The 57671-nt window shown below is 58.5% G+C and carries 45 protein-coding genes, 9 pseudogenes and 1 riboswitch (1 of these 55 running past the window's edge); of the genes and pseudogenes, 19 read left to right on the forward strand and 35 right to left on the reverse strand.

What is annotated here, in order from left to right; all coding sequences use genetic code 11:
• Positions 1-40 precede the first annotated feature (40 nt).
• Complete coding sequence (locus N8E89_RS20770) at positions 41-940, forward strand: type II RES/Xre toxin-antitoxin system toxin (protein WP_262263036.1); 900 nt, start codon at positions 41-43, stop codon at positions 938-940.
• 13 nt (positions 941-953) lie between these two features.
• On the opposite strand, the gene N8E89_RS20775 is transcribed toward N8E89_RS20770, so the two are convergent.
• The 8 genes and pseudogenes from N8E89_RS20775 to hemP form a co-directional block, all read right to left on the reverse strand.
• Positions 954-1196 carry a hypothetical protein gene (locus N8E89_RS20775; RefSeq protein ID WP_262263037.1) on the reverse strand — a complete coding sequence of 81 codons (243 nt, stop codon included), beginning with the start codon at positions 1194-1196 and terminating at the stop codon, positions 954-956.
• The gene (locus tag N8E89_RS20780; protein WP_262263038.1) at positions 1187-2308 is read right to left on the reverse strand and encodes a ribonucleotide-diphosphate reductase subunit beta; all 1122 of its coding nucleotides are present in this window, start codon (positions 2306-2308) and stop codon (positions 1187-1189) included. The genes N8E89_RS20775 and N8E89_RS20780 overlap by 10 nt, the downstream gene beginning before the upstream one ends.
• 50 nt (positions 2309-2358) lie before the next feature.
• A complete protein-coding gene (locus tag N8E89_RS20785) occupies positions 2359-5238 on the reverse strand; it encodes a ribonucleoside-diphosphate reductase subunit alpha (protein WP_262263039.1) in 2880 nt (959 codons plus the stop codon).
• A 109-nt stretch (positions 5239-5347) separates the two neighbouring features.
• A riboswitch (cobalamin riboswitch) is annotated at positions 5348-5561 on the reverse strand.
• A gap of 48 nt (positions 5562-5609) precedes the next feature.
• On the reverse strand, positions 5610-6401 hold the full coding sequence (locus tag N8E89_RS20790; RefSeq protein WP_262263040.1) for a heme ABC transporter ATP-binding protein: 792 nt from the start codon (positions 6399-6401) through the stop codon (positions 5610-5612).
• The gene (locus N8E89_RS20795) at positions 6398-7525 is read right to left on the reverse strand and encodes a FecCD family ABC transporter permease (protein WP_262263041.1); all 1128 of its coding nucleotides are present in this window, start codon (positions 7523-7525) and stop codon (positions 6398-6400) included. Before N8E89_RS20795 ends, N8E89_RS20790 begins: the two co-directional genes overlap by 4 nt.
• Positions 7522-8403: a heme/hemin ABC transporter substrate-binding protein gene (locus tag N8E89_RS20800; RefSeq protein WP_315975733.1), complete on the reverse strand. Its 882-nt coding sequence runs from the start codon at positions 8401-8403 to the stop codon at positions 7522-7524. Before N8E89_RS20800 ends, N8E89_RS20795 begins: the two co-directional genes overlap by 4 nt.
• 10 nt (positions 8404-8413) lie before the next feature.
• A pseudogene (locus N8E89_RS20805) lies at positions 8414-9473 on the reverse strand (hemin-degrading factor).
• A 21-nt stretch (positions 9474-9494) separates the two neighbouring features.
• Entirely contained in the window at positions 9495-9704 is a 210-nt protein-coding gene (hemP, locus tag N8E89_RS20810) for a hemin uptake protein HemP (RefSeq protein ID WP_106665424.1), read from the reverse strand.
• 224 nt (positions 9705-9928) lie between these two features.
• Here hemP and N8E89_RS20815 point away from each other — a divergent pair, with 224 nt between their 5' ends.
• From N8E89_RS20815 to N8E89_RS20825, 3 genes and pseudogenes are all read left to right on the forward strand, one after another.
• Complete coding sequence (locus N8E89_RS20815) at positions 9929-12073, forward strand: TonB-dependent receptor, heme/hemoglobin family (RefSeq protein ID WP_262263043.1); 2145 nt, start codon at positions 9929-9931, stop codon at positions 12071-12073.
• 32 nt (positions 12074-12105) lie between these two features.
• A pseudogene (locus N8E89_RS20820) lies at positions 12106-12516 on the forward strand (hypothetical protein); the annotation flags it as partial.
• A gap of 430 nt (positions 12517-12946) precedes the next feature.
• Positions 12947-13738, forward strand: coding sequence for an energy transducer TonB family protein (locus N8E89_RS20825; RefSeq protein WP_262263044.1), 792 nt, complete (start codon positions 12947-12949; stop codon positions 13736-13738).
• A 49-nt stretch (positions 13739-13787) separates the two neighbouring features.
• Here the strand turns inward: N8E89_RS20825 and N8E89_RS20830 are convergent, their stop codons facing one another.
• The 6 genes and pseudogenes from N8E89_RS20830 to N8E89_RS20855 all read right to left on the reverse strand — a co-directional run bounded on the left by N8E89_RS20830 (position 13788) and on the right by N8E89_RS20855 (position 20688).
• Complete coding sequence (locus N8E89_RS20830) at positions 13788-14732, reverse strand: substrate-binding domain-containing protein (protein ID WP_262263045.1); 945 nt, start codon at positions 14730-14732, stop codon at positions 13788-13790.
• 117 nt (positions 14733-14849) lie between these two features.
• Positions 14850-15860: an ABC transporter permease gene (locus N8E89_RS20835; protein WP_262263046.1), complete on the reverse strand. Its 1011-nt coding sequence runs from the start codon at positions 15858-15860 to the stop codon at positions 14850-14852.
• Positions 15857-17405, reverse strand: a pseudogene (locus N8E89_RS20840) (sugar ABC transporter ATP-binding protein). The gene N8E89_RS20835 and the pseudogene N8E89_RS20840 overlap by 4 nt, the downstream one beginning before the upstream one ends.
• Positions 17405-18576 (reverse strand): annotated as a pseudogene (locus N8E89_RS20845) (Gfo/Idh/MocA family protein). Before N8E89_RS20845 ends, N8E89_RS20840 begins: the two co-directional pseudogenes overlap by 1 nt.
• A gap of 12 nt (positions 18577-18588) precedes the next feature.
• Positions 18589-19644 (reverse strand): sugar phosphate isomerase/epimerase family protein, encoded by a 1056-nt coding sequence (locus N8E89_RS20850; RefSeq protein ID WP_262263047.1) that lies wholly within the window; start codon positions 19642-19644, stop codon positions 18589-18591.
• A gap of 27 nt (positions 19645-19671) precedes the next feature.
• Positions 19672-20688 (reverse strand): LacI family DNA-binding transcriptional regulator, encoded by a 1017-nt coding sequence (locus N8E89_RS20855; RefSeq protein WP_262263272.1) that lies wholly within the window; start codon positions 20686-20688, stop codon positions 19672-19674.
• 318 nt (positions 20689-21006) lie between these two features.
• Here N8E89_RS20855 and N8E89_RS20860 point away from each other — a divergent pair.
• Positions 21007-22209: pseudogene (locus N8E89_RS20860) on the forward strand (NAD-dependent formate dehydrogenase).
• 74 nt (positions 22210-22283) lie between these two features.
• Here N8E89_RS20860 and N8E89_RS20865 read toward each other — a convergent pair.
• The gene (locus N8E89_RS20865; protein WP_262263048.1) at positions 22284-25394 is read right to left on the reverse strand and encodes an efflux RND transporter permease subunit; all 3111 of its coding nucleotides are present in this window, start codon (positions 25392-25394) and stop codon (positions 22284-22286) included.
• Positions 25391-26635, reverse strand: a complete 1245-nt coding sequence (locus N8E89_RS20870; protein WP_262263049.1) for an efflux RND transporter periplasmic adaptor subunit — start codon at positions 26633-26635, stop codon at positions 25391-25393. The genes N8E89_RS20865 and N8E89_RS20870 overlap by 4 nt, the downstream gene beginning before the upstream one ends.
• 237 nt (positions 26636-26872) lie before the next feature.
• On the opposite strand from N8E89_RS20870, the gene N8E89_RS20875 reads away from it, so the two are divergent.
• Entirely contained in the window at positions 26873-27907 is a 1035-nt protein-coding gene (locus N8E89_RS20875) for an ABC transporter ATP-binding protein (RefSeq protein ID WP_262263050.1), read from the forward strand.
• Here the strand turns inward: N8E89_RS20875 and N8E89_RS20880 are convergent, their stop codons facing one another.
• Positions 27908-29659 carry an ABC transporter permease gene (locus tag N8E89_RS20880; RefSeq protein ID WP_315975734.1) on the reverse strand — a complete coding sequence of 584 codons (1752 nt, stop codon included), beginning with the start codon at positions 29657-29659 and terminating at the stop codon, positions 27908-27910. It abuts the gene before it with no gap.
• Positions 29660-29665: 6 nt separating this feature from the next.
• Entirely contained in the window at positions 29666-30640 is a 975-nt protein-coding gene (locus N8E89_RS20885) for an ABC transporter substrate-binding protein (protein WP_262263051.1), read from the reverse strand.
• A 231-nt stretch (positions 30641-30871) separates the two neighbouring features.
• Between N8E89_RS20885 and N8E89_RS20890 the strand changes: the two genes are divergently transcribed.
• The 6 genes from N8E89_RS20890 to N8E89_RS20915 all read left to right on the forward strand — a co-directional run bounded on the left by N8E89_RS20890 (position 30872) and on the right by N8E89_RS20915 (position 36727).
• Positions 30872-31981, forward strand: a complete 1110-nt coding sequence (locus N8E89_RS20890; protein ID WP_410010442.1) for an ABC transporter ATP-binding protein — start codon at positions 30872-30874, stop codon at positions 31979-31981.
• Positions 31982-32055: 74 nt separating this feature from the next.
• Positions 32056-33192 carry an ABC transporter substrate-binding protein gene (locus N8E89_RS20895; RefSeq protein ID WP_262263052.1) on the forward strand — a complete coding sequence of 379 codons (1137 nt, stop codon included), beginning with the start codon at positions 32056-32058 and terminating at the stop codon, positions 33190-33192.
• A gap of 58 nt (positions 33193-33250) precedes the next feature.
• Complete coding sequence (locus N8E89_RS20900) at positions 33251-34072, forward strand: ABC transporter permease (RefSeq protein ID WP_106665409.1); 822 nt, start codon at positions 33251-33253, stop codon at positions 34070-34072.
• A complete protein-coding gene (locus N8E89_RS20905) occupies positions 34069-34881 on the forward strand; it encodes an ABC transporter permease (protein ID WP_262263053.1) in 813 nt (270 codons plus the stop codon). The genes N8E89_RS20900 and N8E89_RS20905 overlap by 4 nt, the downstream gene beginning before the upstream one ends.
• A 4-nt stretch (positions 34882-34885) precedes the next feature.
• Positions 34886-35932 carry a LacI family DNA-binding transcriptional regulator gene (locus N8E89_RS20910; protein ID WP_262263054.1) on the forward strand — a complete coding sequence of 349 codons (1047 nt, stop codon included), beginning with the start codon at positions 34886-34888 and terminating at the stop codon, positions 35930-35932.
• 21 nt (positions 35933-35953) lie between these two features.
• On the forward strand, positions 35954-36727 hold the full coding sequence (locus N8E89_RS20915) for a phosphodiesterase (RefSeq protein WP_262263055.1): 774 nt from the start codon (positions 35954-35956) through the stop codon (positions 36725-36727).
• Positions 36728-36764: 37 nt separating this feature from the next.
• On the opposite strand, the gene N8E89_RS20920 is transcribed toward N8E89_RS20915, so the two are convergent.
• The gene (locus N8E89_RS20920) at positions 36765-37286 is read right to left on the reverse strand and encodes a helix-turn-helix domain-containing protein (RefSeq protein WP_262263056.1); all 522 of its coding nucleotides are present in this window, start codon (positions 37284-37286) and stop codon (positions 36765-36767) included.
• A 317-nt stretch (positions 37287-37603) separates the two neighbouring features.
• Here N8E89_RS20920 and N8E89_RS20925 point away from each other — a divergent pair, with 317 nt between their 5' ends.
• The 5 genes from N8E89_RS20925 to N8E89_RS20945 all read left to right on the forward strand — a co-directional run bounded on the left by N8E89_RS20925 (position 37604) and on the right by N8E89_RS20945 (position 42100).
• Positions 37604-38296, forward strand: a complete 693-nt coding sequence (locus N8E89_RS20925) for a L,D-transpeptidase (protein ID WP_262263275.1) — start codon at positions 37604-37606, stop codon at positions 38294-38296.
• Positions 38297-38402: 106 nt separating this feature from the next.
• Positions 38403-39602: an RHE_PE00001 family protein gene (locus N8E89_RS20930; RefSeq protein WP_262263057.1), complete on the forward strand. Its 1200-nt coding sequence runs from the start codon at positions 38403-38405 to the stop codon at positions 39600-39602.
• Between the two features lie 161 nt (positions 39603-39763).
• Positions 39764-40732, forward strand: coding sequence for a tonB-system energizer ExbB (gene exbB, locus N8E89_RS20935; protein WP_262263058.1), 969 nt, complete (start codon positions 39764-39766; stop codon positions 40730-40732).
• Positions 40733-40742: 10 nt separating this feature from the next.
• The gene (gene exbD / locus N8E89_RS20940; RefSeq protein ID WP_262263059.1) at positions 40743-41201 is read left to right on the forward strand and encodes a TonB system transport protein ExbD; all 459 of its coding nucleotides are present in this window, start codon (positions 40743-40745) and stop codon (positions 41199-41201) included.
• A gap of 119 nt (positions 41202-41320) precedes the next feature.
• A complete protein-coding gene (locus tag N8E89_RS20945) occupies positions 41321-42100 on the forward strand; it encodes an energy transducer TonB family protein (protein WP_262263060.1) in 780 nt (259 codons plus the stop codon).
• Here N8E89_RS20945 and N8E89_RS20950 read toward each other — a convergent pair.
• The 5 genes and pseudogenes from N8E89_RS20950 to N8E89_RS20970 form a co-directional block, all read right to left on the reverse strand.
• Positions 42097-43702, reverse strand: a pseudogene (locus tag N8E89_RS20950) (GMC family oxidoreductase). The gene N8E89_RS20945 and the pseudogene N8E89_RS20950 sit on opposite strands and share 4 nt — an antisense overlap.
• Positions 43703-43707: 5 nt before the next feature.
• Entirely contained in the window at positions 43708-44691 is a 984-nt protein-coding gene (locus N8E89_RS20955; protein WP_262263061.1) for a branched-chain amino acid ABC transporter permease, read from the reverse strand.
• A 1-nt stretch (position 44692) separates the two neighbouring features.
• A complete protein-coding gene (locus tag N8E89_RS20960) occupies positions 44693-45580 on the reverse strand; it encodes a branched-chain amino acid ABC transporter permease (protein ID WP_112760114.1) in 888 nt (295 codons plus the stop codon).
• A gap of 4 nt (positions 45581-45584) precedes the next feature.
• Positions 45585-46295: an ABC transporter ATP-binding protein gene (locus N8E89_RS20965; RefSeq protein WP_262263062.1), complete on the reverse strand. Its 711-nt coding sequence runs from the start codon at positions 46293-46295 to the stop codon at positions 45585-45587.
• Positions 46288-47025: an ABC transporter ATP-binding protein gene (locus N8E89_RS20970; protein WP_106665505.1), complete on the reverse strand. Its 738-nt coding sequence runs from the start codon at positions 47023-47025 to the stop codon at positions 46288-46290. The genes N8E89_RS20965 and N8E89_RS20970 overlap by 8 nt, the downstream gene beginning before the upstream one ends.
• On the opposite strand from N8E89_RS20970, the gene N8E89_RS20975 reads away from it, so the two are divergent.
• Positions 46951-47115, forward strand: coding sequence for a hypothetical protein (locus tag N8E89_RS20975; protein WP_262263063.1), 165 nt, complete (start codon positions 46951-46953; stop codon positions 47113-47115). The genes N8E89_RS20970 and N8E89_RS20975 overlap by 75 nt on opposite strands.
• On the opposite strand, the gene N8E89_RS20980 is transcribed toward N8E89_RS20975, so the two are convergent.
• The gene (locus N8E89_RS20980; protein WP_262263064.1) at positions 47112-48317 is read right to left on the reverse strand and encodes an ABC transporter substrate-binding protein; all 1206 of its coding nucleotides are present in this window, start codon (positions 48315-48317) and stop codon (positions 47112-47114) included. The two genes, N8E89_RS20975 and N8E89_RS20980, sit on opposite strands and share 4 nt — an antisense overlap.
• Positions 48318-48620: 303 nt before the next feature.
• Here N8E89_RS20980 and N8E89_RS20985 point away from each other — a divergent pair, with 303 nt between their 5' ends.
• Positions 48621-49532: a LysR family transcriptional regulator gene (locus N8E89_RS20985; RefSeq protein WP_262263065.1), complete on the forward strand. Its 912-nt coding sequence runs from the start codon at positions 48621-48623 to the stop codon at positions 49530-49532.
• Here the strand turns inward: N8E89_RS20985 and N8E89_RS20990 are convergent, their stop codons facing one another.
• The 10 genes and pseudogenes from N8E89_RS20990 to speB all read right to left on the reverse strand — a co-directional run.
• Positions 49533-50645, reverse strand: a complete 1113-nt coding sequence (locus N8E89_RS20990) for an NAD(P)/FAD-dependent oxidoreductase (RefSeq protein WP_262263066.1) — start codon at positions 50643-50645, stop codon at positions 49533-49535.
• Positions 50642-51421, reverse strand: coding sequence for a carbon-nitrogen hydrolase family protein (locus N8E89_RS20995; protein WP_262263067.1), 780 nt, complete (start codon positions 51419-51421; stop codon positions 50642-50644). Before N8E89_RS20995 ends, N8E89_RS20990 begins: the two co-directional genes overlap by 4 nt.
• On the reverse strand, positions 51418-52218 hold the full coding sequence (locus N8E89_RS21000; RefSeq protein WP_262263276.1) for an ABC transporter permease: 801 nt from the start codon (positions 52216-52218) through the stop codon (positions 51418-51420). Before N8E89_RS21000 ends, N8E89_RS20995 begins: the two co-directional genes overlap by 4 nt.
• Positions 52219-52224: 6 nt before the next feature.
• Positions 52225-53070: pseudogene (locus tag N8E89_RS21005) on the reverse strand (ABC transporter permease); the annotation flags it as partial.
• Entirely contained in the window at positions 53067-54104 is a 1038-nt protein-coding gene (locus N8E89_RS21010; protein WP_262263068.1) for an ABC transporter ATP-binding protein, read from the reverse strand. The gene N8E89_RS21010 and the pseudogene N8E89_RS21005, both read right to left, overlap by 4 nt.
• A gap of 73 nt (positions 54105-54177) precedes the next feature.
• Positions 54178-55267 (reverse strand): annotated as a pseudogene (locus N8E89_RS21015) (PotD/PotF family extracellular solute-binding protein).
• Positions 55268-55341: 74 nt separating this feature from the next.
• Positions 55342-55993 (reverse strand): annotated as a pseudogene (locus tag N8E89_RS21020) (amino acid ABC transporter permease).
• Positions 55990-56658, reverse strand: a complete 669-nt coding sequence (locus N8E89_RS21025) for an amino acid ABC transporter permease (RefSeq protein WP_262263069.1) — start codon at positions 56656-56658, stop codon at positions 55990-55992. The pseudogene N8E89_RS21020 and the gene N8E89_RS21025 overlap by 4 nt, the downstream one beginning before the upstream one ends.
• 3 nt (positions 56659-56661) lie before the next feature.
• Entirely contained in the window at positions 56662-57471 is an 810-nt protein-coding gene (locus tag N8E89_RS21030) for a transporter substrate-binding domain-containing protein (RefSeq protein WP_262263070.1), read from the reverse strand.
• A gap of 99 nt (positions 57472-57570) precedes the next feature.
• Positions 57571-57671, reverse strand: partial view of an agmatinase gene (gene speB / locus N8E89_RS21035; RefSeq protein WP_262263071.1) — the final stretch only. Its footprint extends 961 nt past the window's final position; the window shows 101 of its 1062 coding nt (coding positions 962-1062); its start codon lies beyond the right edge, outside the window — the gene reads right to left on this strand; it ends in the stop codon at positions 57571-57573.

The following is a 57671-nucleotide window of genomic DNA, read 5'->3' on the forward strand; positions in this document are numbered from 1 at the left end:
TGCCGCCCATATTAGTGCAAATTGCCGCAAAGGATCGAACATGTCAAAAGCCCTCGTCGAAGAAGTCGCCCGAAAGCTTGGCGGTGTGCCAGTACTTGGCTCGGAAGTTCATTCACAGGCGGATCTGGCAACCGTGGTCCGTAACCGGTTGCCGCTAAGTGCTCTCAAAGGCCTGACGCTTGCCGGATTGAGCAGTCAAGAAATCGAGCAGTTCGTTATACCACAGCGAACGCGGCGGCATCGTGCCGACAAGAAGCAGCCGCTGACGGTGGATGAGTCCGATAGGGCAGTCCGGCTCATGCGTGTTCAGACACTGGCGGAGGAAACCTTTGGTGAGAAAGACAAAGCCAATCGCTGGCTGCGGCGAACACTGACCGAACTTGGCGGCGAAACGCCGCTCGTCGTTGCGCAGACGGAAGCCGGAGCGCGCGTCATCGAGACTGTCCTTGGTAAGATCGCCTGGGGGTGCAGCCGCCTGATGCGGCTTTGGCGCCTGTCTGGCCGGCAGCATGCAGACGCTTTTGACGGTGGTTACGGCCTGCTGTTCGATGGGCACTGGAACACGACCGGTCACGCTGTTACCTATTGCGCCACGTCGCCCGCACTTTGCGTGCTGGAGAAATTGGTGCATGTCGAAGATCCGGCGCTTCTGCCGGCGCTTGTCATGGTGACGTACGACGTTCCGGACGATCTGGAGACCGAAACAGTTACCCTGGAGGATTTGCCTCGAGACTGGCGACGGCAGGAGGGGCTGACGCAGCGCATGGGTGATGGCTGGCACAAGGCAAAGACAAGTCCGTTACTGAAAGTACCATCGGCCATCGTTCCCATTGCTGGCTCGCCCGATGTCAACGTGTTGATTAACCACGTGCATGCGGCAGCCTCAAAAATCACGATAGCGGCAATGGCGCCGTTCATACTGGGCGCCGGGCTCTTTTAAACGAGGGCAGGGCTCAATGGGCCCTGCCCTTTCGCCGATTGTCGACCAGCGCCGTAAACAGTGCTTTCAATTGCTGCGGGCCGTCCGCATCGATAGCCCGAGAATCGATGCGCTGGATCTCGCGGCGCGCAGCCTCTATCGGGTCGGCATTCCTCGGCAACCAGAACAACCAGGCGAGGAAGATCTCTTCTGGCCGCGCAGCGGCCGAACCGGGTGACTGAGTGGCGGCTACCCGATGCGGAAGTTTCAGTCCCATGCCAGTGCTCCGCCGTTCTGGTATTCGATGACACGGGTTTCGAAGAAGTTCTTCTCCTTCTTCAGATCCATGGTTTCCGACATCCACGGAAATGGATTGTCCGTCTCGGGAAAGACCGGCGCGAGGCCCAACTGCGCGCAGCGGCGGTTGGCGATGAAATGCATGTAGCTTTCGCAGAGCGCAGCGTTGAGCCCGAGGAACCCGCGCGGCATAGTATCTCTGCTGTAAGAAGCTTCAAGTTCGGCGGCGACCCTGATCATGTCGCGGATCGCGTCCTGAAATTCCCTGGTCCACAGATGCGGGTTCTCGTTCCGGATCTGGTTGATCACATCGATGCCGAAATTCATGTGGATGCTCTCGTCGCGCAGGATGTACTGATACTGCTCGGCGATACCGACCATCTTGTTGCGCCGCCCGAGCGACAGGATCTGGGCGAAGCCGGTGTAGAACCACATGCCCTCGAAGATCACATAGAAGGCGATGAGATCGCGCAGGAAGGACTGATCGGATTCCGGCGTGCCTGTCCTGAAGTCGGGATTGTCGAGATTTTGCGTGTGCTTCAGCGCCCAGGCCGCCTTGTCGGTAATCGAAGGCACCTCCCGGTACATGTTGAAGAGCTCGCCTTCATCCAGGCCAAGGCTCTCGACGATATACTGGAACGTATGGGTATGGACCGCCTCTTCGAAGGCCTGGCGCAACAGATACTGACGGCATTCGGGATTGGTGAGATGGCGGTAGATCGCCAGAACGATGTTGTTGGCGACGAGGGACTCGGAGGCGGCGAAGAAGCCGAGATTACGTTTGATCATGCGCCGCTCATCCTCGGTCAGCCCATCCCTGGATTTCCACAGCGCGATATCGGCCTGCATCGATACTTCAGTCGGCATCCAGTGATTGTTGCAGCCGGCAAGATATTTGTCCCATGCCCAGTGATATTTGAGCGGCAGAAGCTGGTTCACGTCGGCGCGCGCATTGATCATCGCCTTGTCATCGACACGCACGCGGCCGCCGCCGCGATCGATACTGCCAAGTCCGGTCGCATCGGCGGTTGCCGTGGGCGCTAAGTGAATGGCGCGTTGTGGGCTGTTGGTGGTTTCGGTCCAGTCAAGCATTGTCGGTTCCCAGGTTTCCATCAGGTTGAGACAGGCGGGCGCTTGAGGCGCTACTGGCAGGCTTCACAATCAGGATCATTGATTGAGCAGACATTGCCCCCCGGTTCGCAAAGCAGGATCGGTTGTGGGGCGGGCATTGCCGTCACGGCGTTGAGCTTGCCATCAGTGCCCTTCAGCGTGGATTTCTCCACGTGGGATGCTGAACGCGAACGCAGGTAATAGGTGGTTTTCAGACCGCTGTTCCAGGCAAGCCGGTAAAGCACGTCCAGTTTCTTGCCGCTCGGGTTGGCAATATAGAGATTGAGCGATTGGGCCTGGTCGATCCATTTCTGCCGGCGCGAGGCTGCGGCGATCAGCCATGAACTGTCGATTTCGAAAGCGGTGGCATAAAGCGCCTTCACGTCGGCAGGAATACGGTCGATTTCGCCAATCGAGCCATCGAAATATTTGAGATCCGAGACCATGACCTCGTCCCACAATCCGCGTTGTTTCAGGTCGTGCACCAGCGCTGCATTCACCACGGTAAAATCGCCTGACATGTTCGATTTGACAAAGAGGTTCTGGTAGGCAGGCTCGATGGACTGGGCAACGCCGCAAATATTGGAGATGGTGGCTGTGGGGGCGATGGCCATGCAGTTGGAATTGCGCATGCAAGTGGTTTTTACGCGCTGGCGCAGAGCTTCCCAATCGAGTGTCGAGGAACGATCCATGTCGAGCCGGCCGCCGCTTGCCTTGCGGGCGTCGTCCAGCAATTCGATCGAGTCGATCGGCAGAATGCCCCTTGACCAGAGCGAGCCGTTAAAGCTTGGATAGCGGCCACGCTCGCCAGCAAGGTCAACGGACGCGGAAATTGCATGCCAGGAAATTGCCTCCATGCTGTGATCGGCAAAGGCCACCGCCTTGTCGGAGGCATAGGGAATGCGCAATGCCTGCAAGGCATCCTGAAAGCCCATCAGGCCAAGCCCAACCGGACGATGGCGCAGGTTCGAATAGCGCGCCTCGGGAATGGTGTAAAAATTGATGTCGATGACATTGTCCAGCATGCGCATGGCAGTCGAAACGGTGCGGGAAAGCTGCTCCAGATCGAGGCCATGCGGTGTCACGTGATTTGCAAGGTTAACCGAACCGAGATTGCACACGGCGACCTCGTCCTTCGAGGTGTTGAGGGTGATTTCCGTGCAAAGATTGGATGAATGCACAACGCCCGCATGGCCCTGGGGCGAACGAATGTTGCAGGCGTCCTTGAATGTCACCCACGGGTGACCGGTCTCGAACAGCATGGTGAGGATGCGCCGCCACAAATCCAGTGCGCGCACGGTGCGGAAGATCCTGATCTCGCCGCGTGCCGCCTTGGCTTCATAGAATTCGTATCTGGTCTTGAACGCTGCACCATAAAGGTCGTGCAGCTCAGGCGTTTCGTCGGGGGAAAACAGGGTCCAGTCTTCGTCCGCTTCGACGCGGGCCATGAACAGGTCCGGGACCCAATTGGCGGTGTTCATGTCATGGGTGCGGCGGCGATCGTCGCCGGTATTCTTGCGCAGGTCGAGAAACTCTTCGATGTCGACGTGCCAGGTTTCCAGATAGGCGCAGACCGCGCCCTTGCGCTTGCCGCCCTGGTTGACCGCAATTGCCGTGTCGTTTGCGACTTTCAGGAATGGCACCACGCCCTGGCTTGTCCCGTTCGTCCCTTTGATATGGGCGCCGAGCCCGCGCACCGGCGTCCAGTCATTGCCAAGGCCGCCGGAATATTTTGCAAGCAAGGCATTGTCCTTCACCGCCTTGAATATCCCGTCGAGATCGTCGGCGACGGTGGTCAGAAAGCAGGAGGATAATTGCGCGCGCTGGGTACCGGCATTAAACAGCGTCGGCGTCGAGGCCATGAAATTGAACGAGGACAAAACATCGTAGAACTCGATGGCGCGGGCCTCGCGATCGATTTCACGAAGGCTGAGCCCCATGGCGACGCGCATGAGGAAGGCTTGCGGCAATTCGAAACGTATGCCGCCCGTCTGCAGCAGATAGCGGTCATAAAGGGTCTGCAGGCCGAGATACTGGAACTGCAGGTCGCGTTCCGGTTTGAGAGCGGCGGAAATGCGGGTCAGGTCGAAGCGCGCGAGTTCGCCATCCAGCAGTTCGGCATCAATACCGGCCCTCACATAGGCTGCGAAGTAGTCGGCATAACGCTTGGTCATCTCATGTTGGGTCGCCTGTTGCGGCCTGCCGAAGACAAAGCCCAGCGCCTCGCGGCGCAGCTTGTCGAGAAGCAGGCGCGCGGCGACGAAGGCATAATTGGGGTCGGTCTCGACCAGGGTGCGCGCCGCAAGGATCGGCGCGAGGGACAGATCGTCCAGCGTTATGCCATCGTAGAGATTGCGGCGGGTCTCGGTGAGGACAGCAGCGGCCTGCACACCCTCCAGCGCCTCGCAGGCTTCGTCGATGACACGCGCGAGACGGTCGTCATCGAGTGGCTCCCTGCTGCCATCGGGCTGTGTGATCGTGAACCTTGGACCAGTATCGCTGGCGTTTTCAGTGGCGGTCCTCGCACGTTCCTGCGCCCGCTCTTCGCGGTAGAGCACATAGGCACGCGCCACCTTGTGATTTTCGCTGCGCATCAAGGCGAGCTCGACCTGATCCTGAATACGCTCGATGTGGAACAGGCGGCCCTCCGCGCTGCGCCGCTTCAGCGTAGCGACGATATCGGCGGTGAGCGCCTCGACCACATCATGCACGCGCCGCGAGCCGGCAGCGACACTGCCTTCGACGGCGAGAAACGCCTTGGTCAGCGCAACGGTGATCTTGAGCGGATCGAAGGGTGTAACCGAACCATTGCGGCGGATGACGCGGTAAGCCGGTCCGGTTGGTTGCGGTGTTTCGCTGGCACCAATTGGCGCTGTGCCGCCGGAGCGTGTGATTTCGACAGACAAAGACATGTGTTTACCCCAAATGTTGGGGGCAAAGGTCGAGCGCACGCATTGCAATGTAGCTGGTCAGCTTGGCACGCCAACCATTGCAAGCGACACACCGGGACACCCCGCCCGTGGACGTTCATCATGTTTCGGCAGGTCTCCTGGCTCACAGGTCGGCGCTGCTGTCTGGCCTTCCCGAAGCAACACTCCAGTGACCTTTAGGCGACAACAACTCGCTGTTTACAGTTGCGGGGGCAGCGCCGGCATTGGTGGAAATGACCACCTCACCGGCTTCCCTCTTAGCTCCCAATCTTGCGATTGAAAGAACCGGAACATCTATATTTAGTACCAAATCATTGCAAAGTGTCAATAGGTAGATAATCTCTCCTGACAATTCATAGTGCAGCTGATTGCGGCAATATGAACGGCACCTGCGTGGCGGGTAAGGCACCCACCTTGAGCGCGCATTCATAGACGCGCTGGATACGCTCGTCGGTCAGGACTTCGGCAGGCGTTCCGACAGAATCGATCCGGCGACCATGCATGACGACGACACGATCGGCATACATCGCAGTGAGGTTCAGGTCATGCAAAATGGCGATCACCCCGCCGCCTCGCTGAGCAAACGCACGGGCGATCTGCATGATGATCAGCTGATGCTTGATGTCGAGGCTGGAGACCGGCTCATCGAGGAAGAGAAAGCGCGGCTGGCCGTCGAGCAGCGGGTGCCAGACCTGACAAAGGACGCGAGCAAGTTGTACCCGCTGCTGCTCTCCGCCGGACAGCTCCTGATAGAAACGGCCGCCAAATCCCGCGAGATCGACAAGCGCCAGCGCTTCATCCGGCAGGTCTTCCGCCTCACGCCGCGCGGCACCCGAGCGGCCGCTGATCAGTCCGAGCTTGACGATTTCGCGAACGGTGAAAGGAAAGGAGAGTTGTGTCGATTGCGGCAGGATCGCCCGCATCGCTGCCATTTGCCAGAGCTTCAGCCGGTTGATTGCAAATCCGTTGATGGCGATGCGCCCCGTGAAGGGCAGATCGCCTGACAGCGCGCGCATCAGCGTTGTTTTTCCCGAACCATTTGGCCCGACAATCACCGTGAACTGAGCCGCCTCGGCATTGAAGCTGGCATTCTCAACAATCTTTTTCTTGCCGAGGGAAACGGAAATGTCGGAAACTTCAATCATTGTCGTAGATCCAGAATGCCGCGGCGGCGCAGCAATATCCAAAGGAAGAACGGCGCGCCGACAGCGGCGGTGACGATGCCGATCGGCAATTCCGATGGAGCGACAATGGTGCGGCTGACCGCATCGGCAAGCAGCAGCAGGCTAGCGCCGAGCAGGGCGGCGGCCGGAAGCAGGTAGCGGTGATCGGGTCCGATCATCAGGCGCAGCAGATGCGGGACGACCACGCCGACGAAGCCGATGCCGCCGCTGACGGCAACGGATGCACCGGTTGCTCCGGCGACCACAACAATCGCGATGCGCTTGAAGCGCTGGACGGGAATGCCAAGATGGCTTGCTGCCGCTTCACCCAAAGCAAGGCCGTTGAGACCGCGGGCGAGAAAGGGCGAGATCAGTAATGCCGAGACAATGAACGGACCGGCAGCGGCAATTTTCACCCAGTTGGCACCAGCAAGCGAGCCCAGCCCCCAGAAGGTGAGATCGCGCAATTGCCGGTCATCGGCGATGTAGACGAGGACGCCCATATAGGCACCGGCCATGGCGCCGAGAGCGATGCCGGCAAGCAGCATGGTGGCGATGGATGTCTGCCCGCGCCGCGTGGCGACACGATAAAGAATCAGCGTGAAGGCGAGCGCCCCGAAGAAGGCGGCGAGCGGCAGGGCGTAGAAACCGAACAGAGCGATCAAAGGGGCAAGGAATGTGCCGCCGAGGACGATCATGCTGACTGCACCGAGGCCGGCACCTGCCGACACGCCGACAATGCCGGGGTCGGCCAATGGATTGCGGAACAGGCCTTGCATGACCGCGCCGGAAACGGCGAGCGAGGCGCCGATCAGTGCGCCCAGAATGACGCGCGGCAGGCGGATGTCATAGATGATGATCCGGTCGCGCAATGACAACGCATCGGCGGTGCTGTCAATGCCGGTGAACAATGCACCGATGAGCGAGACAATCGACGCATCAGATGCGCCAGCGGCAAGGCTCAATACGATCGTTGCCACGAGAACCAGGCAAAGCACCAGGATCGAGCTCTTTGCCAGAAACGACCGGTCACCTTGCGCGCGTGTTTTGCCGCCAGCCAACGTCGATCGCGGGGCGGCTGACTTGATCAAGACGTCATAGCTCATGGGCTCACTTCGTTGCCGTAAACTGCCCTGGCGAGATCGTGTGCTGCCTTTGCCGCTCGCGGACCAAAACCGAGAAGGAGCTGGCCGTTCATGCGCACGATGTTCTTGGCCTCGCCTGCAGGTGTTGCCGCTATGGCCCTGTTGGCGAGAAGCTCGGCATTGGCAGCGGCGTGATCGCCGCCGCGATCCATGACGAGAATGACGTCCGGTTTTGCCGTTATGATGCCCTCATCAGTCAGCGGCTTATAACCCTCAAACTGCGTGACGGCATTTTCCGCGCCAGCAAGTTCAATAATGCCATTGGCAGCCGTCTTGGTCCCGGAGCCCATGATCTTGCCGTCCTTGGCGCTGAGGATGAAGAGCACGCGCTTGCGGGCCGTGATCTCCTTCGTCTCGGCCTGAGCGACGGCAAGATCGGCTTCGACCTGCTTTGCAAGCTTCTCCGCCTTGGCATCGGCACCAAGCGCCTTGCCGACGGTGCGAATTTTCTCGGCTACGCTGGCGGCGGTATATTTTTCAGGCACAAAGACGAAGGGGACGCTCGCCTTCTTGAGAACCTCGATGGTTTCTTTCGGACCGCTGCCCTCGACGGCGATGATCGCGGTCGGGTTGATCGACAGCACACCCTCCGGTGACAGCGCGCGCATATAGCCCACATCCGGCAGCTTGCTGGCCGCATCGGGATAGGTGCTGGTCGAATCACGCCCGACCAGCCGCCCCTCTTCGCCGAGCGCATAGACAATCTCGGTGATGGAATCGCCGATCGACACCACGCGGCTCGCATCGGCAACACGGCCGGTGATTTCTTCGGCAAAGGTGGCGCCGGACCAGGATAGAAGACCAAGAACGCCGGCGATGATCGGAAGTCTGAATGTCATGGTCATTTCCCTATGCTGCGGCGCGCATCAGACGCGGGAGGCCTTCGATCAACTGGCGCCAATCGCTGCGCTCACCGGCTCCCTCATGCCGCTTGCCGAAGAACTGGATGATCATCTCGCCTTCGGAACCATAGGCCTCGAGCGAGGTGACGTGGCCATCCCTGGTCGGCTTGCGCACGGCCCAGACCTCGGCAATGTGATCGGTGCGCAGATGCAGGTGGAAAGTTTCGTCGAGGATATTGATCCACGGGCCCATGGCTTTGACCGACTTTACCGGTCCTGAATGAATCTGGATGCAGCCGCGATTGCCGACGAAGCACATGATCGGAATATGCTCCTGGGCGCAATGGTGCATCATCGCTGCCAGTGCTCCGGAGTCGAGCTGCCAGGCATAATCCTGGCCGATCACCTGCACCGCCTGATGGCGGGTCATCTTGAGCGAACGCAGGATGGCCAAGAATTCGTGCACGTCCTTCATCTGGGTCCAGCGGTCGCGCAGGCCTGAAGCATCGAAGTTCCCCGATCTCAAGGGTCTTTTCCTCGGGCTTCGGGAGCAATGCCAGTTCCAACATTTGCGACTGATCGTCGAGCCGGAGCTTGGCCACCAATGCGTTATAGGCCTGCAGATTGGACGCTGGCCGGAGGTGGATTTTATGGACCGCCTCGCCGGCGGCGTCGAAGAACTGCAGGCTGCGGCGGACCGTATCGCCATCCTCTTTTTCCACAGCGAAACCATGCGCCCAGGAAGTCGGGAAGAGGCGCATGTCGATCTGCGCGCCAAGCAGCATCGAGGCATGCTTGCCGACGACAGGCTTGTCGTAGACGCCGATTTTCTCGTGGACGGCGCTTTCATTGCGCGTCAACGCCAGAACTTCGCCAAGCGATTTGATCTCGGTCAGGAAAGTTTCGATGCGCGGGCTGATGTGAACGACGGTGATCCCGCAGTAGGCGGCTGCCAGATCGGCCTCGGAAATCCCGAGTTGCTGCGCAAGGTCGCGCTCGCGCATCTTCGGATTGTCCGCCCTCGCCTGCCGGATCGCTTCGGGTGTCGGTTTTACAGTCTCGGTCATGTTTCAAGCCCACTTACTTCGTTATTTGTTCAGGATCAGTTTGCCCTGACGGGTGATTTTCAGCCGGTAAAGCGATCCGGCATGCTCGATGCCGACTTCATTGGAGCCATCGAACAGAATATCGCTGCCGAATATCCGAATGTCTTGCTGCATCGGTTTGGCAAAATCGGTGCGAATTGGTGTCAAATTCGGAAGACGAACCTGCAGATCGATGACTTGACGCCGGGACATGGCAATTGGCCTTTTCGGTTGGTTTTGTCCGGAACAATGCCGCCCGCATTATTCCGGTGAATTAAACTTGACTCGTATTGTCATATTTATTACTCAATCAAAAGAAGAGTCAATGAGTCAAGTTTACCGTGACCTTCTAAAAAGACAAAAACTGCAAGCAAGCATTGGAGCATCGGCACGAAGCTCTCCCGGCCAGCCAGCGACGAACTGAACTCCTGGAGAGAATGAGAATTATGGGGCTGGTGGCACGAAATATCACTGCTTTGCTTGGCGGATCGGCAATGGCGATAATGTCCGCAGTGCATGTTGCCGGGGCGCAGCAGGCGCAACAGAGAACGGAAACAAATGAGCCGGTTCAAGGTGAGGCGACCAAGAAGGGGCGCGTGACGCTGTTGCAGCGCCTCGTGATCGGCGCCGGCGTCGACAAGATCGCCATCGATACACCGCAGGCGGTGACGGTGATCGACCAGGAACAGATCGACCAGGATCAGCCACAAACGATCGGTGACACGCTGCGCGATGTACCGGGCGTGACAGCCATCGGCAGTGACCGCGTTTTCGGGGAGGCATTCAACATTCGCGGCATCGGCGCGGCCGCAGCGGCGGACGAATCCAAGATCATCATCAACGTCGATGGCACACCGAAATTCTACGAACAGTATCGCATGGGATCTTTCTTCAGCGATCCCGAACTCTACAAGCAGGTCGAGGTGCTGCGCGGGCCGGCTTCGTCGACACTTTACGGTTCCGGCGCGCTCGGCGGCGTCATAAATTTGACGACGAAGGATGCGGCGGACTTTCTGGCCGATGGCCAGAACAATGCGGTTCGTGTGAAGAGCGCCTATGATTCCAATGGCACCGGCCTTCTCGGCTCAACCATCTATGCGACGCGAATCAACGAGAATTTCGAATTCCTCGGCATGGGCAATTACCGCCAGTCCAACGATTTCAAGGACGGCAATGGCGACGATATTCCTGGCTCGGAATTTGAATCATGGTCCAGCCTGGCCAAGGGCACGTATCGTTTCGGTGACGGCAACGAGCAGACAATCCGCCTCTCCTATCAGCGCTGGCAGGGCGACACGGACGATCAGGAATATTCGCAGACCGATAGCGGCTTTGGTACCGTCGATCGCAAGGTCACAGACCAGACAGTGGTGTTCGCCTATGAAAATCCGGCCAGCGACAACCCGTGGCTCGATCTGAAGGTAAACCTATCGTATTCCGATACGTCGAACGAACAATCGGATGCATCCGGTCTGGCGGGCGTTCCAAGCCAGCTCTTTGACGATTCAGATTATTCGTACAAGACCTTTCAGGCGCGGGTGGAAAACACCTTCGAATACAAAAGCGAAGCCTTCGAAAATTTTCTGACGCTGGGTACGCAGATCAGTCATCAGGATCGTCAGGCGGAATCAATTGCTGGCCTTTCGCCAGGAGCGATCCTTTTCCATCCGGAAGGCACGGAAACGAAATATGGCCTTTACGCCCAGAACGAATTCGTCTGGCGCGAGAAGCTGACATTGATCCCCGGAATTCGCTTCGACTATCGGGAGACCTCGCCAGCCGATGGCATCAGTGGGGCGCAGGACGAATCCGATGACGCGGTCTCACCCAAGCTCGCTGCACTCTACAAGTTCAACGATACGTTCTCGGTGTTTGGATCGCTCGCGCATACGGAGCGGTTCCCGACAATCGACGAACTGTATTCCAGCTCCATACCCGGCCGGACCTATCCGGGTGGACGAATTGCCAGCATCGGGCTCGAAAAGGAAACATCGAACAACTACGAAGTCGGCTTCGCCGTATCGGGTTACGACCTTGTCCGCGCCGGCGACACACTGCAACTGAAGACGACCGGTTTCTATAATCAGCTGCGCAATCTGATCACCACCAATCCGGACAACCGCAACCGGCTGCCGGTTAGCTATTATGTCAACATCAACGAAGCCAAGATTTACGGTGTGGAAGTCGAAGGGTCCTACGATGCCGAGGTGTTCTTCGCCCGCGCCGCCTATAGCTACATCAAGGGTGAAGACGAGGAGACCGGCGAACCACTGACGAGCATTCCAGCGCAGAACATTGCTCTGACGCTCGGCGGACGAATGGTCGACTACGGCGTCGAATATGGCTGGCGCGGCAGGTTTGCCGCGTCTGCGGACACCGGCTTCACCGGCGAGCCGACGCCCGGTTATGGCGTGCACGACATCTTCGCCTCGTGGAAGCCAACCGATGAGAAATATGCCGGCTTGGAGGCCCGTTTCGCGGTCGAGAACGTCTTTGACAAATTCTATCGCAACAACCTGGCCGGTACGGACGCGAAGGGACGCACCTTCAAACTCACGCTGGCGAAACAGTTCGGATGGTAATCATGAAATTTGCAGCAAGCCTTGGCCATAGCATGACCGCTGTTACAGCCATATTCCTGCTTGCCGCAACAGGGTCGGCGTCGGGGCAAGAGTCCTCCCCGGCGCCAGCCCTGACACTTGAACTGAATGCCCTGCGGCCCTCGGACAAGGGCTGCAGACTGACCTTCATCGCCACCAACAATCTCAACGCGCCGCTCGACAAGGCCGCGTTCGAGATTGCCCTGTTCAATCAAGCCCAAGTGGTCGACCGCATTACGGTGCTGGACTTCAAGGACCTGCCGCAGGGCAAGACCAAGGTCCGGCGTTTCGATCTTGGGGATACGGATTGCTCGAAGATCGCCCGTGTCCTGGTGAACGATGCGACCGAATGTTCCGGCGCGGGGGTCGATCCAAAAGCCTGCATCCGCCAGCTTGATCCAACGACGAAATCCGGCGTGCGATTCTGGGAACTAGAGATGGCCTATGCGCTGGCGTTCCGACCCGAAAGTTCCGCCGTTGCAAAACGGACGGACCCGCCTGCGCTCCATGTCATTGAGAATGATGCTTTTGACGTCGGGGATGAACCGGAGGCTGTCGAGTTCCTCGATACAGCCCAGCCCGAACTTTCCTCCGACGCCGTTGAACATGGAAGCATCGCGGGAAAACCGCAGAGACCCACAACGAAATGGTACCGGCAACTTGTCATCTCCTGTGGATTTCATGTGGCTCTAGCCGTGCTTCTTATCGGCTTCGTCGCCGATGAAGTGCTGATCGCCGGTCGTCAAGATCTCGATGCCGGCTCTGCTCGGCGATGGATCGGTGGACGCGAATGCCTCGGGAGCGCCCGATCCGGCCAATCCCGAGGCGATGAACGTTTCATTGGTGACGATGGCGATGCCGAAGCCGGTGCCGGCCAAGGAGGTCGAAACGGCAAAGCCCGTCGAGGTCGCTGAGCCGGTTGAGAGCATTGCACCTGTCGAGGGCACGCCGCCTGCGGCCGCTGATCCGGTTCTGGCGGAAATGTCGGACGTTTCAGGAAGCAAGGCGCCTGAAATTCTTGCCGTTACGCCGTTGCAGCCAACGCAAGATGAAAACGTGGTTCAACAACCTTCAAAGGAAGTGGTACAGCCGCTCGAGGATGAACCCGCAGTAAAGAGCGTAGAAAAGCCCTTGCTGCAGAAGCCCGCGATCGAGAAACACGTTGCCGAAAAGCGCGTGGCTGAAAAACCGCAAGAGACGGTGAAGAAAGCAGCGCCGGCGGCAAGGGCAAGGAAAGGGCCGGCCAAAACAGCATCGGGCCGCGACGGCAGCAATGAGCGGACCGCACGCAGCGGTATCGCCGATGGAAAGAACGCTGGCGAAAACAATGCCGACGGAAATGCCAAGGGTAAATCGTCAGCGCAGGGCAATGCTGCGGTATCCAATTATCCCGGTGCGGTAACATCGAAACTGCGCCGGGCCTTGCGGCGGCAGGAACGGCTGCGCGGTGAGGTGGTTGTCTCGTTTGTCGTTGCCAGCAATGGCAGCGTCACCGGCCTCACCGTTGGCCGCAGCTCTGGCAATCCCGTCGTGGACAAGGCAGGGGTGGATACGGTTCGCCGTGCAGCGCCCTTCCCGCCCATCCCCGCCGATGCGGGACGATCGGTCTGGGCCTTCAGCCTGCCGCTGGCATTCGGGGCTAAATGAAAAGGCCCTTGCGGGCCTTTCCAGTTCTCGGATTGCAACCTACCTCACCTCAAAATGGCGAGTCCGGGAAATAGAACTCCTTGGCATTGTCCTTGGTGACGAGCGTTGCGTCGAGGATGTACTTGCCGCGCACCGGTACCTGATCGTAGAAATTCGCCACGGTGAGTTCCATGGCTGTTGCGACCATTGAAGGCGGGTAGAGGACGTTGATCGGTGTCATTGCATCGCCATCGGCAACGCGCTTGATCATGTCCTTCATGCCGGCGCCGCCGATAACCAGCTTGATATCGGTACGCTTGGCCTGGTCGATGGCTTCGAGCACGCCGACAGCCATATCGTCGTCCTGACACCATACGGCGTCGATCTTCGGGAACTTGGTCAGATAGTCCTGCATGATCTTGAAGGCATCATCCCGGGACCAGTTGCCGAACTGCTTGTCGAGCACCTTGATGCCGCTGCCGGCAATCGCATCGTCGAAGCCCTTCTGACGCTCTTCATCGATGACGATCGGCAGGCCGCGGATGACGACGACGTCGCCGGTCTTCATCGTGTTCTTGAGGTACTCGCCGGCAACCCGGCCAAGCTCCGGATTATTGCCGGCCACGTAAAGATCCTGGATACTCGGATCGGACAGGGCGCGGTCAACCACGGTGACGAAGATGCCCTTTTCCTTGACGGCGCGGATCGGATCGGTCAACTCATCGGAATTGTGCGGCAGGGTTACCAATGCATCGATACCCTGTGTCGTCAGATCTTCCAGCGCATTGGCCTGCGAAGCTCCGTCCGGAGATGTCTTGATCGTGATCTGCAGACCCGGATGATTGGCCTCGAGAATCTTGGCGGCACGTTCGGCATGATAGACGACGCCGCCGGTCCAACCATGGTCAGCCGCCGGAATGGACACGGCGATATTGACCTTCTTGTCCTGGGCGTAGGCGAAGGTCATCGACGAAGCGAGAACCGCCCCGACAAGACCGATCAAAAGTTTACGCATTTGTCTTCTCCCAATTTTCAAGTGGGCCTTGATTGCGGTTCGGTGGGTGGCCCTTGTTCCCCCGTCCGGTGAGAAGGAGCAGCCTCCCGCCCCCTGTTTCTCGTGTGATCGCAACGATCACTTTTTCTTCTGCAGCGTACGCTGCACAAGCATGGCGATGATGATTATGGTGCCCTGCACGGCACCGATCAGGTATTCGCTGACGATGTTGGAGAGCACCATGATGTTGCCGACGATCTCCAGCATGAAGGCACCGCATATCGTACCCCAGATGCGGCCGACGCCACCGCGCAGTGCGGTTCCGCCGATGACCACGGCGGTAATCGCCTGCAACTCCCACAGCATGCCGGTCGTGGTGGTGGCAGCACCGAGGCGCGGAACATAGACCACAACGGCAATCGCAACGCAGACGCCCTGAAGAATATAGGTCATGGCGCGCACGCGGTTGACGTGGATACCGGAGTAGCGTGCGACATCCTCGTTGGAACCGACGGCGATCACATGCCGTCCGAACGACGTCTTGTAGAGGATGAATGCGCCGAGCAGACCAACGGCGATGATGAGCCAGACCGGAAACGGCAGGCCAAGGAAAACACCCGTATAGGCGGGACGGAACATGTTACGCATGGCGATCGATTTCATGGCGATCGAGCCGCCGTCGGCCAGCCAGACGGTAACCGAACGAAAGATAGCCATGGTGCCGAGTGTGACGATGAAAGGTTCGATTTTGCCGATGGTGATGATAGCGCCGTTCAATAGACCTGCCAGAGCGCCGACGCCGATGGCGACGACGACGCCAGCCGCCAGCATGGCTGTGTCGCCGTCAATAGCCGCCGAGTTCAGGAAGAGGATCATGATGCCGGCGACGAGCGCTGCCATTGATCCGACTGACAGGTCAAGTCCGCCTGCAGAGATGACGAAGGTTGCGCCAACGGCGATGATGGCGATGAAGGACGAGCGGGTCAGCACATTGAGCAGATTGTCGATTGACAGGAAGTTCGGATTGACCAGTGCGCCGAGGAGAAAGAGCGCTGCGAGCGCGAGGAATGGCGCAACCGCCGTCTTGTCGAGATCGGCAAACTTGCGGCCAAGACCGCGTGTGTCGGTGATTGTCTTTGTGTCGCTCATGCGTTCCCCGCACTATAAAGCTCTGCTTCGTTGATTTTGACGCCCGTGGCGTAGACGACGATTTCATCCTCGGTCATCGCATCGCCGGTTACCTCGCCGACGATGCGCGATGAGCGCATGACCAAAATGCGGTGGCAGATGCCGATGAGTTCCTGCATCTCGGACGAGATGACGATAACGGATTTGCCGGCCTTGGCGAGGTCGGCGATGAATTTGTAGATCTGTTCCTTGGTGCCGATATCGATGCCCCGCGTGGGCTCGTCGATGATGACGATGCTCGGCTCGAGCAGCATCATCTTCGCCAGGAGCAATTTTTGCTGGTTACCGCCGGAAAGCTGCCCGGCCAGAAGATCGCGGCGGCGGGCGCGAATGTCAAAATCGGTGATGGCCTTGGTGAGGCTGTTGTCCTCGCGTTTGCGCTGGATGAGCGGACCCTTGGTGAATTTCCCAAGCCGCCGCCAGCGTCAGGTTGGTGCGCAGATCCTGTGCCAGCAGCAGGCCCTTGCCCTTGCGATCCTCGCTCAGATAGACAATTCCCGCCGCCATGCTGTCGCGCACGGTGTGGAACTTGACCGGCTTGCCGTTCAGCTTGACCTCGCCATGGCCGGTGCGAAGCCCCACCAGCCCTTCGAAGAGCTCGGTACGCCCGGCGCCGATCAACCCGGCAAAGCCAAGGATTTCGCCTTTACGCAAGGTGAATGAAGCGTCACGGGCATAGCCCGGCACGTCGAAGTTCTTCACCTCGAGCACGTTCTGGCGGGTCGCAGTGTCCTCGCGCTCGGGATAGAGCTGCGACATGTCCCGTCCGACCATCAGCCTTGCCATGTCGACCGGCTGCAAATCCGAGGCATTGCGTGTTGCGATCAGCTTGCCATCGCGCAAGACAGTGATGCGATCGGCGATTGCCCCCACTTCGGGCAGGCGATGCGAAATGTAGAGGACGGCAACGCCCTTATCGCGCAAGTCACGAATGACCTTGAGCAGCGCTTCGGTTTCGAACGGCGTCAGCGAAGCAGTCGGCTCGTCGAAAATCACCACGCGATGCGGCACCTGCAGGGCGCGCGCGATCTGGACGAGCTGGCGGCGCGCGATGGAGAGCCGGGAAATCTGGGTCGTCGGGTCGATGTCGGCGCCCAGGCTGCGCACGGCTTCGGCGGATTGGCGGTTCATCTCGCGGTCGTTGACCATGAGACCGCGTTTCAACTCGCGGCCCATGAAGATGTTCTGCGCAACGGTGAGGTCCGGCGCGAGCAGGATCTCCTGATGCACCAGAACCAGGCCGCGATGTTCGGCGTCAACGGGTCCGGCGAAGTGCACCGGCTCACCGTCGATCGCCACGGTACCGCGTGTCGGCTGAAGGTGCCCGCTCATGAGCTTCATAAGCGTCGACTTGCCGGCACCATTTTCGCCGATGATCGCGTGCACTTCGCCGGGCATGACCGAGAGACTGATGTCCGTCAGCACCTCGACCGGCCCGAACGCCTTGGCGATCCCGCGCGCTTCAAGTACGGGCATTGCAACCTTTGTGGTTTGGTTTTCGCCCATCACACTTTCGTCCAGACGCCGCCAGCCTTTGAAGACTTGACGGCAGCTTCGATGAACTCCATTCCGGCCAGCCCGTCCTCGACGGTCGGGTAGATGACATCCTTCGGGGTCTTCTTGCCGGTGCGCGCTGCGACGATGGCCTGAGCAGCCTCCGTGTAGATATTGGCAAAACCCTCCAGATAGCCTTCCGGATGCCCCCCGGAACGCGAGTGACGCGCGCGGCTTCCGGCGATGCGCCAGCTCCGCCGCGGGTCAGCAATTGCTTGGGTTTGCCGAACGGCGTGTACCAGAGATAGTTGGGGTCAGCCTGTGTCCATTCGAGCCCGCCTTTGGTGCCGTAGACCCGCAACTTCAGGCCATTCTCATGACCCGGGGCAACCTGGCTCGCCCAGATCATACCCTTGGCACCACCGTCAAAGCGCATGAGAATCTGCACATCGTCATCAAGGACGCGGCCCTCGCCGAAGCTGGTTAGTTCAGCACACAGTTGCTTGAGCTTGAGGCCGGAGACGAAGCAAGCGAGATTGTAGGCATGCGTGCCGATGTCGCCTATGGCCCCGCCAGCGCCCGAGCGCTTCGGATCCACGCGCCATTCGGCCTGCTTGGAACCCGTAGCCTCGGTCTTTTCGGTCATCCAGTCCTGCGGATATTCCGCCTGGACCAGCCGTAATGTGCCGAGCAGGCCCTTGTCCACCATGGCTTTGGCCTGACGGATCATTGGATAGCCGGTGTAATTGTGGGTGAGAATGAAAAGCTTGCCGGTCTTGGCCACCAACGAGACAAGTTCCTTGGCTTCCTTGACTGTGGTTGTCAGCGGCTTGTCACAGATGACATGAATCCCGGCTTTGAGAAAGGTCTTGGCTGCTGGCCCATGCATGTGATTGGGCGTGACGATGGAAACCGCTTCGATGCCGTCGGGGCGCTTGGCTTCCGCCTTGGCCATTTCTTCGAACGAAGTATAGGCCCGGTCGTCGGCAATGCCGATTTCGCGCGCCGAAGCCTTGGCACGTGCCGGATCGGAGGAGAGCGCGCCGGCTACAAGCTCATACTGATCGTCCAGGCGCAGCGCGATGCGATGCACCGCGCCGATAAAGGCGCCCTGCCCTCCACCGACCATGCCGATGCGAATGCGCCGGGTTGCGGGTTTTTCCTTGGATGCTCCAATAGCCATTCGTCTACCCTCTTAACTCAAACCAAGGATACGGCGATTGGCCGCGTCGTCAGTACCGGCCCCGGCAAAATCATCGAAGGCCCGTTCGGTCACCCGGATCAGGTGGGCATTGATGAACTCAGCGCCTTCGCGCGCACCATCCTCCGGATGTTTCAGGGCACACTCCCATTCCAGCACTGCCCAGCCATCGAAATCATAGGCGGTCAGTTTGGAGAAAACGGCACCGAAGTCCACCTGCCCGTCGCCAAGCGAGCGGAACCGGCCGGCTCTGTTGACCCAGGACTGGAAGCCGCCATACACGCCCTGCCGCCCGGTCGGGTTGAATTCGGCATCCTTGACGTGGAAGGCTTTGATCCGCTCGTGATAGATATCGATATAGTCGAGATAATCGAGCTGCTGCAGGACGAAGTGTGAAGGGTCGTAGAGCAGGTTGGCGCGTGGGTGATTTTTCACCCGTTCGAGGAACATCTCGTAAGTAATGCCGTCGTGCAGATCCTCGCCCGGATGGATCTCATAGGCGGCATCGACACCCTGCTCGTCGAGATAGTTGAGGATCGGCGTCCAGCGTTTGGCGAGTTCGTCGAAGGCTGCTTCGACCAACCCTGCCGGACGCTGCGGAAAGGGATAAAGGAACGGCCAGGCAAGCGCGCCGGAGAAGGTCGGCATGACTTTGAGGCCGAGATGTCTTGAAGCGCGCGCAGCACGCTTGAGCTGGTCCACTGCCCATTCCTGCCGGGCTTTTGGATTGCCATGCACTTCGGGTGCGGCAAAGCCATCCATGAGCTCATCATAGACCGGATGCACCGCAACAAGCTGGCCTTGAAGGTGGGTGGACAGTTCGGTGATGGTCAGGCCATGCGAAGCTGCGACCCCGGCAAGCTCATCACAATAGTCCTTTGAGTCGGAGGCTTTCTTCAAATCGATCAGGCGGCCATCCCACGCCGGGATCTGGATACCCTTATAGCCCAGCGATGCTGCCCATTTGCAGATCGCGTCGAAGGAATTGAACGGTGCCGTGTCACCCGCAAACTGTGCGAGAAAAATGGCTGGTCCCTTGATCGTCTTCATAAGTCTCCTCCTTCAATGTGCCTGCCGTCAGGGCATGTTGTCCCTGAGAAAAATGTCGATGCGGATATGTTCCTGCCCGGGAATGATTGGACGCCCCTCGCGCAAGGCAGTCAATATTCGCGCCGTGCTGCGCGCCATGTGGCCGGCGTCCTGATTGATGAGAGCGTCAACGGTGCCGCGCACCAGATGGCGCCGGGTCGAGGGGGTCAGTTCATGTGCGACGAAAATGACGTCCGATACCCGGCCGGATGCCTCCAGTGCAGCGATGACGCCCGACTGCCCGCCGCCCGCATTGTAAATCGCCACGAGGTCGGGGTGATCCTGCAAAAGCGAACGGCTGACCGCTTCAACCCGCGCGTTCTCGTCACGCGCCTCGCGCACGGGCAGCACTTCGAGATTGGGATATTCGCGTGAAATGATCTGCTCGAAGCCGAACTGGCGCTCGATGTGGTCGCGCAAGGCGAGCGAGCCGGCGATCATGCCGACCTTGCCCTTGCGCGGGCCTACGAAGCGGCCGATCAGCGAGGCCGCTGTGCGTCCGGCGGCAAAATTGTCGATGCCGACAAAATGCGCCCGGCGCGAATTTGGCACGTCGGAAACGAGTGTGAGGACGACGACACCGGCATCGGCCAATGTATTGATGGCCTCGGTAACGGCGGGATGATCGAGCGCGACCACAGCGACACCATCAATCCCCGACGGCAGCTTTTCCAGCGCGGCGGCAAGTGCAATGCCGTCGAAGGTATCGACGTGCTGGATCGAAAGGCGCACCCGTTCCTGCAATTGCCGTTCGCGCGTGGCGCGGAACTCGGCGGCAAGCGCCTGCATGAATTCATTTTCGCCGGTCGGCAAGATGATGCGGAAATCATAGTCACGCCCGCGCGCCAGACGGGACGCATGCGGATCAGGCAGAAAGCCGAGCTGTTTGATGGCCGCGTTGACGCGTTCGATGGTGCGCGCATGCACACCGATCCTCCCATTCACGACACGATCAACCGTTGCAAGACTGACACCGGCTTCTCGGGCGACGTCTTCGAGCGTCATTTTAACCACGAGAAATTCCTCCGACCAAAGTATTAAATCACTCAAATGAGGTGTGCAACTCTTTTTGAGTGGATTTGATGGGAAATCGTGTTGCCTTTCATTTCGAACCTTTGATTTGAATGCGCTCAACTATCGTGAGAGAATTAGGTGTTCTGCAGACAGGCTCACGCAGCGAGGCGATAGCAGAACGGGGAAACACAATGGGCCGGAGTCTCTCGGGCTCGATCCGAGAACCTCCCGCTCACTTCATGGCGTTCCATGGCCCTGACTTTGCTTCGAGCTCTGTCGGGGGTGTTTGCTGTCGGAAAGGAAACGATCATGGCAAAAATAGTCTGTGTTCTCTACGATGATCCGGTCGACGGATATCCAAAGTCTTATGCACGCGACGGTCTTCCAAAAATGGAACATTATCCGGGCGGCCAGACACTCCCCCTCGCCCAAGGCGATCGACTTTCAACCCGGAATGTTGCTCGGAAGCGTTTCAGGGGAACTGGGTCTGCGAAAATATCTTGAATCGCTTGGCCACACTCTTGTTGTCACCTCAGACAAGGATGGCCCGGACTCTGCATTCGAGAAGGAATTGCCTGATGCTGAAATAGTGATCTCGCAGCCATTCTGGCCCGCATATCTGACTGCAGAGCGCATCGCCAAGGCATCGAACCTCAAATTGGCGCTCACGGCGGGGATAGGGTCTGACCACGTCGATCTCCAGGCCGCTATCGACCGCGGCATTACCGTTGCGGAAGTCACCTATTGCAATTCCATCAGCGTCTCCGAACATGTTGTGATGATGATCCTCGCACTGGTGAGAAACTACATTCCTTCCTATCAATGGGTCGTCAACGGAGGCTGGAATATTGCTGACTGTGTTGCCCGCTCTTACGATGTTGAGGGAATGCATGTTGGAACTGTTGCCGCTGGGCGCATCGGTCTTGCCGTGTTGCGCCGGCTCAAGCCCTTTGACATGCACCTTCATTATCATGACCGGCACCGGCTGCCGGATGCTGTCGAAAAAGAACTTGACGTGACATGGCACGATACGGTCGAGGATATGGTCAAGGTATGCGATGTCGTGACAATCAACTGCCCGCTACACCCGGAAACGGAAAACCTGTTCAACGAGAAAATGCTCTCGAAGATGAAACGCGGCGCCTATTTGGTGAATACAGCCCGCGGCAAAATTTGCGATCGCGATGCCATCGCAAGGGCACTGAAAAAGCGGCCAGCTGGCAGGCTATGCGGGTGACGTCTGGTTCCCGCAACCCGCACCGAAGGATCATCCGTGGCGAACCATGCCCTATCATGGAATGACGCCGCACGTCTCCGGGACATCCTTGTCTGCCCAGGCGCGGTACGCCGCTGGAACGCGAGAAATTCTTGAATGCTGGTTCGAAGGGCGCCCCATCCGTGAAGAGTATCTGATCGTCGACGGTGGGAAGCTCGCAGGTGCCGGTGCACATTCCTACAGTGCCGGTGATGCTACAGGCGGGTCCGGAGGAAGCGGCGCGTTTCAAGAACTGATGTTATGGGCCGTCGCTTGGTTTTTCGATGCGACAGCCGGGTCCCTCGGATCAAAAGCGGAAAACTCTTTTCGTTCACTCCGCTGGGGCAGGAGATGCGTGCCCGCCGAAAACCCGGTTCCCCAATTGGCCCAGTGCCCGGGACAGATCTTCCATGTAAAGGAAGATGACTGGCGTAATGAACAATGTCAAAACCTGCGAAACCATAAGTCCGCCGACCACGGCCACACCAAGTGGCTGGCGCAGTTCGGAGCTCGCGCCGGCGCCTATGGCGATGGGAATGGTACCCATCAGGGCGGCGAACGTCGTCATCATGATGGGGCGGAAACGCACGAGGCAGGCCTCCCGTATGGCATCGAACGAGGTCTCGCCCGCCCTTTGACGGGCAAGCGCAAAATCAATCATCATGATGGCATTCTTCTTGACGATACCGATCAGCATGAGGATGCCGATAATCGCAATGACGCTGAGGTCGTAGCCGAACACTTCCAGCGTGGCGAGCGCACCTGCGGCCGCCGCCGGCAGACCGGTGAGGATGGTGAGCGGGTGGACGAAACTTTCATAGAGTATTCCCAGCACGATATAGATCGTCAGGATTGCCGCGCCGACGAGCAGGCCCTGATTGGCAAGTGACTGCTCGAACACTTTGGCAGTGCCCGTGAAACTCGAAGTGATGGTATTGGGGACGTTAAGCTGTGTCTTCAGCGTGTCGAGTTCCTGCAACGCCTGCCCTAGCGCCACGCCCTGCGGCAGATTGAAGGAGATGGTGACGGCGGGCAGCTGGCCCAGCTGATTGACCGCAAGCAAACCCGTCTTGCGCTCCACATGTGCGAATGCCGAAAGCGGTATCAGCTTGCTGGTCGTCGTCGAGCGGATCTGTACCTGATCGAGTTTGTCGGCAGTCCATGGAATTGCGGGATCGAGTTCGAGAATGACCTGGTAGCTGTCGCCGGTGGAGAAGATTGTCGACGCCTGATTGGTACCGAACGCGTAATACAGCGTGTTGCGAAGTTGGTCCGAACTGATGCCGAGCAGTTGCGCCTTGTCCTGGTCGATAACGAGATTGGCCTGCAGCGCATTGTTCTGCAGGTTGCTGGAGACGTCGACGAAGACGCTCCGTTCCTGCTGCATTGCCAGCATGATTTTTTGCGCCCAGGGATAAAGATCAGCGGCGTTGACGCTTTGAAGGACATATTGATATGCCGCGTTGGACGATCCGCCACCAATGCGCAGATTTTGCACCGCAACGGGATAGCTGTTGATCCCCGGTACTTTCGCCAGCGTCCGGCGAAGATCGCTCAGAACGCTCTCAAGCGGCGCACGCTCCGCTTTCGGTTTCAACTCGACAAAGAAACGCCCCTGATTGAGACTGGACGAATTGAAGCCGCCACCAACATTGGAGACGAGGTGTGCGACGTAGGGCCGGCTGGAGATCGCATCGGCCACCTGTTTTTGCAGCGCCACCATCGCATCGAACGAGATGTCCTGCCGCGCTTCGGTCGAGATCGACAATTGGCCGATATCTTCGGTCGGCAGGAAGCCCTTGTTGATGGTATCAAAAAGATAGGCTGTTGCCACCACCGTGAGCAGGAACACGGTCAGAATGACCGGGCGGAAGGCGAGGCACAGATCAAGGACCCGCATATAGCCGGCCTGAACCACGTCGAAAGCGCGTTCCGTCAATGGCCTCCTTGCGCCGACGTGATGCTTTTCATTGCGCAAATGGCTGCACAACATAGGTGTCAAGGTCAGTGATATCAGCGCCGAGGCGATAATGGCGACGGTAACAACGACAGCGAATTCATTGAAGATGCGCCCGACAACGCCGCCCATGAGCAGTATGGGAATAAACACGGCAACGAGCGATGTCGTTATCGAGATGATGGTGAAACCAATCTCCGCGCTACCCTTTAGTGCCGCATCGCGGGGCGACATACCGTCCTCAATGTGCCGCGTTATATTTTCCAGCATGACGATTGCGTCGTCGACGACCAATCCTACCGACAGCGTCAGGCCGAGAAGGGAAATGTTGTCGATTGAAAAGCCCAGCACATACATCGCGCCCAGCGCCGCAATCAGCGAAAGCGGCACCGCAATGATCGGGATCATGGTCGCTGACAGGCGGCGCAGGAATACGAAGATGACCATGATCACCAGGGCAATGGTGAGGATGAGTGTAGACTGCACGTCCGAAACCGCCTGCCGGATCGACGCCGAGCGGTCGTTGAGGATGTTGATACTGGCTGAAGGGCCAAGGTCCTGCGTGAACTGCGGGAGTATGGCTTTGACGCGGTCCACGACATCGACCGTATTGGCACCGGGCTGGCGAAATACCGCCAGAACCAGCGATTGCTTGCCATCATATCTGCTTTCGGTCTGTGTGGTGGCGACTGAATCGACGACCCGTGCCACGTCGCCAAGGCGAACAGGCTTGCCGTTCGGCGAAGCAATGATGATCTGGCGAAACGTATCGGCATTTTGGGCTTGGGTATCGGCCTCGATCGCCATCTGTTGTGTCGGGCTCGATATCGTTCCGACAGGTGCGATCGAATTGTTGGCGGCCACGGCGTTCGTCAATTCGTCCAGACCAATCCCACGCGCCGTTGCCGCATTGGGATCGACCTCGACGCGCACCGCATATTGCTTGGCGCCGAGCACCTGGACTTCGCCCACACCCGTAATCGTCGAAAACGCCGGTGACATCACGTTTTCGGCATAGTCATCCAGTTTTGACAGCTGCATCGTGTCACTTTGCAATGCGACAAGAACCACCGGCGCATCGGCCGGATTGGTCTTCCTGTAGCTGGGCGGTGTGGTCATATTGGCCGGCAATCGCCGCAGGGTGCTGGCGATGGCTGCCTCGACGTCAGCCGCCGCTTGGTCGATATTGCGGTTGAGATCAAATTCCAGGGTGATCTGGGTTGAGCCGAGCGTGCTGGTCGCGCTGATCGTGGAAATGGCCTGGATTGTCGAAAACTGTTTGATGAGCGGCGTCGCCACCGCGTTGGCCATCGTGTCCGGGGCAGCGCCCGGAAGTTTGGCCGAGACCGTTATGATCGGAAAATCGACCTCCGGCAGGGCAGCCACCGGCAGGAACCTGTAGGCAAAAAGGCCGGAGGCGGCAAGCGCAATTGAAAGCAGAATCGTCGCAATGGGCCGGCGTATGAAAATGGATGAAATATTCATCTCGAGGCCTCCACTGAGGCTGAATTGTCTTTGTCGGCAGGCGGCGGGGTACCAGACGCTTGTGCCAGGGTCGTGTGCACCGTGGCTCCATCCTGCAGATGCAGCTGCCCATCAACGACAACCTGATCTCCCGGCTTGATGCCGGACGCTATGACAGCGATATCGCCAACGGTGCTGGCAAGGGTGACCGGCTGCATCGCGACGGTCTTGTCCGCATGGACGATGAAGACGAAGGATCCGTCGTTCCCCTGCTGGACAGCGATCAATGGCACCGTCGTGGCATTCTTGTGAACGGTCAGATCGACAATTGCGGTCACATATTGACCGGGCCAAAGCGCCTCGTCGTCATTGGGCAGGCCGGCCTTCAGCACGACGGTGCCTGAGGCGGTATCGACGCTAGAATCGATAAAGTTCAATGTGCCGGCTGCAATCGTATCCTTGCTCCCGGGTAACTTGATTTGAACATTGGCCGGATGATCGGCTACGGCTCCCCTCAACGCCGGCAGGTCGCTTTCGGCCACGGTGAAAGAGACGCGCAGCGGCTTCATCCTGGTGATCGTCAAGAGGCCGTTTCCGGTGTCGGCCGTGCGAACCAGATTGCCTATCGAGGTGTTGACGACGCCGACACGTCCGTCGATCGGCGCACTGATCGTCATATAGGACAGCTGGACCTGATCGGCTTCGATCTGCGCCTTGTCCATGGCGATGGAGGCTTCGAGCACCTTTACGGCGGCTTCGGCCTGATAGACTTGCTGGGTCGTATCGACGTGGCGTTTTTCAAGATCCTGCGCACCCGACAGATCGAGATTGGCTGCGACCAGGCTTGCCTCGTCCTTGGCAAGCTGAGCCTGATCCTTGTCGATCATGGCGCGGATGGCCCGGTCATCGAGACGAAAGAGCACATCACCGGCTTTGACCATCTGGCCGTCAGTAACGTTGTCGGCAATGACAACACCGTCGATTTGCGGCCGTATGGCGACCGTATCCACGGGCTCGATTGTCCCCACGACGGTTTTGGTGACAGGAACGTCCTCCGCCTTCGCCTCGGCGACAACGACAAGGGGTATGGCGGAACCTTTGCGCCTTTTCCCGGCGGGTGCCGCATCACTATTTGACACCGAGAGCGAAGCGGAAGGCAGTGCGCGTGTATCGGGTGCAGACGCACGCAGCTCGGGGTAGGCAAGGAAATAGCCGACGCCGACAATGACCGGGATAGCAATCACAAGGCCCATACGCTTCATGAGAAATTTCTCTTCCTTGGAAGGTGCACCCAATGCCTCAGCCCTAATCCCTCTGCCAATCATTACAAATTATAGTTTTGTAATGATTGGTGGCTGCGTGGCTGCTCTTTCTATGTCAGGTATAGGCGCCGATTGGGTTTTTCGCCGGATGCCGTGTCGATATCAAATGCTCGTCACACATTTGTTACAGCTTCGGGCCATAGGCGGGATGATTCAGACAAAATTGAAAAGCAGTGCATGACCGAAATTTCTGTCCAGAACCTGACGAAACGCTTTGGCGGAATCGCCGCGCTCAGCGATATCTCGCTCAGTTTCCCAACCGGCTCGTTTACCTCGCTCCTCGGCCCCTCCGGTTGCGGTAAAACGACGTTGCTGCGCGTGCTGGCCGGCTTTGAAGCGCCGGATGCCGGGCAGATTGCATTTGGAGACGAGGTTATTGCCGATGCCCGGCAGCAAAAATTGCCGGAAGAGCGCGGTGTCTGTGTGGTGTTCCAGTCCTATGCCTTGTGGCCTCATATGGATGTGGCCGAAAACGTCGCCTACCCGCTAAAGACACGCAAAGTCGCCCGCGCCGAAATTGTCGGCCGCGTCGATGCCGTGCTTGAGAGTGTGGATCTTACCGGCTACGCCAAGCGGCGGATCGAGGAACTGTCCGGCGGCCAGCGCCAGCGCGTGGCCCTCGCCCGCTGCCTGGTGGCGGATGCCAAGATCATTCTCTTCGACGAGCCGCTTGCCAATCTCGACATGCACCTGAGGGCCTCCATGGTCGAGGCATTCCGTGATATTCATCGCCGCACGCGCGCGACGATCGTTTATGTCACGCACGATCAGTCGGAGGCGCTGGCTCTGTCCGACCGCATCGCTGTGATGAATGCAGGAAGCATACTGCAGGTCGCCGCCCCCGCCGAAGTATACCATTCTCCATCCGACGAGACCGTTGCCGGGTTCATCGGACGCGGTGCGGTCGTGTCCGCAATGGTCATGCAGCGCAATGGGTCGTCGACCGTTCTCGACATTGGCGGTCAACGGGTGAAAGCGCGCGGGCAAGCCCACGGCGCTGACCGGGTGCGGGTTTTGCTGAGACCGGAAGCGATTAGCCTTTCCGATGAAGGCCTTGCTGCGGTTGTGAAGGAAACGACCTACCGAGGCCCAGTGCACGAAACGCAGTTGGAACTTATCAATGGGGAACGCTTGACTCTCGATTGCTCCACGGCGGTCGCGATTGGCGAAAAAGTTTGCGTTGCCGTCAGCGACGCCTGGATCATTCCATAACTAGCGCCAGGGCAAAACGCCTGCGGGCAGTTTTTTTCCAAGCCGGTCGAGAAGGAACAGAAGCAGGGTCACGACAATAATCGTGGTGACGGCTATTGCCGCTGCCTGGGTGCCGAGACCGGCCTCCTCCAGGCTGAACAGCACGACGCCGAGCGTCTCATTGCCGCTGGACCATAGCAGTGCCGAGACGGTCAATTCATTGAAGGCACTCATGAAGACAAGCAGCGCGCCTGCAACAGCTGCTGGTGCGGCCAACGGCGCAGTGATCGTCAGCATCCGGCGCAAGGGGCGAGCGCCGGAGACGGCCGCGGCTTCATCGAGGTCACGGGAGATTTGTCCAACGGCCGTGGCGACAGGCTTCATTGCCAGTGCAAAGAAACGCATGAGGTAGGCAGCAAGGATGATCCAAGCCGTGCCGTAAAGGCTACCCACCAGGGGCAACGGCCGCAGGAACAGAAGAATGCAGGCGATGGCGAGAACGATGCCCGGCAATGCGTAAGGCAGTTCGATGGCACCGTGCAGCACCCGTTGCGACAGGCGTGAGAACCGCTCGATGCCGATTGCCAGGGGAATAGCACCAAAGGCAAGGATCAGCGCGGCACTTCCTGCGAGCATGGCCGAATTGCGCAAGGCACGGCTGGTCGAGGCCTGACGGAAGAGGACTTCCTCGAAATTGGAGAATGTCACCGTTGACCAGGTGAGCGGCACGCCGAAAGATGGAATGAGCGCCGTGGTTACCAATGCCAAAGCTGGCAGGACCAGCATGAACAGGATGGCCAGCCAGCCAAGCAATGCGAGTGGCAGCCGCCAGCGCCCAAGGGCAAAGCGCGCGGGCATGCCTGCCGTGAAACGATGACCCGTGCGCCGCATCGCCAATGCTTGCAGCGTTACACCAAGCAGAGCAAGCATGGCGATCAAAACCGAAAGTGCCGCTACCTGCGGCAGGACGCTCGGACCGAAACTGGCGATCCGTTGATAGATCAGTGTGGTTAGTGTCAGATAATTGACCGGCATGCCGAGAAGTGCAGGAATGCCGAAATTGCCCACGCCGGAAACAAATGCCAGGGCAGTGGCGGCGACGAGATAGGGGCGGACCATTGGCAGGACGATCGTCAGAAGCGCGCGGCGCGGTGATGAACCGGATGAGCGCGCCGCCTCCACCAGTTCTCGCGGTACCCGGGAAAGCCCTGCGCGCAGCGTGACGAAAACAATCGGCGCATGCTGGATGGCATAAAGAAGAATGATGCCATTGCGCCCCCGCAGTGGATTGGCCGTACCGGGCGTTGGCGCAAGGCCAAAGGCACCTAACAGCGTGCTGGATGGCCCAAACAGATGCAGCCAGGAGAGCGCCATGACCTGAGGCGCGATCATCAGCGGCAGCAGAAGCATAAAGCCCAGCGTCCGGCGCCCTGGCAGATCGGTCATTGCAACGGCGACCGCGAAGGGCGCGCCGATTGCCAGCGCCAGCAGAGCGCCGAAAAAGGCAGTGTCCAGTGTATTCAACGTGGCACGGACGGCCGAGGGGCCTGTGAGACGGCTGCCAAGGGCTGCAAGGTCGATTTCTCCGCCGGGGGCGATCGCGGTGAGCACCAGGCGCAGGACCGGCAGCAAGCTCAACAGAAAAATGATGGCGAGAATGACAAGGCCAGAGAGCTGGACGTTGCGCGAGAGTTTTTGCCAGATCTTTGCCAGCAGGCCCGCATCGATGGATGCGGGCCTTTTGTGATCGCTTATGGATTGGGTGACAGCCAAGGATGCCTACTGCCCCATGACTTCGCTGAATTTTTCCTTGTTGGCCGTATCATTCGCCAATGCGGCGGCGGCGTCGTAGGTCAGGACCTTGATCGATGAACGGTCCGGATAGCCGGCCGGCAGGCCGGCATCGGCGCGCGCCGGAATATAGCCCTGCTTCACAGCAACTTTCTGACCTTCCTCCGATAGGAGGAAATTGACGAATGCTTTTGCCGCTTGCGGGTTCTTTGCGCTCGAGAGAATGGCAACCGGCTCGGTGACGGCGGAAACGCCCTCTTTCGGGAAGACGAACTCGACCGGTGCGCCCTTGGCCTTTTCGCGGATCGGCATGTAGTCGACGATCATGCCATAGAGCTTGTCACCGCCGCTGACGGCCTTCAAGACATCGCCATTGCCTCCGGCTGCCTGGGCACCGTTCTTTTCAAGTTCAGCGTAATAATCCCAGCCTTGCGAAAGATTGCCGGTCAGCGTCACCGTGTGGATCATCGCCGCGCCGGAACTGAGCGGGCTCGGCATGCTGACAAGGTTCTTGGCTTCCGGCTTCGTCAGATCGCTCCAGCTTGTCGGAACGAATGGAGCCTTGGTGTTATAGACAATACCTGTGGTGATCAGCTTGGTGGAAAAATAGGTTCCGTCCTTGTCGATCAGCGCCGCGTCGATGCCTTTGGTATCGGCGTCCTTGAATGGCAGCAGGCGCCCTTCCTTCTTCAGCCCTTCCATTGTGACGACATCCGAGATCAACAGGACGTCTGGCTGGGGATTGCCTGCTTCGATTTCGGCGCGCAGCTTCGCCATGATCTTGGGCGTACCGTCGCGCACCCATTCGACCTTGATGCCCGGGTTCTTGGCCATGAAAGCATCGGCGGTCTGCTGAGCATCGGTATTGGGTTGGCTTGTATAAAGGACGAGCGTGCCTTCGGCCGCAAATGCCGGGTGAAGGCCTGCGGCCAAGAAGATGGTGGCAGCGAGAAGTTGGCGCATGATAACCCCTTGTGGATGATGGAACCCGCTACGCACGAGCGCAGGTTCATAATGATCGGCCACCTCTATACAAGCCGGATAACGGTTCTATGACATTCGTACAAAACGATGATCCTGTCGAGCCTGGACGGCTGGTGTATTCTCCGTTGAAAATTTTTCACTTGTCACGCCGCTGTTATAAACCGACAGTACAAAGAAAAAATTGCGCAGCTGTGCAATCGGGGATGAAACATGAATATGCAGGCTTTCCTCAGGGTGGAGAAGATGAGCGTCGGCTATGGCACAACGACGGTCCTCGACAATCTTGACCTTGGCATTGAAAAGGGAGAATTCGTCGCTCTTCTCGGCTCGTCCGGCTGCGGCAAGACGACTTTGCTGCGCACGATTGCTGGCTTTGCCAAGCCCTTTGCAGGTTCCATCCAGGTTGCTGATCGCAATGTGACGCACATGCCGCCGGACAAACGCGGCATGGCGCTGGTCTTTCAGTCCTATGCGCTGTGGCCGCATATGACCGTCGCTCAGAATATCGGTTATGGCCTGAAATTGCAGAAACGCTTCCGCGGCGATATCGACGCCCGTGTTTCAGAAATGCAGAACCTGCTCGGCCTTTCCGGCCTTGGCAATCGCAAGCCGGGACAGCTTTCCGGTGGCCAACGGCAGCGGGTAGCACTCGGCCGCGCGCTGGCGGTGGATCCGGAGATTCTTCTGCTCGACGAGCCGCTGTCCAATCTTGACGCACGTATCAGGCTGACTGTGCGCCATGAAATCCGTTCGCTGCAAAAGCGTCTTGGCATCACGGCGATCCATGTCACCCATGACCGTGAGGAAGCCATGGTGATGGCGGACCGTATCGTCATCATGAATGCGGGAAGGATCGAGCAGCAGGGATCGCCGGAAGAGGTCTACAACAAGCCCGCCTCCCCTTTCGTCGCTGCCTTCATGGGCGCTGAGAACCTTTTGTCCATGCAGGTGAGCGTTAAGGGCGAACAGATCGTATTGCAGGAAGGCGCCTTCAATGCATCCACGGCGATGGCCCGTGCGGGGCGAAGTTTGGCGACCGGGCCAGTTGAACTGCGGTTCCGTGCGGAGGCAGCAAGCCTCACAGGCAATGGTGATGGTGCAGCCCTCGAACCGGGCGCGCTGGAATTGCGCGGACAGGTGGCGAGTGTCAGCTATCCTGGCGGGCATTGGCGCCATGCAGTGCGTCTCGGCAAGGATGAGATCCTTGTCGACGCCGATACCCCCTTTGATCAGGGAGCAACCGTGAAAGTGCGTATTCCCGCGCAATCGCTGTTCATCTTCAATACGCCGTTACGCCCGGCGGGCCCGCATACGCTTTGAGAAATTTGGCAGTCCATGAACAGGCTGCCATCCACAAGAGTGCCACTTAACCATGTTTGCTCAGGGAGTTCACGATGAAAAAGCTTCTACAGGTTTCCCTTTTCCTCTCTCTGGCGGCAACACCCGCTGGTGCCGCCGATCTTACGGTTTTGACGGCCGGCGACCAGAACATGGTCGATTACGTCAACGACTACCTCGGGCCGATTTTCGAGAAGGAAAATCCGGGCACGAAAGTGCGCGTGGTTGGAACGGGACCCGGTGACGCCGGGTCACAGAAAATCGTCGAGCGTTTCGACGCGCAGGCAAAGGCCAATGTGGATAAATGGGATGCGGATGTTGCCGTCGTCCACGAAAAATTCGCAGGCCCCTTGGTCAAGCAAGGCTATCTTGAATCCTACCGCGCCAAGATTCCTTCCGGCGAAATGGTCACCAGCGAGAAAGCCAAAATGGCGCTCGGTGCCAATGTCGATGGCTATGTCATGCCGATGTTCGCCAGCCAGACCGCCATCGCCTATAATCCCGCGCTGATCCCCAATCCGCCCAAGAGTTACGAAGAACTCGTTGCCTGGGCCAAGCAGAACCCCAAGCAGTTCGGCTATAACGGCATCAAGGGCGGCGCTTCCGGCGTCAGCTTCGTCATGGGCTGGATCTATGCCTTTGGCGACGGCGATGCCAACAAGCTGATGAACGGACCGTTCGAGGAAGCCGAGACAAAGAAGTGGGACAAGGCTTTTGCGAGCCTGAAGGACTTCACTACCAATGCCACCCTCACCCCGGGAAATGCCGGGACATTGGACATGCTGAGCCGCGGCGAGATTGCCATGGGACCGGTCTGGGTTGACATGTTCTATTCCTGGCAGGCCGACGGCAAGCTGCCTCCGGAGATGAAGCTGTTCCTGCCAGCACCAGGCATGCCGGGCCAGCCAATGCACTACGTCATTCCGGCCAAGAGCCCGAACACGGAACTGGCCGAGAAATTCGTGGCTCTCGCCACCAGCCCCAAGATTCAGGCAGAAGGCATCGTCAAGCGCTTCAACTGGTATCCAGGCATCGACGCCAAATATGTGCAGCCGGAACTCGACAAGGCAAGCTGGGACAAGCTGTTCGTGGATATATCGCCAGACGATCTGGCTACCAAGGGCAAGCCATTCCCGATTGCACCCTATAACTCGGCGATCCTTGAAGCTTACGAAAAGAATGTAGCCAACTAAGTTTTATGAATTCGGGGATTGCCGATCGGCGATCCCCTCCCCTTTCCCGGATATCTCTATGCCGAAACGCCTTCTCGCTCTCCTCCTGGTCCTGCCGGCACTGGTCATGATCGTGCTGTTTTTCATCGTGCCGCTTTTTGCTTCCATTGTTGGTGCATTCGAGGTGGGCGAAACCTTCGGCTTAGGCAATTTCAGTAAATCATTTGAGCTTTATTCCAGCGACATGATTTTCACCGTCGTCATTGTCGCGGTTTCAACACTGCTAATCGGGTTTTTTTCAATCGCGATCGGTGGCTATCTGACACTTGGTGAGAACCCGCGCGCCGTTGCACTGCTGCGCTGGCTCTATCGCTGGCCCATGTTCATTCCCTTCATTGTCGTCGGCCAGGTCCTGCGAACGTTCCTGGCCAAGAATGGCCTGATGAACAATGTCCTCGTCAGTCTTGGCATATTGACCCCGCTGCAGACGGTGGGTTTTCTCGACTGGCGTGGAATCGTCATCGCCTTCGTCTGGAAGCAGACGCCCTTTGTCACCCTCCTCCTTGCCGGGGCCATGGCCTCGCTTGATCGCAGTACCATTGAAGCTGCCCGCAATCTCGGTGCTTCGCGATTGCGCATCCTGATTGAAATTGTGCTGCCACAGGTCGCCCCGACTTTGCTGGTGGGGTTGATCCTGTCCTTCGTCACAATGATGTCCGTTCTTTCCGTCCCGTTGATGATCAACGCGCAATCGCCGACGATGCTCACGGCCGATATCGCCTTTCGCATCAACGCGCATGGTGACTATGGTGTGGCCAATGCGCTGGGTCTGATTTCGTTGTTACTCACAGCCGGCGTCGCATTGATATATCTGAGGCAATCGATGAAGGAGCGCGCATGATGACTCGCATCGATTTTTGGTGGCTGCCACGCGCATTCGTCCTTGGTCTTCTCGCATTCGTCATTTTTGGCCCGCTGACGAATCTCGTTCTATGGACGGTGGCGGAGAAATGGTACTTCCCGCACATGCTGCCGCTGGAATATGGCTTCAGTTTCTGGCAGCGGGTATTTTCGCCGCGCGGCAATGCCATGGAATCTCTCATGACGAGTATTGTGATCGCGGCGCTGACTGTCATTGCCTCGCTGGCACTGGCAATTCCGGCGGGCTATGCGCTATCGCGGTTGAAGTTGCCGTTCAGAGGACTGATCCTCTTGGCATTTCTGATCCCGCAGGCGTTTCCCAACCTTCCGGTCTATGTGAATATTGCCCGGTTTTTCTACCAGATCGGACTTAACGGAACGATTGCCGGCGTGGTGATGGTGCATGTCACGCACGGACTTGTTTATGCTGTGTGGATCGCGACTGCGGCGTTCTCTGCCGTCGACATCGACCTTGAGGAAGCGGCTCGTTCCATTGGTGCGGGCCCGTTCCGTGCCTTTCGCGATGTGACGCTCCCCCTCGCCGCACCCGGCCTGATGGCGAGCGCCATTTTCGTCTTTCTCGAATCGCTCGATGAATTCACTGGCAGTTATTTTGTCGGGGCGCCGGATGTGAACACGCTGCCATTGCTGCTCTACACGGCGGGGTCGGGAGGCAATTATCAGATCGCTTCGATCACCGCTCTGTTATTGCTCGTTCCCTCGATAGGCTTCATGCTGGTGGTAGAGCGATTCTTGCGCGCGGATGTGCTTTCCAAGGTTGGGCATTAGACAAATGAGTTCCAAGGGTAAGAAATCGTCGAAGGACGACAAACAATATGTCAGCGCGCTGCAGGTGGCAAAACATGCAGGCGTGTCGCGTTCGGCGGTCTCGCGGGCATTCACACCGGGCGCCAGTGTCTCGGCCAAGAAGCGTGTGAAAATCCTGGAAGCCGCCGAAGCGCTGGGCTATCAGGTTAACGACCTGGCACGCGGTCTTCTGGCACGCAAGAGCCGGCTTGTCGGGCTTGTGGTTACCAATCCCGAGCTCGGTTACCGGTCCCATCTCGTCGCAGCCCTCACCAAGGCGCTCATCCATCGCGGCAGTGTCCCCATCGTCATCAATACCGGACGCACGGAGGAGGAACTCGTCGCAGCTCAGAAAACGTTGTTCGGCTATCGGGCCGAAGCGACGATCATCCTGTCCGGCTCGCCGCCCTCGTCCTTTGTCGATCTCGCCCGCCGCAATGGACAGCCATTGATCGTGCTTGGGCGTTCGGAAACCGGCGCGGATGACGTCAACATTGACAATAAAGGTGCAGGCCGCGAGGCGGCCCGGTTTTTCCTGGCCGGCGGGCACAGGAGACTTGCTTTCGCAGGGGCGCTGTCGCGCACACCGACAACAGTCGAGCGCGAATATGGTTTCCGCCAGGAGGCAGAGCGGCATGGCGCCGCCGTGATGATCGGCAACGGCAGCAATTCAAATTATGCTGGCGGCCAGGAAGCGGCTCAACAGCTGTTTTCAGGCGAGACCAGGCCCGATGCTGTGTTCTGTGTGAATGATCTGGTGGCCTTCGGTTTGATCGATTATGCCCGGCGGCATGCCAGGATGTCGATCCCTGACGACCTTTCCGTCATCGGATTTGACGACATCCCTGAAGCTGCCTGGGATGCCTATAATCTGACGACATTCAAGCAGGATGCTTCCGTCATGGCCGCCCATGCCGTGGCTTTGCTTGATCGCCGCGAGGCAGATCCAGATCACCCGCCCGTACACGAACGCTTGAGCACGCGCCTTATTCAGCGTGCCAGCACCCGCGTTGCCGCGGCATTGCACCCCTGACCATTCTTGTCGAGACAAACCATGAAAATTATCCAGGTGACCGATCTGCATCTCGTAACGCCGGGTCAGACCTTGTGCGGTCTTGATCCTTTAGCGCGGCTTCAGGCGTGCATCGCCGACATCAATCGGAATCATTCGGACGCTGAGCTGGTGATTTTTACCGGCGATCTGAGTGAGACGGGCGAGAAAGCCACCTATCGCGCCCTGGCTGTCGAACTGGTCAAGCTTGGTCCTCCTGCCAGATTGATGCTTGGCAATCATGACGATCGAAATGCATTCCTTGACGTCTTTGACGGGGTCCGATCAGAGGATGGCTTCGTCCACGGCGTGGAAGACACCAGGGAGGGACGATTGATCATGCTCGATACGCTGCTTCCTGGCAGGCCAGAGGGCCGATTGGACGAAGCGCGCTTGCACTGGCTGCAGAAGCGTCTTGAAGCGGCAATGGATCGCCCGGTGTTCCTCTTTGCTCACCATCCGCCTTTTCCCATTCACATGCCGCTCCTGGACAGGATGGGCATTATCGAGGCGGATGCGCTCTATGATCTCCTGAAACAGCACGGCAACGTTCGACACATCTTTGCTGGCCATGCACATCGGCCGATTGCCGGCAGTTGGCGAGGCATTCCCGTCAGTGTGCTGCGCGGCACCAATCATCAGTCGGCGCTCGATTTCTCACCAGACAGGATTGCCGTCACGCACGAGCCTCCGGCCTATGCGGTGATATTTATCGACCGCAGCAGCGTCATTGCGCACTTCCACGATTTTCTGGATCAGACGGCCAGCTACCGCTGATCTGGTCGCTGAAGAACCGGTGGGTCGGCAGGGGTGTTTACCCGGCTCGTGTCGGCTCACGGCTCCGCCAAGAGCGGATTTCTTCAGAAGGGGTACAGGAATAGGTCTGGCGGTAAAGCTTGGAGAAACGGCCGGGATTGGAGAAGTGAAATGTGGCGGCAAGGTCCCGGACCGACGGTGCCTTGCCGCTGAGAATAATTTCATGCGCGGCAGCAATACGGAAGTTCAACAGGGCCTGAACGGGGGTGATGCCACGGAGTTTGCGGAAAAGCCGCTGCAAGCTGCGGATATTGGCTCCTGAGGCTGTCGCAATATCTGCAATACTCACGGGATTGTAGATATTGCTGCGGATGAACTCTTCAGCCAAAAGCAACTGTTTTTGTGGATCGCGCGCAGATTTACCGGTGCATTCAGCCAATAGTTCTGTCGTCTTTACCACCGGTGTATTCGGCCAAAAGCTGTTAGCCGTGTCATCTGCCATCGAAGAAAGCCCTGATCTCGTGTTATCCTGAACTCGAAATACAATCATACGTAGAAAAGGAATAAGTATAAAACGCACGATTGCATAATTCGTCCTGGAGTTAAAGCTCCTCGGACATTTCCTGTATGAGCGGTTGACAGCTGTCAACTGGCAGTGCGCTTGCGCTTCCAGCGAGTGCAGCACGACGCCGGGTGGGCGCCTCGCGTCCTCCATCATGTGCCGTTGACAGCTGTCAACAGCACTCAGCAATGCTTACCCGTTAAGCCGCGACTGCCCCGCTTCACGTTTTGTAAACCACATTTCCATACAGTTTGAAGCATTGCCATCAGTTGTAAGCGAGTAAAAAATTGTCCCAGCGTAAACAGGCAGCCTCCCCCGGATCGCAGGCTCCCGCGATATCCCGCCGCCACCTTTTGCTTGGCGCGGGTTCATTGGCTGTGTTGGGCGTATCTGGTTGCACCCAAACCACCTTCGATCTGCCGGAGATGAACATCGATGCAATGCCGACGAGCGGTATTCGTCCGCAGATCAGTATTGATAAAGCCGTCACCGTTCCGGATGTGATGTACGCAGCTGTCCAGGAAGGACCTTATTCCTTGCCGGCAATTCCCTATCAAAAAATTCCGGCGCAATTCCGCCGGCAGATTGTGGTCGATCCCACGGGCGAGCAACCGGGGACCATCGTCGTGCGCCTGCAGGAACGCTATCTGTACCTCGTTCAGCCGGGCGGCGATGCCATTCGCTATGGTGTCGGTATTGGCAAGGCCGGATTCCTGTGGAATGGCCGCGCCAATATCCAATACAAGAAAGAATGGCCACGCTGGACGCCGCCACGAGAAATGATTCAGCGCAAGCCGGAACTGGTGAAGTACGAGAACGGAATGGAGCCCGGCCCGGACAATCCTTTGGGTGCCCGTGCGCTCTATATATTCAAGGATGGTGCCGATACCGGATACCGCATCCACGGATCGCCCGAGTGGTGGTCGATAGGTCAGTCCATGTCATCGGGATGCGTGCGTCTCATCAATCAGGATATAATCGATCTTTACAATCGCGTGCCCGGAAAAGCCACGGTTGTGGTTGGTTAATCCAATCCGCTTCAAATGACAGAGAGACGTCCACTGGATTGGCGCCGCCGAGTGGAAGTTAACTCCACTATGTATTCCGCTTCACCAATCGTTTACCATGTTTTGAATGGTTTATGATTCTGGCAACATATCCCTCAATGATCTGCTCCGGCCCCTGGTCGCCGCCGAGGATGCATTGGCGCGGCTCGATGATCGGGTGGGCCGCAAGGGTGATTTCGGCGAAGGCAGCCGCCGCTTGCGTGAGGGATTGCTGCGCGAGAACGACGGCTGGATTGCCCGGTCGCATTTCATGGAAGCGTGCAATGCATTGTGGCTTGCCGGCGAACTGGTCCATGTCGAAGATTTGGTACTCCATGATGCACGCATGGATATCCGCACGCCAACCCACGAATTGACGAGAGCCCATGCGATCCTGCGCATCCGGCGCCAGATCGCTGCTGGTGCGCCAGCCTGGGCGCTGAGCGCGAAAGGGATTGCCAGTCTTCGGGGACGGGCGGCAACGGACGCCTTGATTGTACCAGACGAAAGCGCGCCGGCGGTCGAGCTGGAAACATCCATCGAGCAAGAGAACAAATCCGAAGCCGAAAATGAGTTCGAAGGTGAATTGGCACGGCTTGATGCCCTGCTTGACCGGTCGGCGCGGCTTCTGGCGCAGCCTTCGGTAAAGGATGAAACGTTCAAGAAGGGCAGGGGAGAGAAGACCGTAGCTTCGGCCGAGGTTACTCCGGACGGTGACCCGCTTGTCTACGATCCCGAATGGAACGAAGACAAGCGCATGGAGCGATGGTTCATGGTTCATGACCAGGCGCGCGATCTGCCGCCCCTCCTTGGCGCTGCGGTCGTGTGGGATGCATGGGAGGATATCGAGCCGCTGCAACATCAGCATTGGCTAGGCCCCATGCTGGTTTCTGCGATGCTGCGGGAGCGCGGAAAGACCAGATCACACCTCGCCGCTTTCAACGCGGGCCTGCGCACCATACCTAGAGATCGCCGCCGGGCCCGCGATCGCACGACCCGGCTGATTGCATTCCTGGAGGCGGTTCAAGTGTCGAGTGTGGCAAGCCTGAGGGAAATAGAGCGATTGAGCCTTGCGCGGCTGCAAATGGAGCGGAAACTGAAGGATCGGCGTTCCACGTCGAGCTTGCCGGGCATGATCGATCTCATTTTGTCGAGACCCATGGTGTCGACCGCATTGATTGCCAAGGAACTGAAGGTGACACAGCGTGGTGCACTCAATCTTATTGCCGAGCTTGGGGTGCGCGAAATGACAGGCAGAGGCCGTTATCGCGCCTGGGGCATCGTTTGAGTCCGGCTGTCAGACGCAAATTTCGTTTCAAAAAATAGTTGATTGTTTTACTCATAAATACTAAGCCGCTCTCAACTGAACATATCGCCGCGCTGCCGAAACCCGGCCCAGCCACTCCATTGCAGGTCTTAGCGGTGAACGTATTGAAGGATTGCGGAGCCATGCGAGCAACATCAAACGGGCAAGCGAGAGCCGATCGTTTCATGGCGGGCCTGAGGGCAGGGGCATTGGGTTGTACGTTGATTCTTCCCTGTTTTCTGGCTCCGGCAGCTTATGCTCAAGAACCCCCGACACCTGCACCGCAGTCGGAAGTCGCGCCGCAGCCAGCAACCACACCTGAAGTAACAACGGCGCCAGCAGTGCCGTCGGCTGTGCCTGCCGAAACTGCGCAACCCGACCAGAAAGCTGTGGGTTCTCTTCCACACAACCTTTCGCCATGGGGCATGTTCACGGCGGCGGATTGGGTGGTTAAGGCGGTCATGATCGGCCTTGCTTTCGCATCGCTCGTCACCTGGACTGTCTGGCTGGCAAAGACGCTTGAGCTTGCCGGAGCGAGGGTTCGCGCCTACCGGGCGCTCAACGCCATTGGCGATGCCCGTACGCTGCTTGATGCCGAGCGGGCACTGGAAGGCCGGGGCGGGCCGGGCGCATTATTCGTCAACGCCGCCCGCGAAGAGGTGCGCATGTCGATCGATGTGCAGGAACACGCCAGCGCGGACGGGCTCAAAGAGCGCGTGGCATCGCGATTGGCACGCATCGAAGCACAGGCGGGCCGCCGCATGAGCCGCGGCACAGGCGTCCTTGCAACCATCGGCTCCACGGCACCCTTTGTCGGTCTGTTTGGCACGGTCTGGGGCATCATGAATGCCTTTATCGGCATTTCGGAATCACAGACGACAAATCTTGCAATCGTTGCGCCAGGTATTGCCGAAGCTTTGCTGGCAACGGCGATCGGTCTTGTTGCCGCTATCCCGGCAGTCGTCATCTACAACGTCTTCGCACGCTCAATCACCGGCTACCGGCAGCTGCTTGCGGACGCATCGGCAGGCGTCGAGCGCCTGGTCAGTCGTGACGTGGATTTTGCGCTGGTGCCAAAAGCGCAACATCCCCGTGCTGCAGCGGCAGAGTAGGAACCCGGTCATGGCTGGCGGTATCAGACACAACGCGTCGGACGACGACCTGCAGGAAAACCATGAGATCAATGTGACGCCGTTTATCGACGTCATGCTGGTTCTGCTCATCATCTTCATGGTGGCGGCGCCGCTTGCCACGGTCGATATCAACGTTGACTTGCCCGCCTCGACCGCGCAGTCCGCACCACGGCCGGAAAAACCCGTCTGGCTGACGCTTAAGGGAGATAAATCCATCGCGATTGGTGATGATACGGTGCCGCATGAAACGCTCGGACGTTTCCTTGATCAACGCACGCAAAGCGACAAGGAAACGCGGATATTCTTGCGTGCGGACAAATCCGTCGATTACGGTTCCTTGATGGATCTCATGAACGGGCTGAGGGATAGCGGCTATCTCAAGGTCGCTCTTGTCGGGCTTGAAAGCGCGCCGGCCCAACAGATTGCCCCAAGCGGAAACGCGCAATAATGCAAAGAAAGCCAACAACGACCAGGAGAGGGTTCTTTTGCCCCGATTGGCGCGAGATTGGTTTGTGGTCAGCTGCCGGTCTTGTCATAGTGTGTATTCATGCGGGCGCGGCCTGGTCCTTGCAGAGTATTCAGCCTGATGAACCCTCCTCCGATATTGCCGTAGCGGTGATGATCGACATGGAACCGCTGCCGGCGCCGGTCGTGGCACAGCCCGTAAGGCAAGAACTGCCCGTCGAACCGGAACCGGTAAACCCCGAACCGGTCCAGCAGGAGGCGGCAGCACCAGGGCCTTTGGAGCAAGTCCAAGCGGAGCCGGAGCCGCAAATTCAACCCCTCGAGGAGGTCACACCAGACCAACCCGAGCCGGACCTGGCCGAAGCGGTAACGCCCGAACCGGAAGAAGCGGAACCTTTGGACGAGCAGGCGGAAAAACTGGTGGAACTGCCGAAGGTGGAGGTGCCCCTGCCTGTCGTGCGCCCGCAAGCCACCAAGCCTGACATTCCCAAGAAGCGGATCGTCGAGAAATCCGCCCGCAAGCCGATGAAGGCGACGGAGGCTGCTGTCAAGGACGAAGCGCCGCGCGAGGCAAAACGCCAGCCGACAGCATCCAGCGCAGGATCTGCCAGGCAGGCAGAAAAGTGGCGTTCAAGAGTAGAGGCTTATCTGGCACGCCATGCACGTCGCGCACGCACGCGAGGCGAGGGGACGGTCAGCGTGCGCTTCGTCGTTACGCGCGATGGCGAAATCGTGTCATCAAACATTGTTGGCAGTTCCGGTTCGCCGCAACTTGATCAAAGTGTGCTTGAGACGGTCCGCCGCGCTTCGCCGGTTCCCTCGGCACCAGAAGAAGTTGCGGTTTCCAGGCAAAGCTTCACAGTACCTTTTCAGATACGTTAGCTGGCAACCCAGTCGCTGGCGATCATCTCTGCGGCTTTCTCTGCAATCATGATTGTCGGCGAATTGGTATTGCCAGAGGTGATTGATGGCATGATCGAAGCATCAGCCACGCGCAACCCTTGAATGCCGCGCACGCGCAACTGCGGATCGACCACGGCCTCTGCATCAGCCCCCATGCGGCAGGTTCCGACGGGATGGAAGATCGTCGTGCCGATCGCGCCGGCAGCTTCAATGAGTTCTTCTTCGCTGCGATATTCTAGGCCCGGTTTGAATTCTTCGGGCTTGAACCGCTGCAGCGGCCTTTGCGCGACAATATTGCGGGTAATGCGAATGGAATCGGCTGCCACGTGACGATCGCTTGCCGTGGTCAAGTAGTTGGGCTGGATCGCCGGTTGGGCGCGGTGATCGGGCGTTTTGAGATGCACCGTTCCGCGGCTGTCGGGACGCAGATTGCAAACGCTCGCAGTAAAGGCCGGGAAGGCATGAACGTTCTCACCGAACTTTTCCAGCGACAAGGGCTGCACGTGAAATTGCAGGTTGGCCGTGTCGAAAGATGGGTCGGAGCGGGTGAACACCCCAAGCTGGCTCGGTGCCATCGACATCGGGCCCGACTGGTTGAGCAGGTACTCGAACGCAATTGACGCCTTGCCAAGGAGCCGGTTGGCCTTTTCGTTGAGCGTCGGAATGCCGGTGACTTTGTAGGCACAGCGCAGTTGCAGATGGTCCTGCAAGTTCTCGCCGACGCTGCGTCGTTCCAGAACCGGTTCGATGCCTGCAGCCTGCAGGACATCACCGCGACCGATGCCAGAAAGTTCAAGAATATGCGGCGAGCCGATTGCGCCAGCCGCGAGTATGACTTCGCGCCGGCATTGAACCCGGCGAATTTCTCCGGCCTGCTCGATCTCAACGCCTTTGACCTTCAATCCATCGAGGACCAGCTTGCGGACGTGGGCGCCCGTTTCCACCGTCAAGTTCACTCGCTTGCGGGCAGGGCGCAGAAAGGCTTTTGCCGTATTCCAGCGAATACCCCGTTTCTGGTTTACCTTGAAATAGGATGAGCCTTCATTGTCGCCACGGTTGAAATCATCGGTGCGCGGTATGCCTGCGGCTTCGGCCGCATCACGAAAGGCATCGAGGATGTCCCAATGCAAACGTGCTTCCTCGACGCGCCATTCGCCGCCGGAACCGTGGAAATCATCGCCGCCGAGGTAATAGTCTTCCGATTTCTTGAAATAGGGCAGGACATCGTCCCAGCCCCAGTTGGCACACCCGGCCTGACGCCAAAGGTCATAATCGCGTGCCTGACCGCGCATATAGATCATGCCATTGATCGAGGAGCATCCCCCCAGCACCTTGCCGCGCGGATAGTTGAGCACGCGGCCGTTCAGGCCGGGTTCTGACTCGGTTGAAAAACACCAGTCCGTCCGGGGATCTCGAGATGCAATAGAGATAGCCGACCGGAATATGGATCCAGGGGTAATTGTCCCTGCCGCCAGCCTCGAGCAGAAGAACAGAGACGCCCCTGTTTTCCGAAAGACGGTTGGCGAGCGTGCAGCCCGCCGTACCAGCTCCGACGATGATATAGTCGTATGCGGTTGTCATTGGGGTCAATTCTCAGGCTTGCTTTCGAGCTTCTTGCCAAATCGCGAGGCGTAGAGCTCGCCAACGATGCCACGGCGAAAGACAAGGACACAGACCATGAAGATGATGCCCGTAATGACGGTAACCGGGAACTCGGAGGTTGCAAGATAGTTTTCCAGCGTAGCAACAAGGGCGGCGCCAAAGATCGGGCCGACGAGAGTTCCGATACCGCCGAGCAATGTCATGAGAACCACTTCGCCTGACATCTGCCAGCTGACGTCGGTAAGGGTGGCGAACTGGAAGACGATCGCTTTCAACCCGCCGGCAAGACCGGTCAGCGCAGCGGACATGACGAACGCGGCGAGTTTATAGCGGGCGACCGAGTAGCCAAGCGATATTGCGCGGTTCTCGTTCTCGCGAACGGATTTGAGGATCATGCCGAAGGGCGAATTGATGATCCGCCAGATGATGAAAATGCCGACCAGGAAGACCGCGAGGACGAAGAAATACATGTTCAGCGGCTGGTTGAGATCGATGACGCCAAACAGGTGGCCGCGCGGAACACCCTGAATGCCGTCCTCGCCATGTGTGAAAGAAGCCTGCAGGCAGAAGAAAGAAAACATCTGCGCCAGTGCCAGGGTGATCATCGTCGAGTAGATACCCTGGCGCCGGATCGCAAAAAAACCGATGATGAGTCCAAGGACGGTCGCCCCCGCCACGCCAACAAGAATACCCAGCTCGGGCGAGAGGCCCCATTCCTTGACGGCGTGGGCGGTGAAATAGGCTGCCCCACCGAAAAAGGCGGCATGACCGAAGGACAAAATGCCGGTATAGCCGAGCAGAAGGTTAAAGGCGCAGGCGAAAAGCGCAAAGCACAGCACCTTCATCAGGAACACTGGGTAGAAATGGAAGGGCGCGAGGATCAGCAAGGCAATGCCGATGAGGATCAGCGCCATTTCAAGCGTGAGAAACCGGCCCTTTGGAGCAGCGGAAATGGTCGTATCGGTCATGTCAGACCTCCTTTCCGAACAGGCCTGCGGGGCGAACGAGAAGCACGATCGCCATGATGACGAAGATGACAATGTTCGACGCTTCCGGATAAAACACCTTGGTCAGCCCTTCGAAAATCCCGAGCATATAGCCGGTGACGATGGCGCCAAGAATGGATCCCATGCCGCCGACGACGACCACGGCAAAGACCACGATGATCATGTTGGAGCCCATGAGCGGACTGACCTGATAGATCGGTGCCGCCATGATGCCGGCGAGCCCTGCGAGCCCTGCACCCAGACCATAGGTGAAGGTCAGCAGCAGCGGGACATTGATGCCAAACGCCCGCACCAGCGTCGGGTTCTCCGTCGCAGCACGCAAGTAAGAGCCGAGGCGGGTTTTCTCGATCAGCAGCCACGTGCCGAGGCAAATGACGAGCGAAGCGAGGACGACCCAGGCGCGATATTTCGGCAGAAACATGAAGCCGAGATTGTAACCGCCGGCCAGGGCGCTTGGCACCGCATAGGGTTGTCCCGCCGCACCGTAATAATAACGGAATGTGCCCTCGATCACGAGGGCAAGCCCGAAGGTGAAGAGCAGACCATACAGGTGATCCAGATTGTAAAGGCGCGACAAGGCAACCCGTTCGATGAAGGCACCCGCAATACCAACCACCAATGGTGCAAGGATGAGTGCGGGCCAGTAGCCGATGCCAAGTTCGGCCAGCAATAGATAGCCGACGAATGCACCGAGCATGTACTGCGCACCGTGCGCGAAATTGATGACCCGCAACAGGCCGAAAATGATCGCGAGCCCGAGGCTGAGCATGGCATAGAACGAGCCGTTGATCAGGCCGATCAGCAATTGCCCAAGGAACGCTTGGAGTGGAACGCCGAAGATCATGGTCATATCGTCAGACCCCCAAGGCTTCGTTGAGCATCGTCATGCGGTCGGGCAGCTCCCTGACATGGAAATTGTCGATGATCTTGCCGTGATCGACGACGTAGAAGCGGTCTGCAACTTTGCTGGCAAACCGGAAATTCTGTTCCACCAGCAGGATGGTCATGCCGCGCTGTTTCAGGGTGACCAGGACTTCGCCGATGCGCTGGACAATTACCGGAGCCAGACCTTCCGTCGGTTCGTCGAGAAGCAACAGCTTGACGCCCGTGCGCAGGATACGGGCGATCGCCAGCATCTGCTGCTCGCCGCCCGAGAGTTTCGTGCCGGGGCTGTTGCGCCGCTCCTTCAGGTTGGGAAACAGGTCGTAAATCTCGGCGATTGACATGCCACCCTTGGCAACGACGGGAGGAAGGTTGAGGTTTTCATCGACCGAGAGCGTGGCGAAGATGCCGCGTTCTTCTGGAACGAAACCGATACCGGCATGCGCCGTCCGGTGCAGCGGCACGCGTGTCATGTCCTTGCCATCAAAATTTATGGCACCGGTGCGCTTGCGGATGATCCCCATGATGGAGCGCAGCGTCGTCGTCTTGCCGACGCCATTGCGTCCAAGCAGGGTGACCGTCTCGCCCTGATGAATATCCAGATTGACACCGTGCAACGCATGACCTTCACCATACCAGGCATGAAGATCGCGCACGGAAAGGAGTGGCTGAGACTCACTCATGTTCGGTTCCCATATAGGCGACGCGCACGCGTTCATCCTGGCTGACAGTCCGATAGTCACCCGAGGTGAGGATTTCACCGCGCTGAAGCACCGTCACCTTGTCGCAAAGGTCGGCAACGACTTTGAGATTGTGCTCAACCATCAGAATCGCGCGGTCCTTGGCCACTTCGCGGATGATATCGGAGACGATGTGGACATCCTCGTGACCCATGCCCGCCATCGGCTCGTCGAGCAGCAGCACCTTCGGATCGAGCGCCAGTGTCGTGGCGATTTCAAGAACCCGCTTGCGGCCATAGGAGAGGTCTGCGGCAAGATTGTTGCGCGCATCCTGCAACCCGACCGCCTCGATCAATTCCATTGCCCGTTCATTGAGCCGGTCCAGCGCGCGCATGGGCAGCCAGAACTGGGTGGAAAGACCACCGGGGCGCTGAAGGGCAACGCGAACATTGTCAAGAACGGTAAGATGGGGAAACACAGCGGAGATCTGGAACGAACGGACAAGACCCATGCGGGCCACCTTGGCAGGGTCGGTTTTGGTGATGTCATGATCAAGCAGGGTGATTGTTCCGCTCGATGGCTGAAGGAATTTGGTGAGCAGGTTGAAGACCGTGGTCTTACCCGCGCCGTTCGGACCGATCAGTGCGTGAACCTTTGCATGATGCACATCAAGATCCACATTGTTGACGGCGATGAAGCCGCCGAAATCACGGCGCAAGCCACGGGCAGACAGAACGACACGCGATCCCTGATCATCGCCGGCGCCGGGAGAGGATTGCCCCCCCCGAACGCCGTATTGGTCAATGAAGCCGTCATGCGTTAGTTGACCAGCGGGCAGCCGCTTTCGGCTGGTTTGATATAGGCTTCATCACCCGGGACCGTCGCAAGAACCTTGTAGTAATCCCACGGGGCTTTGCTCTCATCGGGCTTTTTGACTTCCATCAGGAAGACGTCGCTGATCAGCCGGCCATTGGCGCCCACTTTGGCGCCGCGGCCGAAGACGTCGTCGACAGGCATTTCATGCATTGCCGCAGCGACCTTTTCCGTGTCGTCCGTGCCGACTTTCTGAATGGCCTTCAAATATTGCGTTACGCCCGAATAAGTGGCGGCCTGGATCATGTTCGGCATGCGTCCGGTACGCTTGAAGTACTTCTGGCCAAACTCCCGCGATTGATCGTCGCGATCCCAGTAGAAGCTCTCGGTTAGCGTCAGCCCTTGTGCCGCCTCAAGGCCGAGGCCGTTCACTTCGGCCAGGGTAAAGAGGAGGGCGGCCAGGCGCTGGCCGCCGGAGACGATGCCGAATTCTGCAGCCTGCTTGATCGCGTTGGCGGTGTCCAGGCCAGCATTGGCGAGGCCGATGACCTTGGCGCCGGACGACTGGGCCTGCAGCAGGAAGGAGGAGTAGTCTGTCGTCGCCAGCGGGTGGCGCACTGTGCCGACCACCTTGCCGCCCTTGGAGGTTACGAACTTGGATGTCTGTTCTTCAAGGGAATAACCGAAGGCATAATCGGCGGTGAGGAAAAACCAGCTGTCGCCGCCCTGGGCCACCAGGGCTCCGCCGGTACCCACAGCAAGGGCATGCGTGTCATAGGCCCAATGAAAACCGTAGGGCGAACATTGCTTGCCGGTCAGCTCAGTGGTGGCTGCGCCAGTGACAAGGTCGATCTTCTTCTTTTCCCTGGAAATGCCCTGCACGGCGAGCGCCACGGAAGACGTGGTCAGTTCCATGATGGAATCGACCTGTTCCGTATCATACCATTGACGGGCGATATTGGAGGCAATGTCCGCCTTGTTCTGATGGTCGGCGGTGATAATCTCAATGGGTGCATCCAGCACCTTGCCGCCGAAATCCTCGGCAGCCATCTTTGCTGCTTCATAGGACCATTTGCCACCAAAATCCGCATAAACGCCGGACTGGTCATTGAGGATGCCGATCTTGACCTTGCCGTCGGAAAGTTCCGCACTTGCTGCGGGAATAACCGTCGCCGCCATCAGCGCCACCGTTGCAATCGTTAGTAATTTCATCCGTACTTCCTCCCAAAAAATTGACCGCTCACAGATCCATCCCATGATGGCTGTCGCGGACGAACTGGCTCAATTGAAAAATACGATACAGACCGTGCGGATATTGCCGCGTCTCGCTGCTATTCTCCTCCTCGGTCCGGCAGCTTGTTTTCGCGCCGGACAAATACTCGTCCCCATGATTGCCCTGTTTCTCCCGACCGGCAACCATGATGTTGGAAAAAACTGTAACATTGACAAATAGGTACACAAACATCTATTTTCGCACATAATAAGTACAAAAATGTACACAGAGCGAAAGCGGCGATGCGTCAATTTACCTGGGATGATTTGCAGTACTTCCTTGCTGTCGCCCGTACTGGACAATTGACCACGGCTGCACGGCGGCTGCGCACCAACCACGTCACCGTTTCACGGCGGATCGACAGGTTGGAGGAGGCCTTGTCGGCGCGCCTGTTCGAACGTAACCCGCGCGGCTATATCCTGACGGCGCTCGGCGAAAAACTGATTGAATCCGCCGAGATCATGGAACGTGAGGCTGATCGCTTCCAGAACGAAGCGTCAGGGGGAACAATTTCACTCAGCGGCGTGGTTCGCTTGAGCATTCTGGAAGGGTTTGCCAATTTCTTTCTGGCTGACCGCCTGCCAATGATGGCGCAGTCCTATCCCGGCCTGTCCGTTGAAATGGTGACGATCCAGCAGATCGTGTCGCTGTCCCGGCGTGAAGCGGATTTGTCCATTACCCTGCATGCCACAAGAACAGGTCCGTACTATCAGGAAAAGCTGATGCCCTACCGCCTGTTTATCTACGGTTCGCAGGATTATCTCTCCCGCCATCCAGCGATCCGGCAGCAATCCGATCTCTCCAGCCACCGGTTCATCGGCTATATCGAAGATATGATCTTCACGCCGGGTCTCGATTACATGCGGGAGATCCTGCCTGGGTTGCGCGCGTCCTATCAAAGTTCCAGTATTTTCGCCCAGCTCAGCGCAACGCGAACAGGCTTTGGGCTTTGCATCCTGCCCTATTACATTGCCTGCAACTATCCGGAACTCGTGCCGGTCATGCCGCAGCAATTGCATCTCAATCGCGATTACTGGTTGATCTGCCATGACGATATCGTCAGCACGCCGCGCATTCGCGCCTTGAGCAACTTCATCAAGTCGGAGCTGGAAAGCCAGGCTGCAATCTTTGCCGGTCAACCGCTTCTGGATTGATCAGGCGAAGCGGGCAGGAGACAGCAGTGGGAGAAGCGATTCAACTGCAGTCTCTGGCGCGTGACCGCGGATCAGCGCTGCGGCAAGCGCAGAAAGGGCAGGGGCCGTCTGGATCCCGTAACCGCCCTGCCCGGCGAGCCAGAAGAATCCGTCGACCTTGCGGTCAAAACCTGCCACCGGCGTGCGGTCCGGTGCGAAGGTGCGCAAACCCGCCCAGCTGCTCTCGACGCGGGTAACCGGTGTGGTGACGGCCTGCTCATAACGATAGAGCCCTTCGGCAAGGATCATGTCGTCAACGAAGGCGTCATGCGGTTCCGCCGGGGTTTCGTCGCAAGGCGAGACGAACAGCCGTCCGCCATCCGGCTTCATATACCACGCCTCATTGACGTCATCGACCAGCGGCCAGCCCTTTGTGTCGTAATTTTCCGGAGCGGGCAGCACGGCGATGGACCTGCGCATCGGCGTGAAGCCAAGCGGCTGAACCCCGAAGAGCTGCGCGGTCATGTCAGCCCAGGCGCCCGAGGCATTGACCACCGTTTGGGCGCGGAATGTCCGGTTTGCCGTTTCGACCTGCCATTGCCCGGCAATGTGCCTGGCGCTCGCGATCTCCGACTTCGTAAAGACTTGAACGCCGAGTGCCGCGGCTTTGCGCAACCAACCCTGATGCAGGGCATTGACGTCGATGTCCCAGGCATCGGCCTGATAACAGGCGGCTTTGATATAGTCACGGTTGAGGATTGGCACCATGGCGATTGCGCCATCGACGTCAATGGCCGCTACCCCAACACCATTGCGGACGAATTCTTCGCAATCCTCGACGCCGCTTTCGTCCGCAACCGTCAGCGAGCCGCGCTTGCTCAGCAGCGGCTCAGGAAACAGGCTGACGTCGCGTTGTTCAAACATCGGAGCGCTGGCATGGTTGAGTGCGCGAATGACGTCATTGCCGTAATTGGGAAGGAAGATTGCCGCAGACCGCCCGGTAGCATGATAGCCTGGCTGGCTCTCGCGCTCGAGGATCACGATCTTGTGGGTGTCGGCCAAAGCCGCGGCAACGCCAGCCCCTGCGATACCCGCACCAATGATGAGAACGTCCGTTTCGATTGTTTCCGTCATGCTGAACCCAGATCTTTCAAATAGGGATTGCCGTTGATCGAGGCGGCAAAGGCGGCAGGATCGATGTCAGCGAAGATCAGTTGCTCTGTGTCATCGTCGCAAGCCGCTATCAGCCGGCCATCGGGAGCGGCGATGCGCGAGAGACCGGCAAATGTAAAGCGGCCGTCCGCGCCGGCGTGGTTAACATAGGCAACGAAAATCTGGTTCTCGAAGGCACGCACCTGAATCATGTGAGTGGCGATGAAAGTGCCGGACGGACCGGCGGGCAGGGCAGTGGGAACGAGAACGATGTCAGCGCCACCTAGAGCAAGACGACGGACATTCTCGGGGAATTCCACATCGTAACAGATGAGCATGCCAAGCTTCAGCCCGCCCAACTCGACCAAGCAATTGGCGGGCCTTGCCGGTTTGAACAGGAATCGCTCATAATCACCATAAAGATGCGATTTGCGATAGATCGAAGGCTGAGCACTGCCATTGACGAATGCCGCGCTGTTATAAACGTCTGCACCATCGCGCTCGGCGAACCCGGCGATGATGGCGATGCCTGTTGCCATCGATATTGCCTGTAGCGTCTTGACCTGCGCGCCGTTCGCCGGCTCTGCCAACGCCGTGATGGCGTCACCCGCACCATAGCCAGGGAGGCAAAGTTCAGGCGCAATCAGCAGCTCAGCGCCACCCTTTGCCGCGTTGGTGGCAGCGCGCTCGATGCGTGCAAGATTGGCTTGCACGTCGCTGGTGACCGATTGCATTTGCAGTGCGGCGATACGCATCATGAATCATCCGAAGCCATGGCCCCAAGCAGCTTGGGCAGATCACCGAACTTGGCAACGAGCGAAAAGATCACGGCGGCTGTGGCGACGAACAGGATCGTGACAGAGGCCATCGTCGGGGTGTAACCATAGCGCAGTGCGTTGAAAATCTTGATCGGCAATGTTTCCAGAGTGAACCCTACCGTCATATAGGCAACGATATACTCGTTAAGCGATAGCACGAAGGCGAAGGCATAGCCGGAGACCAGATAGGGCAGGATCAAGGGCAAAACGACCGTGCGGAATACCGTACGGTCATCGGCCCCCATCGTTGCTGCCGCCTCGACGAAGGAACGGTCGATGGCGGAAAAACCAAGCGAAAGCGTTACCAGTGGCAGCGTCACGAAAAAGATCGCGTGGCCAATCACCGCCGTCCAGGGCTGACCATAGAAACCCGTAGTTGCCCAGAAAGTCAAAAGGCCGAGAGCCGTGATAACCGGTGGCAGCGTGAAGGGCGCGATGCCCAGCACCTGGAAGATATTCGCCCAGGGCGCAATGCGCCGCCACAAAAACCACGATAGCGGCAATGCAATCAGCACTGCCAGCGCGGCAGACGTCGTGGCCAGAACGACGGACGCAACGAGGGCAGCGCGCCATTCGGGGTTGCTAAAGATCTCACCGTACCAGCTCAGCGAAAAACCTTGCGGCGGGAAGGCCAGCGTCTGCTTGGCATTGACGGATACGCCGGCCACCACGATCAGGGGCAAGCTGAGAAAAAGGCCGATGACCAGGAAATAAAAGCGTCTGAGCCAGTGCATCATGCCTTTTTCTCCCTTGCGTCCGATAAGCAATGTCAGCGCCACGAGCCCGAGGGTGACGAGCACAAGAAACACTGCCATCGCTGCGGCGAACGGCATGTTGGATTGATAGATCGCCTGGTCGGTGATGAGCACCGAAAGGGTCCAATGCTGCGGGCGGCCGAGGATTTGCGGCAGGAGGTAGGAGCCGAGCGCGAAGATGAACACCATGATCAGCGTCGCCATGATGGTGTTGCGCAGCGCTGGCACCAATACATTGAAAAAGGCGCGGATCGGCGAAGATCCCAGCGTTCGCGCCGCTTCCATCAAGGTTGGATCAAGCCGCACGATGGCGGGATAAAGAACAAGGATCGTGTAGGGCAGGGCCTGATACACCATGCCTGTGAGCACAGCGCCAAAACTAGGGAACAATGCAACAGGCTGATCGAGGAGGCCAATCATTACGAACAGGTTGCTGAGACCAGCCGTGCGGGAGAGCAGCGTCGACCAGGCGAAGCCGATAATGACTTCCGACAGCGATAGCACTGACAGCAGCGCCACCAGCCAGAACACCTGAAGGCGCCGTGTCAGCCTGCTGAGGAGATAGGTGAAGGGCAGTGCCAGCACCACACAGCAGACGGCGACCGTAATGGCAAGCATCAGCGAAAAGCCAAGCACGCCGCCAAAAAAGGCACTGAGAAAGCGCTCATAATTGGAGAACACGAATGCCGGTGTGTAGAACCCACCTTCCTGGCGCTGGAAAAAGCTGACGGCGATCATCGTGCCGAACGGGACGACAAAAAAGAGCAGCAACATGCCGGCGGGGAAGAACAGCGGCCCGTAATCGGCGACGGTTTGGGGAGGTTCGCGCTTCATTGCTTCAGCACCACGCAAACGTCGGGAGACAGCGAGATGCCGACGGCTTGTCCGGCAACGACCTCGGGCCGTTCGCGCGGGGTCGACACCGCGATAATCTGCTGGCCGCCGGCTTCGACAAAGGTTTCGATGGTGCCGCCAAGGTCGCGGACGAAGGTGACTGTTCCATCGATCGAGCCATTACCCGGCGCGGTCAGGTGCACGTCTTCCGGCCGCACGGATATGGTGGCTTTTTGTGCCCCCGCCGGAAGGACCAGGCCCTGTACGCGGTGACCGAATATGGTGGCCGCACCGGCGCTGTCGGCCTGGGTCTCGATGAGGTTGGTCGACCCGATAAAGTCGGCCACAAACGTGTCGGCGGGCTTGCGGTAGATTTCGATCGGCGAGGCGGCCTGCCGAATGTGCCCGCCATTCATGACCACGACCGTATCGGCCATGGTCATAGCCTCGCGCTGATCATGGGTGACAACAATGGTGGTGATGCCGAGCTTCTGCTGAAGCTGGCGCAGTTCGACCTGCATGGCCTCGCGCAGTTTCGCATCGAGGGCGGACAGCGGCTCGTCGAGCAGGAAGAGTCGTGGCGAGAGCGCCAGTGCCCGGGCGATGGCTACGCGCTGGCGCTGGCCGCCGGACAATTTCGACACCGGCCGGCCGCCATAACCGGGCAGGTGGATCAGCGTGAGCAATTCGTCGACGCGCTTTTGCTGGTCCTCGCGCGCAGCACCGCGAATGCGTAGCGGGTAGGCAATGTTTTCGCCCACGCTCAGATGCGGAAACAGTGCCAGAGATTGGAACACCATGCCAAGATTGCGCTTGTGTGTTGGTACGCGGGTAATGTCGGCGCCATCAAGCAGGATGGCACCGTTGGTCGGATCCTCAAGACCGGCGATCATGCGCAACAGCGTGGTCTTGCCGCAACCCGACGGCCCAAGCAGGCACACGAATGTCCCGTGCGGCACGGCCAGCTGAACATTCTCCACTGCGGTGAATGTCCCGAATTGCTTGGTGACATTGTTCAATACCAGTCCGGACATCGGTCCCTCATCCTTTGATTGTCGTCAGCGCCACCCTTCGTCCGTGGAACGAAGGGTGGCGTGAGGCAAAGCGTCATCCCACGATCAGCTCAGTCCATTTCTGGTTCAGCCAGTCGGCCTTGGTGGTATAGAGGTCGTAGCGTGGAATGATGGGCTCGATATCGGACGAGACCGCGGCAAATTCCTTATCGTTCAGATCAAGCAACTCGCGCTTGACCGTCGGCGACGTGCCGACCTTGCGCGATAGCGTCGCCTGGATGGCAGGCTGGCTCATATAGTCGATGAAGATATGGGCTTCCTCGACCTTTTTCGAAGCGCGAGACAGCGCCCAGCAACCCGAGATCCTGGACGCCGCCTTCTTTCGGGAAAGTGGAGCGAACCGGGTGACCTTCCGAAGCGGCGAGACCTGTGACGTCATGATAATACTGGCCCATCGGGATTTCACCGGACTTCAGCGACTGCTCGAACTGGGCTTCATCGCGATACCAAAGGCGCACATTCGGCTTGACTTCGGCCAGCTTGTCGAAGGCTTTCAACAGGCCCTCTTCCGTGTCGAGAGCGTTGGTGCCGCCGAAGAAGGTCTTTGCGGTGATTTCCAGGAGGAAGGAATTGGAAACCAGGGCCAGCAGGCCGAGCTTGTCGCCATTGGCCTTGTCCCAGAAGGCCGCCCATGAGGTCGGTGCTTCCTTGTAGACATCGGTATTGGTCACCAGCGTGATGTACCACGAGACCGCCCCAATACCGGCCACGGCCCCGTCTGGATACTTGTTGACGAAGCGATCGAGCAGGTTCTTCGCGTTGGGGATTTTCGCCATATCGAGCGGGGTCCACAGCTTGGTGGTCTGGCCCTTGAGCATGGCCACCTGTGACATCATCGAGACATCCGCGGGAGCGGCGCCCGCCTTTGAGGCCTGTTCAAGCTGCACCAGCCAGGCTTCGCCGGTTGGCTCGGCCACGGATTCAATCGTAATGCCTGTCGCCTTCGTGAATTCCGGAAAGATGTTCTTGTCGAAGGAATCCTTGAAGTAGCCGCCATAGACGCCGACCTTCAGGGACTTGTCCTGCGCCCGCAGGATATTGGGCATGGCCAGAACGGCAGCGGCCATGACACCGGTACCAAGCACCGCGCGGCGGCTGACGCTTTTTTTCAGAATATTGTCCATTCTCTTAATCTCCTTTTCAGGCCAGTTCTCCGGCCGATTCCCTCTTCTGTTTTTGGCTAATCTCAACCTGCAGTTCAATGCTGGCGCGCGGTCCGAAGCTCCAATATCTTTGTATAGCGCGTCAGCGGGTAGCACAGAACAAAATAGATCAGAGCTACCAGCCCGTAGACTGTAAAAGGTGCAAAAGTTGCGTTGTTGATGGCATTTGAAGTGCGGACCAGTTCCTCGAGATCCGATGATAGAGGTCAGCGCAGTGCTTTTGATCAACTGCACCAGAAAGCCCACAGTGGGTGCGCGCGTGATGGCAAACGCCTGCGGCAGGATGATGAGCCGCAGCTGTGCGACATAGTGCAGACCAAGGCTGCTGCCCGCGTCCCATTGGCCGGTCGGCAGGGATTGCACACCGCCGCGCCAGATTTCGGCAAGATAAGCGCTGGCGCAAAGTGTCAATCCAAGAACGGCAGCCGTCCACGCCTCGATGCGGAAACCCAACAGCGGCAGACCGAAAAACAGCAGGAACAGCTGCATCAGCAGCGGTGTCCCCTGAAAGAGGCCGATGTAATATTCGCCGGCGCGCCGCAGCCAGCGCCGCTTGGATATGCGCAGCAGCAGGATTGCCACGCCGGCAATCGCTCCGCCGGCAAAAGCGACAATGGAGAGCAGGATCGTCCAGCGGGCTGCCAGCAGGAGATTGCGCAGTATGTCCCAGAAGGTGAACTCGATCATGCCATGCCTCCGGCGATCGCGCGGCGCCCGGCCGCAAACAGCAACCGGCGCAGGCCAATGCTCATCGCGAGATAGACCAGCGTGACGATGAAATAGGTTTCGAAGGCACGGAAGGTCCGGGCCTGCAGCATGTCGGCCTCATATGTCAGTTCGCGCACCGCGATCTGCGAGACGACGGCTGACTCCAGCATCATGATGACGATCTGGCTGGTGAGAGCCGGAAAGATGACTTTCAGCGCCTGCGGCAGCACGATCTTGACGAACACCAGCCAGGGCTGCAGGCCCAATGCGGCGGCTGCTTCCTTCTGGCCTTTGGGCACGGCGTCAAGACCGGCACCGACGATCTCCGTCGTGTAGGCGGCCATGTTCAGCGTCATGGCCAGCATGGCGGCCACGACAGGGTCGAGCCGTATTCCGAGCCGGGGCAGGCCGAAGAAAATGAAGAACAGCTGCACCAGAAAGGGTGTATTGCGAATAAGCTCGACATAGGCGCCGACGGCTTTTTGCAGGATCGGGTAGCGGCTGCGCCGGGCAGTCGCTCCAAAAATGCTCAGGATCGTGCCAATGATGGAGGTCACGACGATCAGGAAGATCGTCATGGCGGCGCCACTGGCGATCATCCCAAGTGCGCCGTTCAACCAGCCAAAGTCGAGCGCGTAGCCCACCGCCTAGTCCTTGAGGTTCTCAGGATTGAGCGGTGTCTTCAGCCAGGCTTGCGAGCTCTTGTTCAGGCTTCCGTCAGCCAGCATCTTGGCAACGGTATCGTTGATGGCCTGCTTGAGACGATCCTCTTTCTTGTTAAGCGCAATGTGGGATGGCGATGTCAAAAGCTGGAACTTCTGTTCGGGAGCAAGCGCCTCCTGACGGGCAAGAACCTGTGCGCCGACATCATTGCCGACAACCATCAGCTGTGTCTGCCCGGAAATGAAGGCCTGGATCACCGAGTTGTAGTTGTCGAAGCGCTTGACGTCGGCAGAAGCGGGAACCACCGCGGTTAGCGACGTATCCTCCAGCGTGCCGCGATTGACGGCGATGCTCTTGCCGGCAAGGTCGTCCTTGCCCTTCACCTCAAGTGCCTTCGGTCCGATGACCGCAATATAGTAAGGTGCATAGGCCGCCGCGAAATCGATGACCTGTTCGCGCTCCTTGCTGTAACCGACGCTCATCAGCAGGTCGACGCGGTGTTCCGTCAGGTACGGAATGCGGTTCTGGCCGGTCACCGCGACAGGATTGAGCTTGACCTTCAGCGCATCAGCGAGAGCCTGTGCTACATCCATGTCGTAGCCCTTCAGCGTCATGTCCGCACTGGCTGAAGAGAAAGGCGGGAAATCAGAAAAGACGCCCACGTTAAGGACACCCGCCTTGGTGATGTCGTCGATCGCGTCGGCCTGGGCCGCATTTGTGGCAATGCCGATGCTCGCGCCGCTGAGCAGCAGCAAGGCGGCAAAGGATGATCGCAGTGTCTTGTAGATTGTCATTTTATTCCCCTTCATTGTTGTTATGTGATCGATGAGGACAATCCGGCTGTTACGCCATTAAAAGCCTCATCATTCGCTGGCTTTGCAATTGCATCAACATCATCGCTTACCCTGAACAAACGGGCTGAACACCATCAGGCTGAGAATCTCGAACAGAACCTGCGCGCCGGCATGGGCAGTGTTCGTCGTCGCGTCATATT

It is taken from the genome of Phyllobacterium sp. A18/5-2, assembly GCF_025452215.1.
Classification (GTDB): Bacteria; Pseudomonadota; Alphaproteobacteria; order Rhizobiales; family Rhizobiaceae; genus Phyllobacterium; species Phyllobacterium sophorae.

What these genes read in the sequence shown, in the direction of transcription:
- N8E89_RS20825 (WP_262263044.1), top strand. Translation starts at nt 12,947, where the DNA reads ATGCCGAAGCCGGTGCCGGCCAAGGAGGTCGAAACGGCAAAGCCCGTC.
- N8E89_RS20775 (WP_262263037.1), bottom strand. Translation starts at nt 1,196, where the DNA reads ATGGGACTGAAACTTCCGCATCGGGTAGCCGCCACTCAGTCACCCGGT.
- N8E89_RS20990 (WP_262263066.1), bottom strand. Translation starts at nt 50,645, where the DNA reads ATGACGGAAACAATCGAAACGGACGTTCTCATCATTGGTGCGGGTATC.
- N8E89_RS20800 (WP_315975733.1), bottom strand. Translation starts at nt 8,403, where the DNA reads ATGACATTCAGACTTCCGATCATCGCCGGCGTTCTTGGTCTTCTATCC.
- N8E89_RS20815 (WP_262263043.1), top strand. Translation starts at nt 9,929, where the DNA reads ATGAGAATTATGGGGCTGGTGGCACGAAATATCACTGCTTTGCTTGGC.
- N8E89_RS20835 (WP_262263046.1), bottom strand. Translation starts at nt 15,860, where the DNA reads ATGAGCGACACAAAGACAATCACCGACACACGCGGTCTTGGCCGCAAG.
- N8E89_RS20900 (WP_106665409.1), top strand. Translation starts at nt 33,251, where the DNA reads ATGCCGAAACGCCTTCTCGCTCTCCTCCTGGTCCTGCCGGCACTGGTC.
- exbD (WP_262263059.1), top strand. Translation starts at nt 40,743, where the DNA reads ATGGCTGGCGGTATCAGACACAACGCGTCGGACGACGACCTGCAGGAA.
- N8E89_RS20930 (WP_262263057.1), top strand. Translation starts at nt 38,403, where the DNA reads ATGGTTTATGATTCTGGCAACATATCCCTCAATGATCTGCTCCGGCCC.
- N8E89_RS20955 (WP_262263061.1), bottom strand. Translation starts at nt 44,691, where the DNA reads ATGACCGATACGACCATTTCCGCTGCTCCAAAGGGCCGGTTTCTCACG.
- N8E89_RS20795 (WP_262263041.1), bottom strand. Translation starts at nt 7,525, where the DNA reads ATGAGCTATGACGTCTTGATCAAGTCAGCCGCCCCGCGATCGACGTTG.
- exbB (WP_262263058.1), top strand. Translation starts at nt 39,764, where the DNA reads ATGCGAGCAACATCAAACGGGCAAGCGAGAGCCGATCGTTTCATGGCG.
- N8E89_RS21030 (WP_262263070.1), bottom strand. Translation starts at nt 57,471, where the DNA reads ATGACAATCTACAAGACACTGCGATCATCCTTTGCCGCCTTGCTGCTG.
- N8E89_RS20875 (WP_262263050.1), top strand. Translation starts at nt 26,873, where the DNA reads ATGACCGAAATTTCTGTCCAGAACCTGACGAAACGCTTTGGCGGAATC.
- N8E89_RS21000 (WP_262263276.1), bottom strand. Translation starts at nt 52,218, where the DNA reads ATGATGCACTGGCTCAGACGCTTTTATTTCCTGGTCATCGGCCTTTTT.
- N8E89_RS20890 (WP_410010442.1), top strand. Translation starts at nt 30,872, where the DNA reads ATGAATATGCAGGCTTTCCTCAGGGTGGAGAAGATGAGCGTCGGCTAT.
- N8E89_RS20830 (WP_262263045.1), bottom strand. Translation starts at nt 14,732, where the DNA reads ATGCGTAAACTTTTGATCGGTCTTGTCGGGGCGGTTCTCGCTTCGTCG.
- N8E89_RS20790 (WP_262263040.1), bottom strand. Translation starts at nt 6,401, where the DNA reads ATGATTGAAGTTTCCGACATTTCCGTTTCCCTCGGCAAGAAAAAGATT.
- N8E89_RS20885 (WP_262263051.1), bottom strand. Translation starts at nt 30,640, where the DNA reads ATGCGCCAACTTCTCGCTGCCACCATCTTCTTGGCCGCAGGCCTTCAC.
- N8E89_RS20975 (WP_262263063.1), top strand. Translation starts at nt 46,951, where the DNA reads ATGATGCACATCAAGATCCACATTGTTGACGGCGATGAAGCCGCCGAA.
- N8E89_RS20915 (WP_262263055.1), top strand. Translation starts at nt 35,954, where the DNA reads ATGAAAATTATCCAGGTGACCGATCTGCATCTCGTAACGCCGGGTCAG.
- N8E89_RS20910 (WP_262263054.1), top strand. Translation starts at nt 34,886, where the DNA reads ATGAGTTCCAAGGGTAAGAAATCGTCGAAGGACGACAAACAATATGTC.
- N8E89_RS20985 (WP_262263065.1), top strand. Translation starts at nt 48,621, where the DNA reads ATGCGTCAATTTACCTGGGATGATTTGCAGTACTTCCTTGCTGTCGCC.
- N8E89_RS20865 (WP_262263048.1), bottom strand. Translation starts at nt 25,394, where the DNA reads ATGAATATTTCATCCATTTTCATACGCCGGCCCATTGCGACGATTCTG.
- N8E89_RS20995 (WP_262263067.1), bottom strand. Translation starts at nt 51,421, where the DNA reads ATGATGCGTATCGCCGCACTGCAAATGCAATCGGTCACCAGCGACGTG.
- hemP (WP_106665424.1), bottom strand. Translation starts at nt 9,704, where the DNA reads ATGTCCCGGCGTCAAGTCATCGATCTGCAGGTTCGTCTTCCGAATTTG.
- N8E89_RS20785 (WP_262263039.1), bottom strand. Translation starts at nt 5,238, where the DNA reads ATGTCTTTGTCTGTCGAAATCACACGCTCCGGCGGCACAGCGCCAATT.
- N8E89_RS20850 (WP_262263047.1), bottom strand. Translation starts at nt 19,644, where the DNA reads ATGAAGACGATCAAGGGACCAGCCATTTTTCTCGCACAGTTTGCGGGT.
- N8E89_RS20980 (WP_262263064.1), bottom strand. Translation starts at nt 48,317, where the DNA reads ATGAAATTACTAACGATTGCAACGGTGGCGCTGATGGCGGCGACGGTT.
- N8E89_RS20770 (WP_262263036.1), top strand. Translation starts at nt 41, where the DNA reads ATGTCAAAAGCCCTCGTCGAAGAAGTCGCCCGAAAGCTTGGCGGTGTG.
- N8E89_RS20855 (WP_262263272.1), bottom strand. Translation starts at nt 20,688, where the DNA reads ATGACGCTCGAAGACGTCGCCCGAGAAGCCGGTGTCAGTCTTGCAACG.
- N8E89_RS20965 (WP_262263062.1), bottom strand. Translation starts at nt 46,295, where the DNA reads ATGAGTGAGTCTCAGCCACTCCTTTCCGTGCGCGATCTTCATGCCTGG.
- N8E89_RS20895 (WP_262263052.1), top strand. Translation starts at nt 32,056, where the DNA reads ATGAAAAAGCTTCTACAGGTTTCCCTTTTCCTCTCTCTGGCGGCAACA.
- N8E89_RS21010 (WP_262263068.1), bottom strand. Translation starts at nt 54,104, where the DNA reads ATGTCCGGACTGGTATTGAACAATGTCACCAAGCAATTCGGGACATTC.
- N8E89_RS20780 (WP_262263038.1), bottom strand. Translation starts at nt 2,308, where the DNA reads ATGCTTGACTGGACCGAAACCACCAACAGCCCACAACGCGCCATTCAC.
- N8E89_RS20905 (WP_262263053.1), top strand. Translation starts at nt 34,069, where the DNA reads ATGATGACTCGCATCGATTTTTGGTGGCTGCCACGCGCATTCGTCCTT.
- N8E89_RS20960 (WP_112760114.1), bottom strand. Translation starts at nt 45,580, where the DNA reads ATGACCATGATCTTCGGCGTTCCACTCCAAGCGTTCCTTGGGCAATTG.
- N8E89_RS20870 (WP_262263049.1), bottom strand. Translation starts at nt 26,635, where the DNA reads ATGAAGCGTATGGGCCTTGTGATTGCTATCCCGGTCATTGTCGGCGTC.